This is a genomic window from Micromonospora sp. NPDC050695, from assembly GCF_040654415.1.
GTDB lineage: Bacteria > Actinomycetota > Actinomycetes > Mycobacteriales > Micromonosporaceae > Micromonospora.
The window spans coordinates 114983-168175 of the sequence record NZ_JBFAHZ010000001.1; the positions used below are offsets into that span (position 1 = coordinate 114983).

The following is a 53193-nucleotide window of genomic DNA, read 5'->3' on the forward strand; positions in this document are numbered from 1 at the left end:
CCGACCGGGTGGACAGCCGGCTGCTGCTCGGCGCCTACTACGCGCTGCGCGGGCTGTCGCTGCTGGTGCTGCCGAGCCTGTTCGCGGGCACCGCCAGGCCGAGCATGCTGGTGTTCATCATCTTCTACGGCCTGGACTGGGTGGCCACCGTGCCGCCGACGGTGGCGCTGTGCCGCGAGTACTTCGGCGGCGCGGGAGCGGTGGTGTTCGGCTGGGTGTTCGCCGCGCACCAGCTCGGGGCGGCGGTCGCGGCGACGGGTGCGGGGCTGGTGCGGGACCGGCTCGGCGACTACGCGCTGGCCTGGTACGTGGCCGGCGCCCTGTCGATCGGTGCCGCCGGTCTGTCGTTGCTGCTGCGTCACCGGCCGGGCCGACCGGTGTCGGAGGCCGTCCTGGCCGCCGCGACCGCACCCCGGGCCTGGAGCTACCGGGGCTGAGCGGGCGGTCAGCCCACGATCCACTGTTGGGCTGGCCGTCCGTCACAGGGCCGCTGCCGGACGTCGTCCCCGGCCTCGACCCCGTCGTCGTCGACCTGCCCGCACTTGCCGCTGTGCACCGCCACGAGCAGCACCGGACCGGCGCCGGTGGCGGGCAGCCGCCACTGCTGGTTGGGCTCACCGTGGCAGGGGAACTGCTGCAACCGTGCCCCGTCCTCGCCGCTGCCGCCCTCGACGTCGAGGCACTGCCCGTGGGCGGCGTTGGTCAACGTCACCGTGTCCGGGCCGATCGGGCTGACCACCCACTGCTGCTCCGGGCCACCGGTGCAGACGGCCAACTCGGCCTCGGCCTTCTCACCGTCACCGTTGAGCCCCAGGCAGAGCCCGGAGACCGACCGCAGCACCCGGGGCCCGGTGGCCGGCGCGGCCGGGGTGGTCGCCGAGGGGGTCGGCGACGGCTCGACCGAGGGCGTCGGGCTCGGCTCGGCCGCCGGCGTGGTGGGCTCCGCCGCACTGGACGGCACGCCGACCGTGGACGGCACCACCGGCTCGTCGTCACCGCCGAGCAGCCCGGTGGCGAAGACCACCCCGAGGAGTACGCCCACCAGCCCGACCGCCAGCGCCACCCGCAGCAGCGGATCGGCCAGCGGGCCGGAGCGCGCCGCCCGTCGGCTGCCGCCGTAGACGGTGCCGGCGGGGTCGGGGCGATTCTCGGGCGCGGGCATACGGGACATCCTCACCCACCGCCGCCGGCCACGGCCAGCCCGGGCGGTCAGTCGACGACCCGGACGTCCTTCCAGAACGCCACCCGGTCACGCACCATCTCGGCGTCCGGCTTGGGCTCCGGGTAGTACCAGACCGCGTCCTCGCTGGTGCTGCCCTCGTGCGCGAGGGTGTAGTACGAGGCGGTGCCCTTCCACGGGCAGACGGTGTGCGTCGCGGACTCGCGGATCAGGTCGTCGCGCAGGGCGGAGCGGGGGAAGTAGTGGTTGCCCTCCACCAGCACGGTGTCGTCGCTCTCGGCGATGACCAGGTCGTTCCACACGGCTTTCGGCATGCCCCCAACACTAGGCCGTCGCACCGACGACGACATCTCCCAGCGGGTCGGCTGCACCTCTCAGCGGGTGGGCTGCGGATCGGTGACGTCGGCCACGGTGGCATCGAGGGCGGTGATCGCGGCATCCGCGTCGATCGCGACGGCGAGGCCACGCTCGCCGGCACCCAGGGTGATCTGCCGGCCGCGAATCCGTTCGTCGGCGATCACCGGCCAGGCCGTGCTCGCGCCGAACGGGGTGATGGTGCCGCGCTCGTACCCGGTCGCGGCCAGGGCGCCGGCCGCGTCGGGCATGGAGAGCCGGTGCACCCCGAGCAGGGCGCGCAGCTTCGGCCAGGAGATCACCCGGTCCCCGGGGGTGAGCACGAACAGGTGGTCATCCTCACCCCGACGGACCACGATCGTCTTGACCACGTCGGCGACGGCGACGCCCCGGACGGCGGCGGCCTCGGCCAGACTGCCGACCGCACCGTGGCTGACCAGCCGGTATGGCAGTCCGGCGGAGTCCAGGGCGACGATCGCGGGCGATGGCATGCCCGCCACGGTAACCGCCGCATCCGCTGCCGGACGGGAAACGGCCACCGTCGACATCCCACCGTTTCCGGAGTGCAGGCGTAAGGTGATCACATGCGCGCGGAGCGTGTGGATCACCCCATTGACCATGTTCAAGCGGTGGACACGCTGCGGCGGTCGTACGCCGCGGTGCCCACGGGCGAACCTGTCCGGCTCGCCAAACGCACCTCCAACCTGTTCCGCCCCCGGTCCGCTCTGCGGACCCCGGGCCTCGACGTCAGTGGCCTCAACCGGGTGCTCTCGGTCGATCCGACCGGGCGCACCGCCGATGTGCAGGGCATGTGCACGTACGAGGATCTGGTCGACGCGACGCTGCCGCACGGGCTGATGCCGTTGGTGGTGCCGCAGTTGCGCACCATCACGCTGGGCGGCGCGGTGACCGGCCTCGGGATCGAGTCGACCTCGTTCCGCAACGGCCTGCCGCACGAGTCGGTCCAGGAGATGGACATCCTCACCGGCACCGGCGAGATCATCACGGCCCGCCCGGACGGAGAGCACGCCGACCTGTTCACCGCGTTCCCCAACTCGCTGGGCAGCCTCGGTTACGCCACCCGGCTGCGCATCGAGCTGCAACCGATCGGTCGGTACGTGGCGTTGCGCAACATCCGGTTCACCCAGTTGGAGGCGCTCACCGACGCGATCGCCGAGGTGACCGCCACCCGGGCCTGGGCCGGTGAGCCGGTCGACGCGATGGACGGGGTGATGTTCAGCCCCGGCGATGCGTACCTGGTGCTGGCCACGTTCACCGACGCGGCGGACCCGCCGAGCGACTACACCGGTCAGGCGATCTACTACCGGTCGCTGCGTCAGCGCACCCGCGACGTGCTCACCGCGTACGACTATCTGTGGCGCTGGGACACCGACTGGTTCTGGTGTTCGGCGGCGTTCGGCGCGCAGCACCCGGTGGTGCGCCGGCTGTGGCCGTCGCGGTATCGGCGTAGCGACTTCTACCACCGGCTGGTGCGCCTGGAGCATCGGCACCAGGTGGCGGCACGGATCGACCGGTTGCGCGGCCAGCCCGCCCGGGAACGGGTCGTGCAGGACGTGGAGATCCCGCTGGAACGTACCGCCGACTTCCTGCGCTGGTTCGCGGCCAACGTGGGGATGAACCCGGTGTGGCTGTGTCCGTTGCGACTGCGTGAACCGGCGGGTCCCGGTTCCGCGCGGTCCTGGCCGCTGTATCCGCTCCACGCGGGTCAGGACTACGTCAACATTGGGTTCTGGGGGAGCGTGCCGATCGCGCCGGGCGCCGCCGACGGCGACGTCAACCGCACGATCGAACGCAGGGTGTCGGAGTCGGGCGGCCACAAGTCGCTCTACTCCGACGCGTACTACGACCGGGATGCCTTCGATCGCCTCTACGGCGGCGACACGTGGCGGGCGGTGAAGGACCGCTACGACCCGGACCACCGGCTGACGGGACTGTACGAAAAGGCGGTAGCACGAGCATGAGCCTGACCGACCGAGACCAGGGGGCGGCGAGCGTCCCCGCCACCCCGCCGGCGGGGGGCCGGCACGCGGGTCCGACCGTCGCGGATGTCGTCCGCGCGGTCACCGCCGGGCCGTTGCCGGTGCGGATCACGGGGTACGACGGCAGCGCCGTCGGCCCGTCCGACGCGGGCATCACCCTGGCGATCCGTAGTGAGCGGGGATTGTCCTACCTGCTCACCGCCCCCGGTGATCTGGGCATGGCCCGGGCGTACGTCAGCGGCGACCTGGCGTTGCAGGGGGTGCACCCGGGTGACCCGTACGAGGCGTTGCGGGTGCTCAAGGACGAGCTGCGGTTGCGGCCACCGTCGCTGGCAGACGGGCTGGCGCTGGTCCGCGGGTTGGGGTGGGAGCGGCTGATGCCGCCGCCAGCTCCACCGCAGGAGGCGCTGCCGCGGTGGAAGCGGGTGATGAACGGGCTGCGGCACTCGCGGGTGCGCGACAGCACCGCCATCTCGCACCACTACGACGTGTCGAACGCCTTCTACGAGAAGGTGCTCGGCCCGTCGATGACGTACACCTGCGCGGTGTACCGGTCGCCGGACGACACCCTGGAGCAGGCGCAGGCGGCGAAGTACGACCTGGTCGCCGCCAAGTTGGCGCTCAAGCAGGGGATGCGGCTGCTGGATGTGGGCTGCGGCTGGGGTGGCATGGTGCGGCACGCCGCCCGCGAGTACGGGGTGAAGGCGCTCGGGGTGACCCTGTCGAAGGCGCAGGCGCAGTGGGCGCAGGCGGCGATCGAGCGGGAGGGGCTGACCGGGCTGGCCGAGGTGCGGCACCTGGACTACCGGGACGCGCCGGCGGAGCAGTTCGACGCCATCTCGTCGATCGGGCTGACCGAGCACATCGGGGTGCGCAACTATCCGGCGTACTTCGGGGCTCTGCGGGACCGGCTGCGACCGGGCGGGCGGCTGCTCAACCACTGCATCACCCGGGCGGACAATCGGGCGCCGCACCGCTCCGGGGCGTTCATCGACCGGTACGTCTTCCCGGACGGTGAGCTGGCCGGCCCGGGTCGCCTGATCAGTGAGGTGCACGACGCGGGGCTGGAGGTGCACCACGAGGAGAACCTGCGTCAGCACTACGCGCTGACGTTGGCCGCCTGGTGTCGCAACCTGGTCGAGCACTGGGACTTCTGCGTCTCCGAGGTGGGCGCGGGCACCGCCCGGGTGTGGGGTCTGTACATGGCCGGGTCGCGGATGGCGTTCGAGCGCAACGGCATCCAGCTGCACCAGGTGCTGGCGACCCGTAACGGCCCGGACGGGGTGAACGGCTACCCGCTGCGTCCCGACTGGTTGCCCTGACCATCCGCTGACCGTTGCCTGAAGCCGCGCCGAGAAAGTCGGCGCGGCTTCTCGCGAAGCGATTGACAAACAAGTTTTGTACGTACAAACTTATTTTGCCATGAGAGATGTCCTGTACCTGGAGCAGATCGAGCAGGCCGAAGTCCTGCTCAAGCCGCAGCGCGTCGAGGTGCTGCGGCAACTGGCCGAACCGCGCACCTGCACCGAGGTCGCGGCCCGACTCGACCAGACGCCGCAGCGCGTCTACTACCACGTCAAGCAGCTCGTCGCGGCCGGCCTGGTCGAGCTGGTCAACGAGCGCAAGGTCCGCGGGATCACCGAGGGCATCTACCAGGCGGCCGCCCGGTCGTACTGGCTCTCGCCGCGGCTGGTCGGCCGGATCGGGCTGCGCCGCGCCCGTGACGAGCTGAGCCTGGGCTACCTGCTCGACCTGATGGAGGAGGTCCAGGCCGACATCGCCGCCCTGGACCGGGCGGCGCCCGAGCTGCCCTCGATCGGGGTGGCCGGCGAGATCCGGGTGCCCGCGGAGCAGCGCCAGCAGTTCCTGCACGACCTGCAGACCGCACTACAGGATCTGTTCACCCGCTACGGCGGCAGCGAAGGAGATGCCTTCAAGCTGGCCGTGGCCTGCTATCCGAAAGGGACCGAACATGAGTGAACCGTTGAAGGTGCAGGCCCGCCTCTCCGCGTCGGTGGGACGCGTCCGCGAGGCCCTGACCGACCCCGCCGCGCTGCGACTCTGGCTGGCCGAGCACGCCGAGGTCGAGCTGCCGCAGCGGTACGAGTTCTGGGGCCGCTACACGCCCGAGGGCGACGCCCCGCACCAGCGGCTGCTGCACGCTGACGACGACACGCTGCGCTTCGGCTGGCTGCTCGACGGCGTGGAGACCACCACCGAGTTCCAGCTCACCGCCGACGGCCCGGACGCCACCGTGCTGACGCTGACCCAGAGCCACTTCGACTTCGCCGAGGCGATGAGCGGCTCCAGCATCCGGGGTGTGCTCCAGACGTACTGGGCGCTGTCCATCGCCAACCTGGCCGCCCACCTGGAGGGCCAGCCGCTGCTGCCCCGCACCGACTTCACCTCCGCCGACCTGCGCGGCGAGCTGGTCATCGCCGCCCCCGCCGACAAGGTCTGGGAGTCGCTGACCGACTCCGAGCAGGCCAGCGCCTGGTTCGGCTACCCGATCGGCATCGAGCCGTGGGTCGGCGGCCGGTACGCCATGGGCGGCTTCGAGGCCGGGTACGCGGCCAAGATCGTCGACCTGGAGCCGGGTCGGAAGATGTCCGTCGACTGGGGACCCACCGGCGTCAGCACGTGGGAGCTGGCCGAGTCCGGTGGCAAGACCACGCTGACCTTCGTGCAGAGCGGCTTCGACGAGGCCAACCCGCCGTACGCGGCCTGGAGCGGGTCGGTCGCCGGGCTGTTCGAGCTGCGCCGCTACCACGAGATGGTGGCCTGGCAGCCGATCTGGATCGCTGAGGAGGTGCCGGGCCTGGAGCCGGCCAGCTGACGCGCCGCACCCCTTGATCGTGCGTCGGCGGCGCGACGGGGCTGTGCTGATCCGCCTGCGGAATTCGGTGACTTTTCGCGGTGGAGTGGGTACTGGCGGGCGATGTTCTTCATCCCCCTCATCCCGATCCGCACCCGGTACGCGCAGCAGTGCACGTTCTGCGGGGCGGAGTACGAGATCTCCCGGTCCGACGCCGAGCGCCTCCCGGTCGGCTGATCCGCCGATGGAACGTTTCCTCTGCTGGCTGATCGGCCGGCCACCGCCGTCGGCCGGCCCCGCCGTGCACACCGTGGCGCGCCCGCCCTGCACCCCTGGCCGGCGCGGACGCCGCCGCGCCCGCCGTCCGTCGGCCGGCACCACGCTGCCCCGCTCACCCTGGAACCGCTCCGCCGGCCGCTGACCGACCGGCCGCGACGCGTACCCCGACGGGCCGGTCGGGGGCGCGGTCGGTCGTGGCCGGACCGGCGCGGACGTTCGGCCCTGGCGGCCTAACCGGGCGGTAGCTAGGCTTTCGGGGTTTGCCGTGGAGCGGTCCGCCCGACTGTGCACACACGACGAAGAGCCGGAGCGACCGTGTCGCGACAGGACGTAAAGCAGGCCGCGGGGCAGCTCCATCCCGCCGGCCCGATTCTCGCCGCCACGGTCCTCGTCCTGGAGGCGGGCTGGCTGGTCGCCGCCCTGCCCGGCGCCGCGCTGGTCAGTGACGTCGGCGCGCTGCTGGTGGCCGGCTGGGCGACCGTCGCCTGTGCCGGGGTGGCCCGTCGCCATCCGGCTCCGCTGCGCCGGTTCTGGACGCTGCTCGCCGTCACCATGGCCCTCGCCGCGTGTGGCCGGGCGATCTGGACCGTGCAACGGCTCGTCGGCGGTGACCTGCCGCACACCCCGCTGGTCGGTGTGGTCTTCACCGCCGGCATCCTCACCGGCACGGCCGCGCTGCTCAGCTCACCCTCCGCGCCACGGAGCGGGGTCGGGCGGGCCCGGACGCTGCTGGACGGGGTGATCGTCGCGCTGGCCCTGGTGCCGGTCGGCTGGGTGCTGGTGTTCCAGGGGGTGGCCGCCGCCGAGCTGGCCGATCCGGCGCGCACGTTGGGGTTGCTCTACCCGATGTTCGACCTGATGCAGCTCACCATCCTGGTGGCGGTCTCCGGCCCGGCGCGGCCGATGTGGCGGCCCATGAGCATGCTCGCCGCGAGCCTCACCATCCGGGTGGTCGCCGACGTCGTCTACGTCTCGCTGGTGGCGCGCGGCGACTATGCCGCCGGGCATCCGATCGACCTGTGCTGGCCGTTGAGTTACCTGCTGATCGGGCTGGCCACCCGGTACCCGCCGCCGCCGGACTGCGACGGCACCGACGACACCGTCGAGTCGCCGTTGCCGCCCTGGTGGCGGGTCGCCCTGCCGTACCTGCCGGTGGGTGGGGCGATCATCGCGGTGCTGCTGGCCCGGCGGCCCACCGGGCAGACCCCGCAGCTGGTGTTCGTCACGATGATGGCGTTGCTCGCCACCCTCGCCCTGCGCCAGGGGCTGGCGTCCAACGAGAACCTGCGCCTGGTGGTCCGGCTGCGTCGGCTCGCGTACGGCGATCAGCTCACCGGGCTGCCCAACCGGCTGTTGTTCAACCGGCTGCTGCGGCTGGCCCTGCGCGATGGCCGACCGGTGGCCGTGCTGCTGCTCGACCTGGACGGGTTCAAGCAGGTCAACGACCGGTTCGGGCACGCCACCGGCGACACCCTGTTGACCGGCCTGGCGGCGCGGATGCGGGCCGCCGTGGACGACGACGGCATGATCGCCCGTCTGGGCGGGGACGAGTTCGCGGTGCTGGTCGACGGTGACCGGCCGGTGTCGCCGGAGCGGCTCGCCGAGCGGCTGCTGGACGCCCTGCGCCCCTCCGACGGCGACGACGACGTCGGCGTGCATCCGTCGGCGAGCATCGGCATCGCCGAGTACGGCCCGCAGCACACCTCGCACACCGACCTGCTACGCGACGCCGACATCGCCATGTACGCGGCGAAGGCCGCCGGGAAGTCCGCGTACCGGACGTGCACCCCCGCACTGCGCGAGTCGGCCGTGTCCCGCGCCGAGTTGATCGCCGACCTGCGCCGGGCCGTCGACGAGGAGCAGCTGCACCTGGAGTTCCAACCCATCGTCGACCTGACCACCGGCGTGGTCCGCAGCGCGGAGGCCCTGGTGCGGTGGCGGCATCCTCGGCTCGGCATGCTGCCGCCGGCGAGGTTCCTGCCGCTGGCCGAGGAGACCGGGCTGATCCTGCCGATCGACCGCTGGGTGATCCATGAGGCGTGCCGGGCGGCGGCGACCTGGCGGGTGCGGGCACCGGAGGCGACCGTGGCGGTGAACATCGCGGCCGCGCACCTGCGCCGGCCGGACCTCATCGCCACGGTCACCGAGGCCACCGCCGGCGCCGGGTTGGCACCGCGCGCCCTGACCCTGGAGTTGACCGAGTCGGCGCTGATCGAGGGCACCGACGCGGTGCTGGAGCGGCTGCACCAGCTCCGGGAGCTGGGCATCGCGATCGCCATCGACGACTTCGGCACCGGCTACTCGTCGCTGAGCTACCTGCACCGCATCCCGGCCACCGAGCTGAAGATCGACCGGTCGTTCGTGGCCCGGCTCGGGACCGACGACCGGGCGTACGCCACGGTGGAGATGGTCACCCGGCTGGCCGGGGCGTTCGATCTGGCGGTGGTCGCCGAGGGGGTGGAGACCGAACGCCAGCACGAGGCGGTCACCGCGATCGGCTGCCCCCGAGGTCAGGGCTATCTGTACGGGCGACCGGACGGCGCCGCCACGGTGGGTCAGAATCGGGCTTGACCCTGACGTAGCGGCAGGCGGGAGCGTGGTTCCCGGAAGGGAGGGGAACCATGGCGTACACGGTGGGTCAGGTGGCGCGGGTCGCCGGCGTGACGGTGCGGACGTTGCACCACTACGACGAGATCGGCCTGCTCTCGCCCAGCGGGCGCACCTCGGCCGGTTACCGCCGCTACGACGACGCGGACCTGCAACGGCTGCAACTCGTCCTGTACTACCGGGAGCTGGGTTTCCCGCTTGAGGAGATCGCCGCGATCGTCGCCGACCCGGCGGCCGATCCGGCCGCGCACCTGCGCCGTCAGCACGAGCTGCTGACGGTCCGGATCAAACGGTTGCAGGAGATGGTCACGGCGATCGAGTTCGCGATGGAGGCGAGCAAGTTGAACATCCAACTCACGCCCGAGGAGCGGTTCGAGGTCTTCGGCGACTTCACGCCGGAGGAGCACGAGGCCGAGGCGGAGCAGCGGTGGGGTGATACCGACGCGTACCGGGAGTCGAACCGGCGGGCGTCCCGTTACGGCAAGGAGGACTGGCTGCGGATCAAGGCGGAGACCGAGGACTGGGGTCGGCGGATCGTCGCCGCGCTGGCCTCGGGTGCGCCGGCGGACGGCCCGGAGGCGATGGACCTGGCCGAGGAGCACCGGCAGAGCATCAGCCGCTGGTTCTACGAGTGCTCGTACGAGACGCACACCGGCCTGGCCGACATGTACCTGGCCGATGAGCGGTTCACCGCGTACTACGAGAACCTCGCGCCGGGCCTGGCGGCGTACCTGAACGAGGCGATCCACGCCAACGCGATCAGCCGCGCCTGATCGGCCGGGAGGCCGACCCGGAACAGCAGTGCGGGCGGTCCGGCTAGTCTGGCCGGACCGCACCCGCCCCCGGGGAGATGACCGTGCAGAAGCCGAAGCTGATCGCCGCTGTCGCCGTGCTCGCCGTGGTGGTCGGCGGTGGGGTGTGGGCACTGGTCGCCGCCGGCGACGAGCCGGACGCGGGTCGTCCGGCGGCCGACGCCCCACCGCTGCCCAGCGATCCGGTCGCTGTGCTGAAGGCGGCCGCCGCGAAGGCCGACGAGCAGCCGTACAAGTTGACGGTGGGCACCGGCGGGACGGCCGACGGGGGTGACAGCACGGTGGTGCTCTGGGATCCGAAGGCGAAGCGTGGTCTGGAGACCACGTCGCTGAAGGTGCCCAACGGCGCGGTGAAGATCGAGCGGTTGACCACCGGGCCGGACGTCTACGTGCGGGTCACCGCGCCGGACCGCCGTGTCCCGGTCTGGGACGGCAAGACCTGGTGGCACGTGGGCGCGCCGGGTGCGCCGGCCGCGAAGCAGGGTCTGGACAACACCCGGTTGGCCGGCACGCTGGCCGCGCCCGCGGGGGTCCGGCAGACCGGGGTACGGGAGTACGCCGGCACCCTGGACCTGCGGGGCAGCGGCGAGGTGCTGGGCAGTGGCGTCGGCACCGTGCTGGGTGACCGGGCCGGCGCGGTGCCGTTCACCGCGTCCGTCGACGAGCAGGGGCGGTTGGTCCGCTACCGCATCGAGTTGGCCAGCGAGCAGTCGCAGACGGCCCAGCTCGACCTGACGTACTCGGATTTCGGGCTGTCGGTGACGGCCGACCCGCCGGCCGCGGACCTCATCGGCGAGGACCCGCCGGCGAACATCCCGGGCGCCTGACGCCGGCTCACTCTTCGACCGCGCCGTCGGCGGGGGTGACCAGGAAGTCGTAGACGGTGCGGGCCATCCGGCGGACGGTTTCGTCGCCGGTGGCCATCGGCCCGGCAGTGAGGAACGCGACGGCGGTCTCGGTGCCGGGGATCAGGTAGTAGCCGACGTCGTGGGAGGCGTCGGGCAGGTCGCCGGTCTTGTGCGCGACCGGCACCCCGGGTGGCAGTGCCGCCGGAATTTTGGTGTTCAGGGTCTGCTCGCGCATGAAGCCGATCATCAGGTCGCGGGAGGCGGGAGTGAGGATCTCGCCGTCCCAGACCGCGCCGAGCAGGGACACCACGTCGTCCGGGCTGGTGTAGTTCTCCTCGCCGCGCTGGGCGGCCGCGCTGTCGAGCATCCGCCGGGCCAGGATGGTGGACCGCTGGTTCATCGAGTCGATCAGCGCGTTGACCGGGGCGAATCCGCCCAGGTAGGTGATGAGCACGTTCGCGGCGATGTTGTCGCTGTACTTGATCAGGTATTGCGCGAGCCGGTGCAGGGTCACCACCTGCGGAAACGTCTCGAACTGGAGCTGGCCGGTGCCGCCGACCACGTCGGCCGGTGTGACCAGCACACCCTCGTCGAGCGAGACCTGTCCACAGTCGACACGGCGGAGCAGCTCGACCAGGATCCACAGTTTGATCACGCTGGCGGCCTTGGGGCGCAGTGCGCCGTTGACCGCGATCTGCTGGTCGCCGTACCGGCCGGACAGGTCGCGGACGGTGGCACCGGCCGGGTTGAGGCTGGCGTCGGCGACGACCCGGGCGAGCTGCCCGCTGAGCGGGAACAGCCGGGCTCCGGCGACCGGGTCGGTGGGCGGCTGCGGGCTGGTGACCACCACGCCGGTCAGCTCCACCGGCTGTGCCTGCGGCCCGGACACCACGACCGTGCCCTGCGTACGCCCGACGAGCGGCACCCGGTAACGGAAGCTGCGGCCCTCGACGGTCACCTCGCCGCTGGCCACTCCGGCGGCGACCCGCAGGTCCGGGTCGGCGACCCGGCCGGTGTCCCCGTCGCACGCCCGGTAGCGCACGGTGTGCCCGAGCGGGTCCACGGCGAATGCGCCGCCGGGGAACGACAGCCAGGACACCTCGCTGGTGGGTGCCCGCTCCGGCGTCGGCTCCAGGCCGGGCTCGTGGCTCTGCCCCTCGGCCGCGTACCCCGGTGTGCTCGGGTGGTCCGGCTCCGCGGAGGCCCCCGGGCCGTCCGCGGTGGCCGGCCCGGTCGTCGCGACGACCGCGAGCGCGACCGCCGCCGTCAGCCATTTCAGGGGTACGCGGGGATGTTTGTCGCTTTTACTCACGTTTGCACGATAAGAAGCGCGAGAGGTCGCTGAGGCCGCCGGGAACGCCGTCACCCGTCCGGGCGGCGTTGTCCCCATCGGTGTGATGACTCAGGGGTATAAATATGACTCTGTGGCATCACGCGCATCAGCGTCCCCCGACCCGAGGGGCGCCCGTGTTGATCATTGCTGGGAGTCTGCGCGTCGAGCCGGGCGCGCGCGACGACTACCTGTCCGAGTGCGACGCGGTCATCGCGCAGGCACGGGCGACCGCCGGTTGTCTGGACTTCCTGCTCGCGGCCGACCCGCTCGACCCGGAGCGGATCCACGTCTACGAACGCTGGGAGTCCGCCGAGCAGTTGGCGGCGTTCCGGGGCTCCGGGCCGAGCGATCCGCAGACGGCGGCCATCCTCGACGCCGACGTGCACCGTTACCTGATCTCCGGCGTCGAGGCGGCCTGATCCGGTCCGCTACAGCAGCAGGTCGAGCAGGAGAACGCCCAGGAAGCCGGCCACCGAGATGATCGTCTCCATCACCGACCAGCTCTTGATGGTCTGCCCGACGGTCAGTCCGAAGTACTCCTTGCGGCGATGACGAGTTGGGCGTCGCCGGCGCTGGTCACCGGTTCGGCCGGGGCGGCGAGGATGGTCAACGGTTCGGTGCGGGTGAGAGCGGCGTGTGGCGGCACGGGGATCACGACCTTCGGGACGGGGTCGACCCTTGTCGGGCCGGCCGAAGGGTCACATCGGGGGTCCTGCTGAGGGCTCCGGCTCCGCGGGCAGGCCGGGTGCCATCCGGCGCATCGAGGTGAACGTGGGCACCAGCGCGTCGTACAGCTCGGCGAAGAGCGGCAGCAGCGCCGCGTACGTGGCGGACGCGGCCGGGTCGGGCCGGACCGTCTCCTCGATCCGCACCAGGTCGGCGGCGACGTCGATGCTCGCGATCAGGCCCAGCGCCTGCATGCCGAGCAGCGCCGCGCCGAAGCTCGACCCCTCGTGCGCGGCCGGGAAGCTCACCGGCAGGCCGAGCACGTCGGAGAGCATCTGCCGCCACAGGCCGCTGCGGGCGAAGCCCCCACCGGCGCGGATCTCACGGACCTCGTTGCCGGCCGCGCGTACCGAGCTGAGCACCAGCGCGAGCTGCTGGCAGACCCCCTCCAGCGCGGCCCGCACCAGATGCTCGCGGCGGTGCCCGTGGGTCAACCCGACGTACGCGCCGCGCGGCAGGGCGCTCCAGTGTGGCGCCCGCTCGCTGTGCAGGTACGGCAGCATGATGAGCCCGCCCGAGCCGGCCGGGGCACGGGCGGCGATGGCGACCAACTCCTCCTCGGCGTGCTCGCCCAGGTCCGGGGCGAGCGCCTCGCCGGCCCACTTAAGCACGATGCCGCCGTTGTTGATGGCACCGCCGACCGTCCAGCGGTCCTCGGTCAACGCGTAGCAGAACACCCCGCCCAGCGGGTCCACGCCGGGCTGCTCGACCATCACCCGCATCGCGCCGCTGGTGCCGATCGAGCAGGCCACCATGCCGGGGTGCACCGCGCCGAGGCCCAGGTTCGCCAGTGGCCCGTCGCCGGCGCCGACGACCACCGGGGTGCGCTGCGGCAGGCCGGTCGTGGCTGCGGCCTGCGCGGTGAGCCCGGGCAGGACGGCGGTGGTGGCGACCAGCTGGGGGAGCTGCTCCTCGGTGATGCCGGCGATGCGGAGCGCCTCGCTGTCCCACTCCAGCCGGTGGATGTCCATCAGGCCGGTGGCCGAGGCGATCGAGTGGTCGACGACCAGTGCCTCGCAGAGCCGCAGCAGCACCCAGTCCTTGATGCCGACCCAGTGGGCGACGCTCTCGAAGAGCTTCGGCTCCTGCTCGGCGAACCACAGCAGCTTGGGCAGTGGCGACATCGGGTGGATCGGCGTGCCGGTACGGCGGTGCAGCGCCAGGCCGGACGGCACCGCCCGCAGCCGCTCGGCCTGCCGGGTCGACCGGGAGTCGGCCCAGGTGACCGACGGCGTGAGTGGGTTGCCGTCCGCGTCCAGCCCGATGAGGCTGTGCATGGCGGAGCTGAACGACAGCCCGGCCACCGGATCGACCAGCTCCGCGACGACCATGCTGATCGACTTGAGCACCGCGTCGAGGATGAGCTGCGGGTCCTGCTCGGCGTACCCGGGTTGCGGGTCATTGAGGGGATAGCCGACCGAGTGGCTGGCGAGCTGCCGCCCCTCGGTGTCGTACGCGACGGCCTTGGTGCTGGTGGTGCCGATGTCCACGCCGACGACCACGGCCGGCCGGGTGCCCTGCGACATGACGCTCACCCCCTCCGTACGGCGGTGCGGCGGCATCGCCACCCGGCTGCGGCTGACGTTACCGAGCCGGCGACCGCCGCGCACGACAGAGCAAAATGTGAATCGACGCAGCAGTATCGCCCTATCGTGCGGGTTGCTCCGCCGATCGGGTAATTCGTCCGTACTTGGCGTTTCCGGGCAGCACGCCGCGCCTGTTAACACGGTGACAACCCAGATTGGTGGCCTACGCGGCGAAGGAGTCGGCGTGGCAAAGACTGATTCGACGGGTTCCACATGGCGGTACCGGTGGGCGCACCGGCAGAACGTGCGGCGGGTCAGCACGTACCGCGGCGCCGAGGCGGCCTGGCGGCGACGCGACGACGAGTTACGCCGGTTGCGCGCCCTCGCCGCCGACTTCGCGGGCTCCGCCGCGGCCGGCGAGGGCCTGCCCCTGGAGTTGGGTGCCGACGAGGTGGTGCTCTGGGCGCTGCCCGCCGTGCAACTCGTCGAGGTACGGCACACCACCGTGCTGCCCGCCCCGGACCTCACGGTCGCCCCGCCGTCCGGGCCGCTGCGCCCGCGCCGCCCGGACGGCGTACGCGTCATCGACGCCGGCATGGCGGTCATCACCAGCCGCCGGCTCGTGCTGCTCGGCGGACGCGGCCGGCGCGACTGGGCGTACGGCAGGATGACCGGCCTGGCCCACGACCCGGCGGCCCCGGTCACCCTGATCCAGGTGCTGGACCGGCGGCGTACCTCCGGCCTGCTGCTGCCCACCGACGCGGCACCGGATTTCCGGTTCAAGCTGACGTTGGCGTTCGCCGACGCGATCGAGCAACGCGCCGCGGTGCTCGCGCAGCTCGACGAGCTGATCGCCGAACATGCCCAGCTCAAGCCGTTCCGGCCGGCCGTGGCCACACCGGCGCAGGCCCGGCTCACGGCGTTCGTGCCCGGTGGGCGGCGGACCGTCGCGGTGGCCGCGGCCGTCGCGTTGCTGGTGCCGGCGGCGCTGATCGAGTCGGACCCGTCCGACCCGACCGGAGGCGCCGAGGTCGCCGCCGCCGCCACCCCGGCGCTCACGCCCAGCGTTGCCCCCGCGCTGATCCGCCCGGCGGCTCCCCGGCAGGGCACGACGCCGAAGCCGACGAAGTCACCCCGCCCGTCGCCGAGCACGAGCCGCGACGCGCGCTGCGGCGCCCCGGACAATCCCCTGGGGTACGACTTCTGCGCCGGCACCCGCATCCGTCAGCCCGCTGCCGAGGTCTGCGACTGGTTCGACTGCGTGCCCGGCTTCTGGGCCGGTCGCGGGTACCTCGTGCAGTGCCGGGACGGCTCGGTCAGCCTGACCGGCGGCCGGGCCAACGCCTGCGCCGACCACCGGGGAGTACGTCGTACCATCGCGAAGTGACCGATTTGGGGACGAACGTCCCCTTCGGTCGGCGACAATGATCGAATGGAGATCCGGTCTGACGACGGCGCGCGGGTACGGATCCGCCCGATCGGCTACCAGCCCGGCATCGACCCGCCCGACGACCCCGACGTGGCCGCGCCCGGCTGGCGCGACTGGCTGCTCATCGAGGTCGACGCCCGCACCGCGGACGGTCAGACCTGGTCGCACCACTACCCGAGCCTCCTCGTCGAGGAGGCCCGCGCGCTCGGCGGATGGCTGCACGGGCAGGCATCCGCGGCGCTCGGGTCCGACTCGCCACCCGCGACGGTCCGCTTCACCGAACCCAACCTGGTCCTGCGCACCCGGATGATCCGCCGTCGACGGCTGGAGCTGACCGTCGAGTTCTCCGCCGAGTCGTTGCCGCCGTGGATGCGCCGCCCGGTCACCGCCGTCTACCCGCTGGTCCTCACCGTCTCCGCGGACGCCCTCGCCGTCGCCGCCGAGCAGTGGGCGGCGCACTGCGAGGCGTACCCGCCGCGAACCCGGTCGCGGTTTCCCGCCCGCGACCCGCTACCGCACCGCCGGCGCGCCGGTTGACCGTGTGAGCTGAGGCAGTTCTTCACCTCGCTCCGCGGGTGATGCGCGGCGGCGGAGCCGAGCCCAGCGTGGCCGGCTCCGCCGCTGCCGGTCGTTGCCTGTAATTCTCTCCTTTCGGGACCAAAGGGGAGCATCGATTGCGTCCGCGTTCCCTGTCACGTACGTGAGCGGTTGTACCGCGTGTGACCGTGACCTCACTGGCATCTTCACCGTGGCGGACCGCCTGGGCCGAACGCGAGAACGACCGGCGTCGGCGCGCGTACCGCGACGCCACCGACTCCTGGCGGCGCCGAAACGACCACCTGGTCAGGCTGCGGATCGAAGCCGCCGGCTTCCTCGGGTGTACGCAGCCGCGCACCGGCCTGCCCGTGGATCTCGACGACGACGAACTCGTCTTCCGCGTCGTCCCCGTCGCCGAACTGGTCGAGGCCGAGGCGCGGCATATTCCTGGGCTGCCCACGCCGGGCGGTCACTGTGCCTTCGCCGACGTTGTGCGCGAAGCGCTGCCAACGGGCCTGCGGGTCGTCGACGCGGGCCTGGCCGTCGTGACCAGCCGACGGGTGGCGTTCGCCGGCCGCGAGTGCCGGCGCGAGTGGCGGTACGCGGACCTGGTCGGCGCCGCCCATCACCCCGACGTGCCGGTGACCCTGCTGCACGACCACGGTGGACTCTCCGGGCTGCTCGTCCCGGTCAACGCGGTGGTGAACTTCCGCTTCTACCTCACGCTCGCCGCCACCGGGGACCGCGCCGCCCTCACCGCCCACCTCGACGCGCTGCTGTCGGCCCACCAGGCCGCCCGGCCCACACCGCTGCCGATGGTGGGGCCTGACGAGGCACCGCCGACCGCGGTACGCCCCGATCGACGAATGACCGCCGTCGCCGCCGTCACGGCGGTGGTGATCGCGACGTTGGGGCCGGGTGCCTTCGGGGCGGAACAGCAGGGACGCTCGGCGCAGGCGAGCCCGGTCGCGGACGTGCCGGCAGCCGTTCAGGTCCAGGTGCCGGCCCGTCCCATCGGGCCGGTTCTGCCTGGCGGCCCGGCGTCACCGGTCCGGCCGGCCGCTCCGGGTGGGCCGGCCGCCCCGGTGCCGGTGGTGCCTCCGGCCGGTGTGGTGGGCCGTGCGGCGCCGAGTGCGCCCGCCCGGCCGGTGGTCCAGGCGGCCCGCCCGGTGGCGGTGGCTCCGACTCCGGCGGTCGTACCGTCGCCCCCGCCGGTGCCGACCCCCGGCCCGGCTCCCACGGCCTCGCCCACGCCGGCGCTCCCGATGCCCAGCGCATCGGTCACACCGAGCGCGCCCGCCGCGAGCCCGACGCCGTCCCCGTCGGACTCCACGCTGGTGACGGTCTGCCTGGACCCCCTTCAGCTCCCGCTGCTGTGCCGGTCCGCGGCGCGGTGAGCGTCTTGTTGTCCGGCCTCAGGTGGTGGCGCTGAAGTCGGGCAGGGTCAGGGTGCCGTCCGGGCCGAGCTGGAAGCCGGGGTTCCAGGCGATCTCCCACAGGTGGCCGTCCGGATCGGCGAAGTAGCCGGCGTAGCCGCCGTAGAACGTCTCCCGCGCCGGTTGGGTCACCTCGGCACCCGCCTTGCTCGCGGTGGCGATCACCTCGTCGACCTCCTCCCGCGAACGGACGTTCTGGGCCAGGCTCATCGCGCCCGTACCCGGATTCCGGACGCCGGCGTCGTCGGCCAGTTTGTCCCGGCTCCACAGCACCAAGGCCAGACCGCCGGCCTGGAAGAAGACCGTCTCCTCGACCTCCTGGCCCCGCCAACCGAGCTGCTCGTAGAACGCTTTGGCGCGCGGCACGTCGGTGACTCCGAGGGTGATCAGGCCTATCCGCTGCTCCATCTTCGTAACCTAACGCGCTCCGCTCCGGGATCCGCGGAGGTAGACCAGAACATTCCAAGGAATCTACAATCGTCTCTGTTAACGCTCACACTCGTCCCAGTGCTGAGGCAGTGACGCCATGCCGATTGACGATCGGCGCGCGGCCGGCCCATGCCCTCGGCCAGCTCGACCAACCAAGGGAGAGATCCATGCGAACGAGGGCACGATGGCTCACGACGCTCGCCGCGCTCGGTGTCGTGGTCGCCGGAGTGGTGACACCCGCCGGCCCGGCCAACGCGGAGTCCAACGGCGGGGTACGGGTGATGCCGCTCGGCGACTCCATCACCGAGGGCACCCAGGTGCCGGGCGGGTACCGCATCGGGCTGTGGCAGCGCCTCGCCGCCGGCCGGTACACGGTGGACTTCGTCGGGTCGCAGTTCAACGGGCCGGCCAGCCTGGGCGATCACGACCATCAGGGGCACCCCGGCTGGCGGATCGACCAGATCGACGCCACCATCGTCGGCTGGCTGAACACCCAGCGGCCGCAGACCGTCCTGCTGCACATCGGCACCAACGACATCCTGCAGAACTACAACGTGAGCACCGCGCCGAACCGCCTGTCCACGCTCATCGACAAGATCACCAACACCGCGCCCACCGCCGAGGTGTTCGTGGCGCAGCTCATCCCGCTCTCCAACAGCAACCAGGAGGCGGCCGTCCGCACGTTCAACGCGGCGATACCCGGCATCGTGCAGAGCAAGGTGAACGCCGGCAAGCGGGTGCACCTGGTCGACATGCACAGCGCTCTCACCACCGCCGACCTGATCGACGGCGTCCACCCCACCGCCGGCGGCTACGACAAGATGGCCGCCCGTTGGTACAGCGCGTTGCAGTCGGTGCCCGGAAGCGTCGGCAACCCGGGCAGCGGCGGCGGACAGACCACCGCCATCGTGGGCACGCTGTCCGGCAGGTGCGTCGACGTCCCCGGGTACTCCACCACCAACGGCACCCAGCTGCAGCTGTGGGACTGCCACGGCGGCACGAACCAACAGTGGACCTACACGACCGGCAAGGCGCTGACCGTCTACGGCAACAAGTGTCTCGACGCCGCCGGTTACGGCACCTCCCCGGGCACCCTGGTCACCATCTACGACTGCCACGGCGGGACGAACCAGCAGTGGAACGTCAACGCCAACGGCACGATCACCGGAGTGCAGTCCGGCCTCTGTCTGGACCCCGTCAACCAGGGCACCGGCAACGGCACGAAGCTCGTCCTCTGGACCTGCACCGGTCAGACCAACCAGCAGTGGAGCCGCCGATAGCTCGTCGGACGCCGGCAAGATCGCGCAAGATCCTGGTTGTAGTGGTATCGGCGCGTCGGTGAGGCCACTACATCCTGGTTCGAGCGTGACCTTGACGGCGGTCGGCGTCCCGCCCGGACCGCCGCGTAGCTCTGCCCTGGGTGCGGCGGGCTACGCGGCGATGGTCCCGGCGGTGGCGTACACGTCGGCGGGCAGGGGGTGGTGGAGCTGCCACAGGATGCGCATCGGCCGGTCGCCGGTGTGCGACTCGGTGCTCCGCTGGGGCGGCTGTTCAGCGCGGGTGAAGTGATCGCAGAGCCTCGTTGACCACGTCCCACCGGCGCCGCCCCGGCGCCGGGTTCACTACTTTGCCCTCAGCGACGACAACACCGGCAGCGCGCAGTACCGCCACGTGACCTGCGTACGCCGGATGCGCGGCCAACTCCGCCTTGACATGTGGGAAGGCGACGATCGGTAGGCCCGCGCCCAGCGACTCGTTGAGGACACCGAGCGCCAGGGTGTCGTTGATGCCGAGTGCCCACTTCGTCATCGTGTTGAACGTGACCGGCGCAGCCACCACCACGTCGGCCGGCGGGTGCGGCTCCGGGTCGCCGGGCATCCGCCATTCGACGCGTACGAGATAGCCGGTCTTGTCGTGCAACGCCGCCCGGTCGAGCCACGGCGCGGCGGTGGGGCTGACGATCAGGCACACCCGCCATCCGTCAGCGATCAGGAGGTCGACCAGCTCGTCGATGTGTTCCGCGGGACCAGCAGCGCAGACGACCAGATACAGCACCGGGCGTTCCGTCATGCTGGCAGTTTGCCGGAGTCGGACGACCCACAGGTAGGCGGATACGGAATGCGCGGCAGCGTCGCGCTGGCCACGGCGGCGTTCGCGCTCACCCTGCTCGGGCCGGGTACGTCGAATGTCGGGGCTGTGGCCAGCGGCGAGGTCGGCCCATCGGCCTACCCCTGCAATGTCTGGAACCAGGACTGCTGGCCGATCGAGCTGTGACCGAAGGTCACCCTCGGTTACCGGGTGCCTGAATACCCGATAGCTGGTTCGGAGGATGCCGTTCCCACAGATCACACTGACCGGGGAACGGCATCCTCATCAGTACGGATAGCCGGGGACGTTGAGTCGCACGCTGTACAGGCCGGAGTCGTTCCTCGGGCCTGAGGTGATGTAGAGGGTCTGCCGGTCGGGGCCGCCGAACGCCACGTTTGTCGTACCGGAGGTGCCGGAGCGGATCGTGCCGAGCGGGGTGCCCGTGGGGGAGTAGACGTGGATCAGGGAGTCCGAGCCGGACGCCCAGTACACGTTGCCGGCGCAGTCGATCGTGACGCCGTCCGGCCCGCCGAGGTAGTTCACGAAGACGCTGCGGGCGCCGGTGCTGCCGTCGGGCTGGACGGCGTACCGGTAGATCCTGTTCTCGGAGTAGGCGCCCACGTACAGCGCGGTGCCGTCCGGCGAGAGCGCGATGCCGTTGGGCTGGCGCAACCGGTCGTCGACCAGGGACACCTGACCACCGGAGACGCGGAAGACGCTGGTACGCCCGCTCAATTGGTCCGGGCGGTTGCCGCGCTGGAAGGTGGGGTCGGTGAAGTAGGCGACGCCGTCGGAGCGGACCGCCACATCGTTGGGCGAGTTGAACGCCCGACCCTGGTAATTCGTGGCGACGGTGCTGCGGGCCCGGTCGCTGATCCGGTACGCGGACACGTTGCGCTGGTCGTGGGTGGCCGCGATGATCTGCTGGGCGTCGGTGCTGAGGGCCAGGCCGTTGCTGCCGGCGTTGGCGAGGAACGTGTCGAAGGTCGCCGGCGGGGTGAACCGGCGGATCGTGGACGGCTGGACGTTGTACGGCCCGGTGCCGGCCGCCATGTCGGAGAACAGCAGATAGCCGCCGTCGGCGACCCAGACCGGGCCTTCGAGGAACGAGAAGCCACTCTGGATCTTCGTGGCCGTCACGGAACTGGTCGGCAGCGGCGGACCGTAGCCGGTCCCCGTCGGGCAGACCCCCGGTGGTGTGCCGGGCGGATTGGCGAGGGCCGCGCCGGCGGGCAGTGACGCGGTGCTGAGCGCGACGCACAGGCCGGCCAGCGCGGCAATGGTGGGACGCCAGGTCATCGAAATACTCCAAGGGACGGGTCGGTGCCTCCGCGGGCTGTCTCCGCCCGGCGTGACGAATGGGTACGTCAGGCGTTCGTGTCACCGAACTCGCGTACCCCGTCGACGTCCAGCGTGATCCGCCCGTTCTCGGTCCACTGGCCGGTGGCGGGGAGCCAGCTCGGGTCGTCGCGTTCGTCGATGTCGCTCCAGCTGTGCCGGTGGTGCCGTAGCTGGATCGGCCCGGTCGACGCGCCCGGTGCGAGCGTCCCGCTGGTGAAGGTCAGCTCGACCCAGCCGGGGACGGGCGTGCCCGGCGGCGGGTAGGGCGGCGCTGGCGTCGACATCGTCGACGGCGCGCCCGGTGGGATGAAGAACTGCACGGTCTGCCGGATCCTGTCGCAGCCCAGCGTCGCCCAGTCACAGTTCGGCACCAGCGAGGTGTTGCCGCCCTCGAAGCGCAGGTGGTAGCGCACCCGCACGGTCGTCAGGTCCAGTGGTCCGGTGCCGGTGTTGGTGACCCGCAGGAGGTGCTGGATCTGGTTGTTCGTCGGCGCCCAGTCGAGGTTGAGGTAGTTGACCGTGGCGCGGCCGGAGGCGGTGCGCACGGTGGTGGCGGGCGAGCTGTCGGAGTAGCCGCCGAGTGCGCGGGCGGCAACCGCGATCCGGTACGTCGTGCCGGGCGCCAGGTCGGTCAGCGTGATCGTGGTGTCGGTCGTGGTGCCGAGCCAGCGGTACGTGTTGGGGCCCAGCGGGACCTGCACCTCGTAGTTGATCGGCTGCTCGGCGGCCGGATCGCCGATCCAGGTGGAGGGTGCCCAGCTGAGGGTGAGCTGGTGAGGTTGGTTCACCACCACCGTCGGGCTGCCGGGGGTGCTGATCGCCGGGCCGTCGGCGCGTGCGGCGTTGACGGCGAGCAGGCTCGCCACCGTGGCTACGGCGACGGCGGCGATGACACGGCGAGCGGACATGGTCCGAATGCTAGGGCGATCCGGAGCTAATTCATAGCCACATGTCAATATGTGGACGGGCCTCGTCCGTTACACGACGTAGTCGGCTTGAAGATAATGCCTGGTCAGTCGACTACCTACCGTGAACCCTGTCATCACCAACGGCCTCGGCGTCGGCGACCCAACGGCCGCCGCGGGGCCTCTGACGGGAGAAACACATGCGTGCTCAGAAGCAGACCCGGCGAGCGTCCGTACTCGTGCTCGGTCTCGTCGTGGCCGGGGCGGTGGTCGCCCCGGCGAGCCCGGCGTCCGCCGCGGTCCCCGGTCTGGTGCGGATCGCCGTGACCAGCGTCAACACCTCCGCCGACTTCCACAGCGCCACGGCGACGTGCCCGGCCGGCAAGGTGCTGACCGGCACCGGCTACGAGCTGAACGGCGTCACCGGCGAGGGCGTCGTCGACGACCTGCGCCCCAACGGCGGCCCGGCGACCGCGCCCACGGCCGTCACCGTCGGCGCCTACGAGGCGGAGGCGTTCGCCGGCACCTGGTCGGTGACGGCGTACGCGATCTGCGCGAACCCGCTGCCCGGCCTGGTGCGGGTCTCCACGGCCAGCGTCAGCGACTCGGCCGACTTCCACTCCACCACCGCCGCCTGCCCGGTCGGCAAGGTGCTGACCGGCACGGGTTACGAGCTGAACGGCGTCACCGGTGAGGGCGTGGTCGACGACTTCCGCCCCAACGGCGGCGTGGCCGCGGCGCCGACCTCGGTCAACGTCGGCGCGTACGAGGCCGACGCGACCGCGCTCAACTGGTCGGTGACCGCGTACGCGATCTGCGCGAACCCGCTGCCCGGCCTGGTGCGGGCGTCCACGGTCGGTGCCAGCAACTCCCTCGACTTCCGCAGCGTCGTCGCGGGCTGCCCGGCCGGCAAGGTGATGACGGGAGCCGGCTACGAGCTGAACGGCGTCACCGGCGAGGGCGTGGTCGACGACTTCCGCCCCAACGGCGGCCCCGCGACCGCGCCGACAACCGTCGATTCGGGCGCGTACGAGGAGGATGCGTTCGCCGGCAACTGGTCCGACACGGCGTACGCCATCTGCGCGACGGCGTAGGAAACCGCTCAACCGGTGCGGCCGCCCCGCGAACGCGCGGTGCGGCCGCACCATCGACTGATCGGCTCAGGAGCCGCCCTGGCGCTGAATCCGCCCGTCGCCCGAGACCTTGGCCCGGCCCAGGCCACCCTCGGTGCCGGCCGGGCCGGTCGCGGTACGGCGGTGCCGTTGGTCGGGCGAGTGTTCCATGGTCGAGCCCTGGCGGCCCGGAGCGCCGCTGCCCGAATGCCGCCGGCCTCGCGCCGACTCGCCGCCGCTGTCGTGTTTGTTCTGCTTGTGGCTACCCATGGCTCGCGCGTACCCGGTCACCGGGCGGCTAGTCACCAGCGCCGAACAGCTTGCCCGGCCCCGTACCCGGCGGTGCGTTCGACCCGCCGATCTGACCGTGCTGCGGATCCGGGTCGGGCAGAGCGTGCTCGATACCGCGATATGGCGTCGTCGCCAGCCGCCTCCCCGCCGACGCCGGTGTGGGCCGCCGGAACGGCTGGTCGGCCGAGGAGTGGCTGGCCTATCTGCGCTGGGCGGCCGCTCAGGGCCAGGCCCGGGGCGTGGAAACGGACGCGGTGGAGATGGCGCTACGCCGTGGCGCGGAGACGGGCGTCGAGGGCGTCGAGGTCGGGGACGAACCAGATGTGCTCGGCCTTGTTCGACTCGTGCACCAGGGCGCGGAGCGCCGAGCTGCCCTCCAGCCGCGCCGAGATGTCACCGACGACGGCCAGGCGCAGCCGGTAGTTGACGAACTTCTGCATCACCTCGCCGGCGAAGCGGGTGCCCAGCGAGAAGAAGCGTTCGTCGAAGCGGTCAGCCGGCACGGCAACCACCTGGGCGCCGGCGAAGGCCGCGCCGATCAGGTCCAGCGCGTCCTGCTCGGTGGCGACGGTCGGTCCGGCCGGGTCGCAGACCAGCACCTGCACGCCCGCGCGTTTCTGGATCTCGTCAGGCATCGGGGACCTCCCGGTCGAGTAGGCCGTTGTCGGCGTTGAGGACGGCGTCGAGCAGGTGCAGCAGTTCGGCGGTGGCGGCGGGAGCACCCAAAATGATGATCTTCAAGCGGTGGCGCTCCTCGTCGTGCACCGTCTGCACCCGCAGCGGGTTGGCCTGATCGTGGCCGGTGTTGGCGCTGGCCAACATGAGCGTGCCGAGGCGGTCGGCGGCGGCCCGGTCGACCCCGTCGATCTGCACGATGCTCGACACCTCCGCCGGCCCGACGACGCTGGTCGCCGCCGGGCGCTGCCCGGTGAGCGCGTCGAGATCGGTGGCGGCGATCCGGTACTGCTTGCCGATCCGCACCGCCCGCAGCCGACCCGAGCGGATGTAGCCGCGCACCGTCCGCACGTGTAGGCCGAGCCGGTCGGCGACCTGCTCCACCGAGTACATGTCTTCCGTCATCGTTCCCTACGGTAGCTCGGCTAGGGAACTTTAGGTAATGACGCGGCCTGATTCGTCGACGGCATCAACTCCAAAGGGCCCGCAACAACCCCACCCCGCCCTTGAGACGGCGAGGTCGAGCGCGCCGAGAACGCCGGGTACGCCAAACCAACCGCGCCCGCGCTGTCGGAGCGTTCCAGTACCGTCTGGAAACCATGGACGCGCGGCTCGGCGACGCCATCATCGGGCGGGATCACCCCGCGGGTCTGCTGCGCGCCGAGCTGGACCGGGCCGCCACCAGCCACGGGGGTCTCGTCCTGGTCACCGGGGAGCCCGGCATCGGCAAGACGACCCTCGTCACGTCGGCGGCGCGGCAGGCCCGCCAGCGCGGCGCGCTCGTGCTCGGCGCCGCCTGCTGGGATTCCGACAGCGCTCCCGGCTACTGGCCGTGGGTGCAGGTGCTGCGCGCCCTGCGGCGCTCCGCCGACGACTGGGCGGTCGCACGGCCCGACGCGGAACCAGCCCTCGCGGCCCTGCTCGGCGAGACGGCGAGCACCGACGACCTGCGCAGGCTCGCCGACGGCTGGGCGCCCGAGGACGCCGGCCGGGACGTCGCCGACCAGGAGGCGTTCGCCCTGTACGACGCGGTGACCGCCGCGCTGGTCGCCGTCTCCCAGCGCCGGCCGGTCGTGGTCGTGCTCGACGACCTGCACTGGGCCGACCCGGCCTCGCTGCGGCTGCTCGGGTTCGCCGCCCAGCACACCTGGTTCGAGCGGCTGCTGCTGATCGGCACCTACCGCGACGCCGAGGTCGAGTCAGGCGAACATCCGTTGCGCCCACTGCTCATGCCGCTGGTCGCGAAGTCCACCACGATCACGCTCACCGGCTTGGCCCGTGACGAGGTCGCCGCCCTGATGGCACGGACGGCCGGACGGGAGCCCGACGCCGGCCTGGCCGACGAGGTGCACCGGGCGGTGACCGCCCGGCTGGTGGCCGCCCGAGGTGGCGGCCGGTTCGCCTTCGCTCACGACCTCGTCCGGGAAACCCTCTACGACGGGTTGACCGACGACGACCGGCAGGCCCGGCACGCCGACGTCGTCCGGGCCGTCGACGACCTCCGCGAACTCACCGATCGACTGGTCCCGGCCGACCTCGCCCGCCACGCCTACCTCGCCGGCCCCGCGCTCGACCGCGCCCGGGTGGCCACCCTGCTGGTCGCCGCCGGCCGGGACGCGTTCGCCCGGCTGGCCACCGACGAGGCGGCCGTGCACTTCCGCCGGGCGTTGGAAGTCGTCGAGGACCGGGCGCAACGGGTGCGGATCCTCGTCGAGTTCGGTGAGGCGCAATACCACCACGCCGGCCGGGACGAGGCCGGCCAGCTGCTCACCGAGGCCGCGACGCTGGCCCGCACACTCGACGACCCGGTGCTGCTGGCCCGCGTCGCCCTCATCGTGAACCGCGCCCGCCAGGTCGAGACCGCCGACTCCGTCGAGGCGGCGGAGCTGGTGCGCGAGGCGTACCGGCAACTGATCGGCGAGCCGGACGCCACCGCGTCGGTCGGCACGCTGATCGCCGACCTGATCACCGCCACCGAGACCATCGCCCGGCGAGGGCAGGACGACGAGGCACTCACCTTCAGCCTCTGGGCCCGCCACGACACCACCTGGGGGCTGGGCACCGCGGCGGCCCGTGCCGCGCTGACCACCGAGATCCGGGACGTGGCCCGTCGTACGGGAGACCGGGAAACCGAGCTGTGGGCCACCTCCTTGCGTTGGGTGGCGCTCCTGGAGCTGGGCGACCCCCGATTCGTCGACGAGTTCACCACCTTCGTCACCGCCAACGAGCAGGGCGACCTCGCCCGACACCGGATGGCGGCGGCCGTGGACAGCGGGATCATCGCGGCCTTCCGAGGTGACTTCGCCGAGGCCGACGAGCGGTTCACCGACATCACCGACGTCGCCGACCCGAGCCACGCCGAGTTCGGGTTCATGGGTCATCACCTGCGCTGGTCCCGGCTGGTGCTCCAGGGCCGGTTCGCCGAGGCCGGCACCCTGCTGGACGCGCTGGCCCCCATCGACTACCCCTACCGGGAGCTGCTGCGGGCCATCACCGCCGCCGAAGGCGGCGACGCCGAGACGGCGATCCGGCTGACCGCCGGCATCGAGGCGACCGGCACCCGCTACCCGCGTCCGGTGTCGCCGCTCTGGCTGCGGTTACGCGCGCAGGTCGCCGCCGCGTCCGGTGACCCGCGCCGCTGCGACGACGTGCGGGCCGCGCTCGCCCCGCACCGCGGCCAGTGGGCGGTGGGGCTCTTCGGCTGCGACATCAGCGGTCCCGTCGACCACTGGCTGGCGTTGATCGACGCCGCCCAGGAACGCTGGGACGACGCCATCGCCGGCTTCACGGCCGCCCGTGACTCCGCCGACCGGATGGGCTCCCGGCCCTGGTCGCTCATCGCCCGGGCCGGCCTCGCCAACGCCGTGGCGGGCCGGGGCCACCCGGGCGACGCCGCGACGCTGGCCGAGCTGCGCGCCACCACCGCCCGGGAGGCCACCGCCCTCGGCATGACGCAGGTGCCGCACCGGCTCGCCAACCCGACCCCGGCCGCGGCCCAGGCCAGCCCCGCACGGCAGGCCGTCGCGCCGGCCATCGAGGGGTACGAGTTTCGGCGCGACGGGCCGGTGTGGCAGCTCGCGTACGCCGGTGTCGTGGTGCACCTGCCCGACGCCAAGGGGCTGCACGACCTGCACCTGCTGCTCAGCCGCCCCGGCAGCGACGTGCCGGCGGTCGAGCTGCTCGACCCGGCCGCCGGCCCGGAGCTGGTGGCCGCCCGCCGGATGGGCGGCGACCCGATCCTCGACGACGAGGCGAAGGCCCGCTACCGGCGGCACCTGGCACGCCTCGATGAGGAGATCGACCGGGCCGCCGCACGCGACGACGAGCGGAAGGTGGCCGCACTGGACGCCGAGCGCGGCGCGCTGCTCGACGAGCTGCGCGCCGCGGCGGGGCTGGCCGGCCGGAGCCGCCGGCTGGGCGACGAGGCCGAGCGGGCCCGCAAGACGGTCACCGCGCGGATCAGGGACACGCTGCGCAAGCTCGACGACCGGCACCCGGCCCTCGCAGGCCACCTGCGCGAATCCGTCTCCACCGGCAACACCTGCCGCTACCTGCCCGCCAACCCACCGCACTGGCAGCTCTGAAACCCGCCGACCGGGTCAGCGGCGGTTGTACCGGTACATCGTCAGCGTGCCGAAGACGAGCACGAATCCGGCGCTCCACGCCAGCAGCCACATCATGGCCGACGGGTCCGACGCGCCGTCCATCACCGCACGGACCGCGGCCACCAGCTGGGTGACCGGGTTGACCTTCACGAACGCCTGGAGCCAGCCGGGCATGGTGCTCGGCTCGACGAAGACGTTGCTGAGGAACGTCAACGGGAACAGCACCATCATGCTGACCCCCATCACCGACTTCTCGCTGCGCAGGATCAGCCCGAAGAACGTCCACACCCAGGAGAACGCGAACGAGAAGATCACCAGCAGTCCGATCCCGGCGGCGACTCCGGCGACCCCGCCTCCGGGGCGGAACCCGAGCGCCAGCCCGACGCCCAGGATCACCAGGGCGGCGAGGATGTAGCGCAGCACGTCGCCGAAGATCATGCCGACCAGGGCGGCCGGGCGCCACACGGGCAGCGTGCGGAAGCGGTCGAAGATGCCCTTCTCGATGTCGGTGTTGAGGCCGATACCCGTGTACATGGTGATCATCACGACGCTGGTCACCATGATGCCGGGCAGGAAGAACTGCAGGTAGTCGCGCGGGCTGTCGGCGAGGGCGCCACCGAACAGGTACGTGAACATCAGCACCATGATGATCGGGAACGCGGTCACGTCGAAGAGCTGCTCCGGCACGTGCTTGATCTTCAGCAGGGCCCGCCAGCCGAAGGTCAGCGACGCGCCCAGCGCGCTCGGTCGGGGCGGCCGGGCACCCGGTGCCAGGACGGTCGCCAGCGCCTCGGCGGACGGGACGTAGACCGACGGGGCGCGTTCGGTCGTGGTGGTGGTCGCGTTGCTCATCGGGCTGCCTCCAGCTCGTCGTCGTGCTCGTCGGCCGACACGGCCGGGTGATCGGTCAGGGCCAGGAAGACCTCGTCCAGGCTCGGCTGGCCGAGGGAGAAGTCGTCGACGACGATGCCGGCGCGGGCCAGGTCGCCGAGTGCGCGGGCGGCCTGCGCGCTCGCGTCGAGGTCGCTGCCGGCCTCGCCGACACGCGCGGTCAACGCCACCGGGTCCGCGGGGAGCTGCACCGGCACGTTGAGCGCATCCCGGAGCACCTTCTCCGCCTGGGGCCGCTGACCGGGGTCGCGCAGTCGCAGGTGGACCGTGCCGGAGCCGACCGACGACTTCAACTCGCCCGGGGTGCCCTCCGCGATCACCCGGCCGTGGTCGACGACCGCGATCCGCCCGGCGAGCTGGTCGGCCTCGTCGAGGTACTGGGTGGTCAGCAGCACGGTCGTCCCGTGCGACACCACGGCCCGGACGATCTCCCACACCTGGTTGCGGCTGCGCGGGTCCAGACCGGTCGTCGGCTCGTCGAGGAAGAGCAGGTCGGGCGTGCTGAGGATGCTCGCGGCGATGTCGATGCGCCGCCGCATCCCGCCCGAGTACTTCTTCACCTGCCGGTCGCTCGCCTCGGTCAGACCGAACGCGGCGAGCAGGGCGGCGGCGCGTTCACGGGCGGCCGGCCTGGGCAGGCCGAGGAGGCGGGCGAGGAGCACCAGGTTCTCCGTACCGGTCAGGTCCTCGTCGACCGAGGCGTACTGCCCGGTGAGGCTGACCCGGCTGCGGACCTTGTCGGCCTCGGTGACCACGTCGTGCCCGAAGACCCGGGCGGTGCCGCCGTCGGGGCGCAGCAGCGTCGCGAGCACCCGGACGGCCGTGGTCTTGCCCGCCCCGTTCGGGCCGAGCAGGCCGTAGACGGTGCCGGCGGGGACCTGAAGGTCCATGCCAGCCAACGCCCGGGTCTCCCCGAACGAGCGGGTGAGACCCTCGGCCTCGATGGCCAGGCCGGTGGTGCGTCTATTCATGATCCTTACCTTTCGTCGGGCGTGTTCAGGAGACGTAGGGCCGTGCCGCGCGCCCGTCGCGCAGCGCCAGACCCCACCAGCGCAGCTGGTCGAGCAGGACGCCGGCGTCGTGGCTCAGCTCGTCGGTGCACTGCGGTGTCGGTTCGCCGGCGAGCAGGTCGATACCGACGACGTCGCGCACCGTCATCGCGTGTAACGCGGTGAAGACCGTCCGTAGGTGATCGACCGCGTGCAGGCCGGTGGACCGGCAGCCGTACGACACGAAGCCGACCGGCTTGGCCTGCCACTCGTCGTACGCATAGTCGATCGCCTGTTTCAGGGGTGCCGGGAAGCTGTGGTTGTACTCGGGGGTGACCACGACGAACGCGTCGGCCCGGCCCACCTCGTGCACGAAGGCCTTGATGGACGCGGTCGGCGCGGCCGGGTAGCTGGCCGGGAAGTCGTACTCGCTGAGGTCAACGACCGTCACCGTCAGGTCGTCGTGCCGTTCAGCCTGCTCGACGAACCAGTTGGCGACCCGGTCGCCGGCCCGCCCCTCCCGGGTGCTGCCGACGATCACGGCGATCCGCAACGGTGTCACATCGTCACCTCCTCCCTTCCTGAAGGCGCGAGGTGACGGCCGCCGCCCGCTAGATCGGATCTAGCGGGCGGTGTTTTGGGGCCGCGATGTCGGTGGGATCGGCTTGACTGGGGTCGACGGACGGGGGAATCGGATGGCACAGGCACACATCGAGCCGTGGAGTGAGAGCGATCTCGACCTGCTGCGACAGCTCAACTCACCGGACACCCGCAAGCACACCGGCGGCCCGGAGACCGACGAGCAGGTGCTCGCCCGGCACGACCGGTACGTGCACTTCGCCGACACCGGGCAGGGGTGCATGTTCACCCTGGTGTTGCCGGACGGCGCGCGGGTGGGCAGCGTCGGCTACTGGGCCCGCGAGTGGCGCGACCAGCCGGTGTACGAGCTGGGCTGGGCGGTGCTGCCCGCGTACCGGGGGCAGGGGCTGGCCACCGTCGCGGTGCGCGCGGCGCTCGACGTGGCCCGCGCCCGGCGGGACCGGCGCTACGCGCACGCGTACCCGTCGGTCGACAATTACGCCTCGAACGCGGTCTGCCGCAAGGCCGGGTTCACGCTGCTCGGCGAGACGAGTTTCGAGTACCCGCCGGGGCGGATGATGCGCTCCAACGACTGGCAGCTCGACCTGGCCGCCCCGCCGACCGGGGGCTGAGGTCGGCGGGGCGGTTCACGCCGGTCACCAAGAGCCCGGCCGAGGCTGGGACCGGCGGTACCACCCTGGGTGGTCCTGCCCCGGGCATGCTGGACGCATGACGAGCAGCGGCCTGCGGCGTGACGAGCTGGCGGCGTTCCTGCGTACCCGTCGCGCCCGCCTGCGCCCCGCCGAGGTCGGCCTCCCCGACGGGGTACGTCGGCGCACCCCCGGCCTGCGTCGGCAGGAGGTCGCCCAGCTCGCCGGGATGTCGATCGACTACTACATCCGGCTGGAGCAGGGCCGGGGGCCGCGCCGCGTACCAGGTATTGGCCTGGAACCGTCTGGCCACGTACTTCGTGGGAGATCTCGCGGCCGTGCCGGACGCGGACCGCAACATGATTCGCTGGACGTTCCGCCAGCCGGTGACCGACGCGCACTGGACCGATGCCGACGCACGCCGGTTCGTGCACAGCACGGTGGCGGACCTGCGGGCCGCCTACGGCCGCTACCCGGGCGATCCGGCGATTCGTGAGCTGGTCACCGAGCTGCTGGGCACCTCGCCCCGGTTCGCCCGGCTCTGGGCGGAGCACGACGTCGAGGAACGCCGTCCCATCGTCAACCGGGTGCCGCATCCCGACCTGGGGTCGCTGGAGTTCGAGTGCCGCGTGCTGCTGGTGCCGGAGACCGAGCAGCGGCTGATCGTCTACGTGCCCGCGCCCGACTCGCCGACCCAGGCGGTGTTCCGTCGGCTCGCCGAGCGCGTCGGCACCTGAGCCGTCCGGGGGAGCCGCACCGCAACGAGCGTGATGCCCCACAGTCATCAAGATGACTGTGGGGCATCACGCATTGGAGCGAGCGGTCAGCGGGGGACGTAGGCGAAGGTGTCCGGGTTCGGGCCCTGCCGCCCGGCCTCGCCCTTGTTCAGGTCGGTGATCCGCTCCATCGCCGCGTCGTCCAGCTGGAAGTCGAAGATCCGGGTGTTCTCCTCGATCCGCTTCGGGGTGGTCGACTTCGGGAAGATGATGTCGCCGCGCTGCACGTGCCAGCGCAGCACCACCTGCGCCGGGGTCCGGCCGACCTGCTCGGCGATGTCGACCACCGCCGGGTCGTCCAGCACCTTGCCCTGCGCGATGGGTGACCACGCCTCGGTCAGGATGTTGTGCTCGCGGCCGTACGCGCGAACCTCGTCGTTGGTGAAGTACGGGTGCGCCTCGATCTGGTTGACCGCCGGCACGACGCTCGCCTCGTCGGCGAGCCGCTGCAGGTGCGACACCTGGAAGTTCGACACACCGATCGAGCGGGCGCGGCCGTCGCGCTGGAACTCCTCCAGCACCTTCCACGTCGAGACGTAGTCGCCGTCGTACAGCGTCGGCAGCGGCCAGTGGATCAGGAACAGGTCGATGTAGTCCATCTTGAGCGCCGCGAGCGTCGAGTCGAACGCCTTGCGCGCGTCGTCCGGGCGGTGGAAGCCGTTGTTCAGCTTGCTGGTCACGTACACCGAGGCCCGGTCGAGGCCGGACATGCGCACCGCCTCGCCGACCTCGGCCTCGTTGCCGTACATCTCTGCGGTGTCGATGTGCCGGTAGCCCGTCTCAAGCGCGGTGGTCACCGCCGCGACGGTGTCCTTCGGCTCGATCTGGTACACCCCGAAGCCGAGCTGCGGAATGGTGGTGCCGTCGTTCAGGCTGATGTCGGGAATCGTGTTGGCCACTGCGGCTCCTTCGCTTTTTTCGTTACCTGTTCATCCATACCCGCGCGGGTGGGCGATTCACCGCCCAAATCGTGGTGACGAGCACAACGGCGGTTCGGTTCACCCTGTCGTGTCGAAGAGCACCGGCCACGGCCGCGCCCCCGCCGCGGAGGGCGGCGCGAGCGGGGTGGGCTCGGCGGCGGCCAGCACCTCGGCGGCGAGCTGCCCGACCATCGGCGCGGCCGGATGCGCCGACCGGTGCGGCCAGGCCGCGGACGTCCGCTTGACCACCGGCGTGTCGGCGATCGGTCGCCACGCGATCCGAGGTTCCCGCCGGGCGAACGTCGCCGGCTCCACGGCCGCCGCGCCGCCGGCCAGCACCAACCCGAACAGGAACTCCGGGTTGCGGGCCGGTCGGACCCGGGCCGGTCGCCAGCCCTGCCGGCGGCACACCGCCAGCAGGTGGTCGTGCCAGCCGGGCGCGGTGGCGCGGGGCGCGGCCACCAGGTCCAGGCCGGCCAGCGCGGCGAGCGGCACCTCCCGGCCGCGGGCCAGCGGCGAGGCGCGCGGCAGCAACACCCCCCAGGGGTACGTCGACCGGTGCGCCGAAGCGCAGCCCGTCGGCCGTCACCGGATGGTGCACCAGACCCACGTCCAGGGTTCGCTCGCCGAGCATCCGTACCTGCTCGGCGGTGGTCAGCTCGTGCAGCTCCACGTCCAGGCCGGGTGCTCGGGTGGTGAGTTCGTCCAGCAGCGCCCGCAGCGAGCGCGGTGAAGGGTGGGGAGGTGCTCGACTTCGGCGACCACACCATCGAGGTGGTCGGCTCGCTGCACAGCCGCAACCCGTCGTACTCGGTGGCGTTCCCCGGGGTGCGGGTGAGCCAGCCGGCGCTGCCCGCGACCATCGAGGACCTGCCGGAGGGGGACACGCTGGGCTACCTGCTGCGGGTCGAGCACGGTCCGTCGGTCTACTTCACCGGCGCCAGCGACGTCGCCGAGCGCAACCTCACCGGGCTGGCGCCGGACGTGGCGATGGTGGCCATGCAGAGCGCCACCACCACCGGCGACTACCTGCCCCGGCTGCTGGCCGGCCTGGACTACCCGAAGGTCGTGGTGCCGGTGCACTACGACAACTTCGAGACCCCGCTGCGGAACCCGCCGGTCGTCGCGCCGGCCGACCGCGCCCGCCTGGACGACATGATCGCGGCGGTGCGCCGGATCTCACCGCGGAGTCGGGTGCTGGTGCCCGAGTACGAGACCGCGTACCACTTCTGACCGGTGCCTGCGGACGTGGCCGCTGCCGGCTCAGGCGGCGGCCATGTCGGCCAGGGTGCGCACCGACTTCCCGTTGCGGGTGGTGGCCACGACGGCGAGCTTCTTCTCCAGGTACGCGTTGGTGAACTTCGACCGGCCGTAGCCGCCGTCGGGGAAATGCAGGTAGACCTCCCGGCCGGTCACCGTGAACGCCACGTTCTCGCCCCCGGGCACGGTCAGCGCGTCCACTGTGGCCTTCGCCGGAGCGGTCGCGAGGAAGGCCACCAGCAACCTCGTCGGGTCGGCCTCGACCTCGGCGTACGGGTTGCCGCCGGCCACCGCCGCCAGCTCCCGGGCGCTGCGCACCAGCACCGGCACGGTCAGGCCCAGCTCGTCGGTGAGCGCCCGCTCGATCCCGCCGGCCAGCTTCTCGGCGTCACGCACGGTGCTGCCGAACACCACGTTGCCACTCTGCAGGTACGTCCGGACGTCGTCATGCCCGAGGTCGGTGACGATCCGGCGCAGGTCGGCCATCGCGAGCCGGGTGGTGCCGACGTTGACCCCACGCAGCAGGGCGACGTACCGGGTCATGGGCTCCTCCTCGGTGCGGGCCGACCCGCTCAGCGTAGGGCGACCGGCCCGAGATGTGCGGGCTGCCGGGCCGAGCCTCTGACGGCTACCGTCCAGGAATGCGATCCGCGCGCCCGATCGGGCTGCTTCTCTCCGGTGCCGCCGTGCTGCTCTGGGCGGTCGGGATGACGGTGCTGCAACCGTTGACCGAGCCGATCGGCCCCTGGTCGGAGCGGCTGCCGGGCAACAACGCCTACTGGGCACGGGACCTGCGGTTCGTGGCGATCGTCGCGGTGGTGCTCGGGCTGCTGCTGGCCGGTCGGGGGCAGCTGAGGTGGAGCGGCCCGGCGGTGGTGCTCGGTGGTGTGTGGATCGCGGCCGACGTGGCGATCGACCGGTCCGACCCGGCCGGTACGCCGTCGACGGTGCTGCTCGCCGCGGGCGGCTGCGCGGTGCTCGGTGCGCTGGTGGCGGTCCTGTCGTGGCGGGAGCGCGGCGCGCCGCCCAGCACCGACCGGAGGGCGGTGACCGGCACGGCCTGCGTGGCCGGGGTGCTCGCGGTGGTGGCCGCCGGGATCGAGTCACCGACCGACCGGGAGCCGGAGCTGACCCCGGCGGCCTTCGTGACCGGCGTACTCCTGGTCGCCCTGACCGCCGTCGCCGCCCTGGCGGCGGCCCCGGCCCGCACGCGGAGCCGCGGCCTGCTGGCCGCCGGGCTCGGCGCGGTCGCCGTCGCCGGTGTCGCGCTGATCCGGGCGGTCCCGCCCGGCACGCGAATCCTGCCGATGGTCGCCCTCGGCGCGGTGCTGCTCACCGGTGTCACCCTGCTGGCCTGGGACTGGCCGGGAGGCCGGCCGGTCTGGCGGCATCACACCCTGGCGGGTTTCGCCTCGCTGGTCGGGCCGGTGCCGATGCTGCTGGTCGCGGGTGTCGCCATGATGGGGCTGCTGCCGATCGGCCCGACGTTCACCGCGCTGGCCGGCAACAGCCCGATCAACTCCGCCGATTCCGACGTGCTGCTCTCGCTGGCCGGGCTGCTCGCCGGGCTCGGCATGGCGCTGCTGCTGGCCTGGCCGGCCGCGCTCGGCCACCGGCCCGGCCCGCCGAGGTAGCGCGGCTCACTCCACGACCGGCAGGACGACCTCGTTGCGGCGCAGGAACCACGGTTTCCACGGCGGGTCGTAGCGGGCGTACCGGATGGCACCGGTGGGTTGCAGGCCGGCCGCGGTGACCGACCGGCCGAGCACGGTGGCCCGCTGGCCGAACGCCCGCTCGGTCCACCGGCCGGAGAAGCGCACCGCGGCCGCGAGCTGCGGTGGGATCTCCCGGATCCGGACCCGGGGATCCACCGGCTCGGGCAGGGTGGCGGCGGTGAAGGCGGCTGGCATGACGAACTGGATCAGGTACGCGCCCGGCCGCTCACCCTCCTCCTGGACCACCGGTACGGTCATCGCGATCCTCGTCGTCCCGGGGGCCGCCCGCGTCACCGGGGTGGTCGTCCCGATCGGCTGGCGGACCCGGTTGGCGCCGCCGATGTAGCCGGCCAGGGGTCGCAGCGCCTCGATCGGCGCCCGGATGAACGACGACTGGACCCGTACCTCGGCGACCAGGTGGGCCGGATAACGGCGTAGCTCGAAGCCGGGGTGTCGGGACACCACCCGGTACGGCTGCTGTTCGGTCATCGCGCGCTCCCAGGATCTCTGGGACGAACGCTACCGCCCTCCGGGCTCCCGCTCGGCCGAAGTCGGCCGGCCCGACCTCGGGGTGACGGCCCGCCAGTACTGTCGTTTGCCCTCGTCGCGCAGCACCACCCCGATGCGGCCGAGTTCGCGGCGCAGCTCCCTCGCGTCGTCGCGGCGGTCCCGTCCGAGTGCCCGCTCGCGGGCCCGCAGCAGGGCGTCCGCGCCGGCGGGCAACCCGGGCAGGTCGGGCACCCAGAGTCGGTACGCCGACCGGTGCGGGTCGGCGTCCGCCCAGCCCCAGCCGTGGGTGCGGAACGCCGCCGCGAGCTGGGCGGTCGGCAGGTCCGTCGATTCCCGGGCCAGTTCCGCGTCGTCGGCGTCGAGCAGAACCAGGTGCTTGTCGTCGACGAAGACGACCCGGGTCTCCGCCCGTGCGACGCTCCGGTCGCTGCCGGCGCGGCGCAGCCGGACCTGCGCCGCGTCGACGGTGACGATCAGCCGCTCGGCGGTGCCGATCGCGCCGACGACCAGACCGCCCAGGACGCCCACCGCGGTCGTGCCGATGGTGGCCTGCGGCTCGGGCAGCCGGTCCAGCAGCGTGATGAAATCCTGGAACGGCACCCAGGGCAGGCCGGCGAGCCAGCCCGTCGTGGCCGCGAGGAGCCATCCGGCGCCGGCGCCGAGCAGCGGGAAGCCGCCCCACAGGACCGCCAGTTCCAGCGGCCCGCCGGTGACCACGGTGCGTGGGCCGTAGCCGTCGCCGGCCATGCTCAGGACACCTCGCGACGGAGCGTCCGGACCAGACCAGCGGCCATCGGCAGGACCAGCCAGACCAGCAGCGACACGGCCAGTCGGCCCCACTGCCCGCCGGTGAGGTGGTCGGTGAAGAGCGGTTCCATGGTCCGGCTGGTGTCCAGCCAGCCGGCCGGGCCGCGCAGCGGGCGTACCAGTTCGCTGAGCACCGACCAGAGGGTGGGCAGCAGCAGGTAGCCGACGATGGCCAGCGGCGGGTTCAGCAGGAGCAGGCCGAAGGCGGCGCCCATCAGCACGTTGGCCACCTGGAAGATGACCGCGTTGCCGATCAGGGCGGCCTCGACCCGCCAGGTGCCGGCGCCGCCGGTGGCACCGGCGACCAGCGTCCCGGCGGCGGCGATGGCCAGGCTGGCCAGCACCGAGGCGAGCGCGGTCAGCACCACGGCGATCAGCTTCGCGGCCACGACGCGTTCCCGGCGGGGCACCAGCGCGTACGTGGTGAGGGCGGTGCGTTGCGACCACTCGCTGGTGATCGACAGGATGCCGAGCACCGGCAGCAGCACCCCGACCGGCAGCAGCGAGGGCGTGAAGAAGTTGACGAACGTCTGGTCGGCGTCCTTCGCGTAGATCAACTGAAGGGTGACGATCGCGGCGGCGATCAGGCCGATGGTGATCAGCAGCCAGCGGCCGGCCCGGGTGTCGACGAGCTTGCGCAGCTCCACGACGGTGAGCCGGACCAGCGACGGCCGGTCTGCCGGGGCGTGCTGCCGGGGCGCGACGGCGCCGGCGGCGGGCGCGGTGGTGGTGGTCATCGGACGGCCTCCTTGGTGGATTCGCCGGCGGTCAGGGTGAGGAAGAGCTGTTCGAGGCCACCGCTGCCGGCGGGCCGCAGCTCGGCCAGCGCGACGCCGGCGTCCGCGGCGGCCTGGCCGACCGTCTCGGCGTCGGCCTGCACGAGCAGGCCGTCGGTGCCGTCGGCGGCGCTGAGGTTGGCCGCGTCCAACGCCCGACGCAGCGCCGCGCCGTCGCGCGCCCGCACGAGCGTGCCGCCACCGGCGAGCAGTTCGTTCTTGTCGCCCTGGGCCACGATCCGGCCGCCCCCGATCACCACCAGCCGGTCCGCGACCGCCTCCACCTCGCGTAGCAGGTGGGAGGAGAGCAGCACGGTGCCGCCCCGGTCGGCGAAGTCGCGCAGCAGCCCGCGCATCCAGAAGATGCCCTCCGGGTCCAGGCCGTTGGCCGGCTCGTCGAGGATCAGCACCCGGGGGTCGCCGAGCAGCGCCTGGGCCAGGCCGAGCCGCTGGCGCATGCCCAGTGAGTACGCCCGTACCCGCCGCTTGGCGGCCACCGCGTTCAACCCGACCAGGTCGAGCTTCGCGGCGACCTCGCGCCGGTCCAGACCCATGGTGTACGCGGACAGCGTCAACGCCTCGCGGCCGGTGCGCCCGGCGTGCTGGGCGGAGGCGTCCAGCAGCACCCCGACCTCCCGTCCCGGGTTGGGCAGCTCCCGGTAGGGGCGGCCGGCGACGGTGGCGCGACCGGCGGTCGGCGCGGTGAGCCCGGTGATCATCCGCATGGTGGTGGACTTGCCGGCGCCGTTGGGGCCGAGGAAGCCGGTGACGGTGCCCGGCTCGCAGTGGAAGGACACGTCGTTGACGGCCGGATGTGGCCCGTACCGCTTGGTGAGGTTCTCCACGGTGATCATGCGGTCGAGCGTGCCCGCGCCGCCCGGCCATCCGCAGCGGCCGCCGGTCGGTGCCGCACCGACCTTGGTCGACCGCGGGGTCTCGACTTTGGTAGCTGGTTGTCGGCGCCCGTGCTGCCTAGCATGGGCGCGTGACCAGCGTCGCCGTCCCGGAGCACCCCTGGCTGCTGCCAGGGGAGCTGGCCGTGCCGGTCGACCGTGCGCGTACCCATCCGCGTCGCACCACCCGCGACTGGATCGTGGACGGCCTGGCGTTCCTGCTCGGGCTGCTCTGGGTGCTGTTCGTCACCGTCGACAGCCTGTCGCCGGCTCCCGAGACGGCGATCCCGCTGCCGCACGACTGGATGGTCGGCGCGGACGCGCTGCTCGGGCTGGCCTGCTGCGGGCTGCTCTGGCTGCGCCGACGGTGGCCGCTCGGGCTGGCGGTGGCCACCCTGCCGCTCACCCTCTTCTCGTTGGCCGCCGCCGTCCCGCTGCTGATCATGTACTTCACCGTGGTGGTGCACCGGCGGACCGCCGTCGCGATCGCGATCACCGGTGTCGGCCTCCTCACCAACCTGGTCTTCAGTTGGCTGCGCCCGGACCCGGCATGGCCGTACTGGGCCACCGTGTCGTGGGGTGTGGTGATCACCCTCTCGGTGCTGGCCTGGGGGATGTTCGTCCGGGCCCGCCGGCAGTTGATCGTGTCGCTGCGGGAGCGCGCCGAGCGGGCCGAGGCGGAGCAGCAGCTCCGGGTCGCCCAGGCCCGCCACCTCGAACGCACCCGCATCGCCCGGGAGATGCACGACGTGCTGGCCCACCGGATCTCGCTGCTCAGCCTGCACGCCGGCGCGTTGGAGTTCCGCCCGGACGCTCCGCCGGACGAGGTGGCCCGAGCCGCCGGGGTGATCCGGGGCAGCGCCCACGCCGCTCTGCAGGACCTGCGTGAGGTCATCGGGGTGCTCCGGGCCGAGGGCGGCGGCGACGCCCCGGAACCGCCGCAGCCCACCCTCGCCGACCTGCCGGCCCTGATCGCCGAGTCGCGGGCGGCCGGGGTGCGGGTGAACGTGAACGACGGCGTCGTCGCGCCGCAGGACGTGCCCGCCGCGCTGGGCCGGGCCGCGTACCGGATCGTGCAGGAGGGGTTGACCAACGCCCGCAAGCACGCGGCCGGGGCGGTGGTCACGGTGGACCTGGCCGGTGGGCCGGGCACCGGGCTGACCGTGGCGATCTGCAACCGGTGGCCGGTGGGCGCACCGGCCGGCGACACCCTCCCGGGGGCCGGCACCGGCCTGGTCGGTATCACCGAGCGGGTCACCCTCGCGGGCGGCCGGGTGGCGTACGGCCGCGACGACGCGGGCGACTTCCGGCTGGCCGCGTCGCTGCCGTGGCCGGCGTGACCGGGCCGTCCGGCGGGCCTTCCGGCGTGGCCGGGCCCTCCGGCCCGGCGGGGGAACCGGTCGCGTCGCCGGTGCGGGTGCTGATCGTCGACGACGACGCACTGGTCCGCGCCGGGCTCTCGATGATCCTCGGCGGCCTGCCGGACCTGACCGTGGTGGGCGAGGCGGCCGACGGCGCTGAGGTGCCCACCGCGGTCGACGCGTACGCCCCGGACGTGGTGCTGATGGACATCCGGATGCCACGGGTCGACGGGTTGACCGCCACCGAGGCGCTGCGCGCCCAGCCGCACCCACCGGAGGTGCTGGTGTTGACCACCTTCGACGCCGACGAGCAGGTGTTACGGGCGCTGCGTGCCGGCGCCGCCGGGTTCCTGCTCAAGGACACTCCGCCGGCGGAGATCGTGCACGCGGTACGTCGGGTGGCCGCCGGTGAGGCGACGCTGTCCCCGTCGGTGACCCGGAAGCTGATCGCCCACGTGACCGCCCCCGGCACCCCGGCCGGTCCCGACCCGCGCCGCGAGCGTGCCTCGCGGCTGCTCAGCGGGCTCAGCGAGCGGGAGCGGCAGGTCGCGGTCGCGCTGGGTCGGGGCCGTACCAACGCCGAGATCGCGGGGGAGTTGTTCATGAGCGTGGCGACCGTGAAGGCGTACGTCTCGCGGCTGTTGACCCGCCTCGACCTCAACAACCGGGTCCAGGTGGCCCTGCTCGTCCACGACGCCGGCCTCGTCTGAGCAACCTCATCCGTGTCATTCCGCTGCGGAGGATCTGCTTACCGCGTAGGGGAATTGAACTTTCGTCCGGTGCCGGCCGTACCTATGGCAGAGGATGTCGGTGCGGTGGGTCCGCCGTACCGCTGCCGAACTGCGGGAGGCCTGCCGTGCGAGTTGGTGAGCAGTCGACGGATCCCATCGATCAGGTACTGGGTGAGGTGCCGGTGCCGGCACCGCTGACGCCCGAGGATGTTCGGCTCGCGGTCCGGGCGGTGGTGGTGCACACCGCCGAGGAGTGGCCGACCGGGCCGCTGTGCCGCAACGACGGCGCCTCCTACCCGTGCCGCCTGCACCGCTGGGGGCGGCGGGTGCTGGAGACGCACGGGCTCAACGAGCGGCAGATCGAGGCGTTGATCCGGCACGGCAACCCGTTCGTGCACGTACCCTTCCCGTTCACGGCGACCGGGCCGTCGCGGCAGCAGGCCGCGCGGGTCGTCCCGCCCGGGGTACGACCGACCGCTGCTGGCCGGCCGGTGACTCCCCCCGTCACCGCGCCGCGCTGGCCCCGGGCGAGCTGAGCGCGGCACCCCTCCGCCCGCCCGACCCGGGGCACACGACGTCGGCCCGCCGCGAAGATTCCCCCTCCGCGTCGGGCCGACGTCGCTCCGGCCGATCAGCTCAGTTGCCGACGCCGCAGTCCGGCGCGGACCAACTCGTGGTGTTCGAGCTGCGGTCGCTGTTGTTCTCCCGCCGCGAGTCGACGTGCACGTGATCGTCGTGGTCGGGGTAGCCCGGCCCGTAGATGCCGCTGAAGCCGTTGTTGCGGGCACCGCGGGCGACCTGGCACAGCGACGACGTCCGCGAGGTGACGTCGGCCGCGTTGCCGTAGAGGTGCTGACTGTCCGACACCCCGCCGACCTGGTCGTTGCAGGTGCGGCTACGGAATCCGCTGGACACGTTGAGAGGCTTGTCGCCGAGGCTCTTGCGCAGCGCCTCCAGCTTCCACATGGTGCGCAGCGCGTTCTGCTTGGTCTGGGCCGCCGACAGGGGGCCGCCGCTCCACCCGCTTGCGCCGCACCCGTTGTCCAGCTCGCTGTAGCTGAAGTGGGCGGGCGTGCAGTCGTTGTCCTGTAGCTGGTACAGCTTGGTGAAGGTCTGGGGGCCGGCGATCCCGTCGGCGCGTAGCCCGTACGCCTGCTGGAACCGTTTGACCGCGGCGGCGGTCTTGGGTCCGTAGCGGCCGTCGTTCTCCACGATGTCCCGGTAGCCGGCCCAGCCGGCGACCCGGATCTGCAGCTGGCGGACGTCGTCGCCCGAGCGCCCCTGGGTCAGGGTGCGGTTCCACGTGTAGCAGCCGTCCGCATGCGCCGCCGGCGCGGCGACCACCGCGGCGATCGCTGCCCCGGGCAGCGCCAGGGCGAATGCGACGGCGGCTCGCTTCCAGGTGTTTACGCGCACAGAAGTCCTCCCGATAGGAGAGCGAATGGGGTGGCTTCGGGACATCGACCGAGGCGTCCCGCGATTTCCACCCTCGCACTGATCGCGGCGGTTGGCGGCAATTAACGAGAATTGTCCTCACGAACCGTGATCCCTGGGCCTTGGCTGTGAATTCGGCTGATTTGCGAAACAGCCATTTACTCCCGATCACCCCTGAGTTGACCAAGTGCCACCGAACGTCACAATCGACCCCACCGAGGGTGATGTTCCTCGGCGTCCGGCGCGCGGTACCGTCAGCGCGGGCGGTGGACTGGCGGAGGTGCACGTGGCACGCGGTGGTGTCTTCTGTGTCGAGGGTCAGTGGCACCGCGACCTCAACGAGCGGGGCTCGGTGCTGCCCACCCTCGAGTTGCTGGAGCGGCTCGGCAAGATCCGCTTCATCCACAAGGACGCGGCCACCCGCGACGAGCTGTTCTACTTCCTGGACCGGTGGCTGCTCAAGCAGTACGCGGACCACCGCGTCGGCTTCTTCGCCATGCACGGCGAGCCGAGCCGACTCTGCCTCACCGACTGGCAGTCGGTGGAGTTGAGCGAGGTCGCCGATCTGATGGCCGGCCGGTGCGAGGGACGCCGACTCTATTTCGGCAGCTGTTCCGTGCTGCGCGCCTCGGACGCTGTGCTGCGCGAGTTCCTGGACGTCACCGGAGCCGCTCTGATCTGCGGTTTCACCCGAGAAGTGGACTGGGTCGAATCGGCGGCCTTCGAAACCGTGCTCCTCGACGTGCTGGCCAACGGGCAACGACACAATGCCGCCGAGCTGCGGATGGGCTCGGCCCACTGGGCGCCGCTCGCCTCGTACCTCGGCTTCCGGGTGATCTACGCCAACGGCCGGGCCTGGCGCCCGTCCGGCCGCCCCCGGGTGCCCACCCAGGCCGTGCACCGCACGGCGGCCCCGCCCCGCTGACCCGTCGCCGTCGCCCTGCCGCCACCTCGGCGCCGTCAGCCTGGTAGGAACGAGGAATGGCGCGCAGCATCGCGAAGAACACCCGGGTCGACCGGGACACCCTGCTCGACTTCCTCCGTCCGCGACACCGCGTCGTGCTGATGACCACCCGGGCCGACGGCCGCCCGCAGTCGTCCCCGGTCTCCGCCGGCATCGACGAGCAGGGTCGGCTGGTCGTCTCCACCTACCCCGAGCGGACAAAGGTGACGAACATCCGCCGCGACCCCCGGGTGTCGGCCTGCGTGCTCAGCGACGACTGGAACGGCCCCTGGGTGCAGATCGACGGCACCGCCGAGGTGCTGGACCTGCCCGAGGCGCTGGAGCCCCTCGTCGAGTACTTCCGCAGCATCTCCGGAGAGCACCCGGACTGGGACGACTACCGCGCGGCGATGGTGCGCCAGGGCAAGTCGCTGATCCGGGTCACCATCGACTCGTGGGGCCCGATCGCCACCGGCGGCTTCCCCGCCCGCCTCGCCGACTGACCGCTGCCGGTCAGTCGACCAGGGCGGAGTACACGAGCTGGCGCAGGTGCGAGCGCAGCGGGTACGTGCTCGACGGCATCAGCTGCGTGAACAGCAGCGCGGTGACCTCCTCGGCCGGGTCCACCCAGAACGCGGTGCTGGCCACCCCACCCCAGTAGTACTCGCCGACGCTGCTCGGGACCCGGCTGGGGATCGGGTCGCCGGTGACCGCGAAGCCGAGCCCGAAGCCGATCCCGTCCAGGGTCGTCTCGGCGAAGCCGCCGGTGGACAGGGTGCCCAGGTCCTGTCCGCCGGGCAGGTGGTTGCGGGTCATGAACCGCACCGTGCGTGACCCGAGCAGGCGGACCCCGTCCAGCTCGCCGCCGCGCAGCAGCATAGAGGTGAAGCGGTGGTAGTCGGCGGCGCTGGAGATCAGACCACCGCCGCCGGAGAGCAGGCCGGGCTTGCGGTACGCGAGCGCGCCGAGGCTGTCGTGGCGGACCGCCTGACCGCTGCGGGGGTTCGGTACGTAGAGCGCGGCCAGCCGGTCCGCCTCGTCGCCGTCCACCCACCACCGGGCGTCGGTCATGCCGAGCGGGCCGAAGATCCGGTCGGCGAAGAACGCGTCGAGACTCTGCCCGGAGATCACCTCGACCAGCCGACCGAGCACGTCGGTGGCGACCGAGTAGCCCCAGGCGGTGCCCGGCTGGAACAGCAGCGGCAGCGCACCGAAGGCCGCGCAGGCGCCCGCCAGGTCGACGTCCGCCGGCGGGTACAGGTCGTATCCGGCGGCCCGGTACAGCCCGTCGACCACCGAGGTCTGCATGAAGCCGTACGTCAGGCCGGCGGTGTGGGTGAGCAGGTGCCAGACTCGGATCGGCTCGACCGCCGGCACGGTGTACGGCTTGAGCGTCGAACCCTTGGAATAGACCCGCAGGTCGGCGAACTCCGGCAGCCAGCGGCTGATCTCGTCGGTCAGCTCGAACCGGCCCTCCTCCCACAGCATCATCGCCGCGACCGAGGTGACCGGCTTGGTCATCGAGTAGATCCGCCAGAGCGTGTCGGCCTCGACCGGGGCACCCGACTCCCGGTCCCGCAGCCCGTACGTCGAGGAGTGCGCGACCTCGCCGCGGCGGGTGACCACCACCTGCCAGCCGGCCAGCCGGCCGTCGTCGACGTACCGGCCGAAGTGCTCGTCGATGCGCGCCAACCGCGCCGGGTCGAAACCGAGCTGATCCGGGTCCATGCTCCGAGCGACACTCACGTCGCCGAACCTACTAGCCGGTACGCCCGCACCGGAAGGGGGCAGCCTTCAGCCTGCCCGTCCACGGGCTGTCGGTGGCCGCCACTAGCCTGACCGGATGCCGGAGCTGACCGAGGACGCGACCTTCCGCCACGAGGACTGGTACGCCGAGGAGTTGACCGACCGGCACTTCGTGGGCTGCGAGTTCTTCCAGGTGGATCTGACCGAGGCGGTGAGCCGGGGTGCGGTCTTCACCGGCTGCACGTTCGGCAACGTGCAGTTCAACGCCTCCCGGCACGTCGATTCGGCCTTCACCCGCTGCGTCTTCAAGCGATGCAACTTCTTCGAGGCCGAGTTCACCGGCTGCAAGCTGGTCGGCAGCACCTTCGCGCAGTGCGACCTGCGCCCGTTGCGGGTCGACGGCGGGGACTGGTCCTTCGTCGCGCTGCCCGGCGCGGATCTGCGCGGCGTCCGCTTCACCGACGTCCGGATGCGCGAGGCCGACCTGACCGGGGCCAACCTCACCGGTGCCACGGTGACCGGCGTCGACCTCTCCGGCGCGCAGCTGCACCACAGCCGGCTGGGCGGTGCCGACCTGCGTCGCAGCGACCTGACGGCGCTCGACCCCACGACTGTCGAGCGGGTCGGTGCCATCGTCGACGCCGATCAGGCGGTGCTCATCACGCAGGCGCTCGGCTTCCGGATCGGCTGAGGCGGGGCCGCGCGGGCGGGCCGCCGGGCGCGGCCCGGTTGTCCGATACCGTCCGGTTCCGGACTGGACAGGTCCGCCGGTCCGGATCTAGCGTGTCGTCCACGCCGGTGCAAACGTCAAACGGCCCACAGTGGATGGTGCGATCCGCGACGGTCGATGGTGGCCGGGCGGTGGAGGTGGAGGGTCGGTGGCGGACGAAGACCGCGTGCGGGCGGATTCCCGGGCCGGAGGCGAGCAGTCCGACGTGCCGGCATCGCACCGATGGCGGGCCGTCACCGCCGGGCAGACCCGCAGCACACTGCGCCGAATCGCCCGCGCCCGGCAGCGCCGACGCTGGGCGGTGGAGGGGCTGGCCGTCCTCGCCTGCCTAGCGGCGCTGGGCACGTACCTGGCCACCCGGTCCGGCCCGGAGCCCGGCGACGGCCTGGCGGGTCGCTCGGGCGTGCCCGCCGGGGCCACCCGACCCTCCGGCTTCCCCGCGGCCGAGGGACGCACCGGCGACGTCGGGCCGGCGACGCCCGGCCTGCGCCCCCGCCAGCGTCCACCGTCGCCCGACCCGACGCCGTCGGCCAGCGCGCCCGCGGCCCCGCCACCGTCGACGGCGCCCACCCTGTCGGTGAGCCGGGCCGAGGCTCCCGGCGAGATCGATCTCACCGCCGTGGGCAGCCGGGACTGGATGCACTGGGGGTTGCACGGCGGCACGTCGACGGTCCGCAAACGCGGCGGATCCGGGGAGATCGTCGACGGGGGAGGCAAGGGTGCCAGGGTCGGCTGGGACGGCAACCAGGAACTCGTCAGCTGGCGCGACGGCACGCCCGAGCGGTCGGAGAGCGACAGCTCGAACGGTGTCTACACCTGCGGTGCCGGCAACGGCTTCAGCCTCGCGATCGCCGGCAGCGGTGAACCACGCACCGTCCAGGTCTACGCCGGGACCTGGATGGCACGGGGTCGGCTGGACGCGTGGCTGTCCACCGGTGGGCCGGTGAGCAAGGTGCGGTTGGAGGACCCGTACACCAGCCAGAGCGCCCAGTTCACCATCCGTTTCCAGCTGCCGAAGGGTGCCCGGCTGCTGTTGAGCTGGACGGTGGAGAGGTCCTTCACCCCGCACTGCGGCAACGTTGGCCTCCAGGCCGTGGCGGTGCGCTGACCGACTGCTCCGCGGGACAGTTTGTCCGTCGCGTACCGTCGATGGCGTCGTAACTTTCTGCTGTCCCCGTGCAACCATCCATTGTGGAGGCAGCGCAGATGAGCAGCAGTACCGCGCACCGCGTCCGTCCCGCCGCCCCGTCCGGTGCCGGCGAAGCGTCCGGGGAGGTGCTCCGCGACATCCCCCTGCCGCCGTACGTCACTGTGGAGGACGCCCAGTTCGCGGTACGGGCGGTGGTGGTGCACGCGCCCCGGCGGTGGTCCGGTGGCGTGGTCTGCCGCAACGACGCCAGCCCACACCCGTGCCGGCTGCACCGCTGGGGCACCCGCGTGCTGGCGTTGCGCGGGCTGCGGGCCGCTGAGATCGCCGCGCTCATCGAGCGCGGCGATCCCACGGCTGTCGTCCGTCCACCCGACCGCCCGGCCTGAGCGTCCCGCCGGCCGCGGGGGCGGTCAGCAGGTGATCGGCTTGATCCAGGAGCACTCCACGCCCTCCGGCGTCCGCGGCGTCTCCGGTACCGCCGGGGCTGCCATCCGGGCCGTGGTCGTCGCGCCCTCGCGGTAGCCGGCCAGCGTCACCGCGATCTGGTCCTCCAACGCCTTGACCGACGCGGTCAGGTAGTTGTTGAGCAGGATGGAGAACGCCAGCAGGTGGCCATCGGCGCTGGTGACGTAGCCGGACAGCCCGGACACGCCGGTCAGGCTGCCGGTCTTGGCGTGCACGTTGCCCGCCGCCGGGGTGCCGGCCATCCGGCTGCGCAACGTGCCACCGACGAACCGTTCCGGCTGTCCGGCGATGGGCAGCGCCTCGTACCAGGTGGCGAACCAGGGTTCGGCCCGGACGGCGGCCAGCAGGTCGACGAACTCTGCCGCCGGCACCAGGTTGCGTCGGGACAGGCCGGAGCCGTCGCGTTGGCGCAGCGAGCCGGTGTCCATGCCGGTGTCGGCGACGTACTCGCTGATCGCGGTGATGCCGGCGGACCAGGTGCCCGAGCCGGACAGCACCCGGCCGATCTCCTTGGTCAACACCTCGGCATGCCCGTTGTTGGAGAGCTTGAGGAACGGCGTCATCAACTCGCCCAGGCTCATCGAGTCGTGCCGGGCCACCGGGTGGGCCGCCTCCGGGGTGGGCTGACCGAGCACGGTCCGGCCGAGCACCCTTACGCCGTGTCGTTTCAGGGCCGCGCGGAACACGTCGGCCGCGTAGCCGGTGGGTTCCCAGACCGTCACCCAGTCACTGGCCGGGTCGTCACCGAGCGCGATCTGGCCGGTCACCACGACCGTGTTGCCGCCGTGCTCGCGCTCGATCGAGATCGAGGTCTCGCCCTCGGCGACCGTCTCGGCGCGGTTGTCGATGCGGACGTACCCGGTGGCCGGGGTGGTGCTGACCACCGCCGGGGCGCCGGCCCGGGCGGCCGGCGCGGCGTTCACGATCACGGTGCCCGCGTCGTAGTCGGTGTCCGGCGCGACGCTCAGCGCGGAGACCTGCGCGGCGTAGTAGTAGGGCTCGTCGTCCCAGGTCCAGTCGGGGCCGAGGCGGGTGCGGTCGTAACGGGTGTCATCGGCGATCAGGTTGCCGGTCACGACCCGTACGCCGTCGGCGGCCACCTGCGCGGCGAGCGCGTCGTAGTCGGCCGCGAGCATGGTCGGGTCGCCGCCGCCGCGCAGGTAGAGGTTGCCGGAGAGCAGGCCGGCGCGACGCGTGCCGGTGGTCCGTACGTCGGTGGTGAAGTGGTGCCCGGGGCTGAGCAGCGCGAGCGCCGCGGTCGAGGTCAGCAGCTTGGTGTTGGAGGCCGGGATCAGCCGCCGCTCCCCGTTGCGGTCGTAGAGGGTCTGGCCCGTGCTGGTGTCGACCACGACCACGGACGCCTGCGCGCCACCCAGTCGGGTGTCGGCGAGGATCGTGTCGATGGTGGCGCGAAGTTGGGTCGTCGCGGGGGTCGGCGACTCGGCGGTGGCGCCGGGCGCGCCGGCGGTGGCCGCGGTGGCGACCAGCGCGAGCAGCGCGAGCGCCCGAGGAAAGAGACGGCGATGCATGGGCTGATGCTGCCACGAAGGTATTCGCCGGAAAAGGGCCTCTGGCGAAGGTTATTGCCGACCGTGTCTACGTCGGCCGTCCGACGGACCGGTCGTGCCCGCCCCAGTAGTGCCGCTGCGCACCCATGATCAACGGTGCCACCAGTGCGGCGATCGCCCCGCCGAGCAGGGGAAAGACGATGAACAGCCAGAGTTGGCGCAGGGCGACGCCGCCCTCGAAGACGGCCGGGCCGAAGGCGCGGGCGGGGTTGACCGCCGCGCCGGTGAGCGTCACGCCGACCAGCTGGGTGGCGGCCAGGGCCAGACCGATGGCCACGCCGGCGACGCCCGGATCTTCGCTGCGGCTGGTCACCACCAGGACGACCAGGACGAAGAGGAACGTCAGGATGAGTTCCAGTACGGCCGCTCCGCCCCGGTTGATGTGCGCGCCGTACCCGTTCGCGCCGAGCGCGCCGGTCTGGTCCGCCACCTCGCCCCAGCGGGTCAGTGCCCAGAGCGCGAAGCCGGCCACCGTCGCGCCGGCGAACTGGGCGATCCAGTACGCCACCGCGCCGATCACCGTGATCTTGCCGGAGAGCAGGACGCCGAGCGTGACGGCCGGATTGACGTGGCTGCCGGACAACGGGCCGATCGTGTACACCAGGGCCAGCATGACGAAGCCGAAGGCCAGCGCGACCACCACCACGCCGCCCTGCACGCGTGCCGCGACGGCGGAACCGACGCCGAAGAACACCAGCAGCAGAGTGCCGAGGAACTCGGCAGCTGCGCGACGGGAATCTTCCATTTCCCCAGCGTAAGGACAATCTGGGCAGGCTGGGCGGGATTGCTGGTCTGTGATCGACGCGACGACCGATGCCGGGCAGAGCGGGCCGCCGCCCGGCGTTGCACCCGGCGTGGACACCCACTGCGCCGACGTCGTGGTGATCGGTGCCGGCCAGGCCGGCCTGAGCGCCGCGTACCACCTGCGCCGCACCGGCTTCGCCCCGGGCAGCGGCTACGTCATCCTCGACGGTGACGACGGCCCGGGTGGGGCCTGGCAGCACCGCTGGCCGACGCTCGTCTTCGACCGGGTGCACGGCTTCCACGACCTGCCCGGAATGCCGTTCCCCACCGTCGACCCGCGGCGTCCGGCGGCCGAGCAGGTCAGCGCCTACTTCGCCGCGTACGAGAGGGCATTCGACCTGCCGGTACGCCGGCCCGTGCGGGTCCGCGCGGTGCACTCCCGTCCGGACGGCTGGCTGGACGTCGACACCGACCGCGACCGGTGGACGACGCGCGCACTCATCAATGCCACCGGCACCTGGACCAGGCCGTTCTGGCCGCACTACCCCGGCCGGTCGTCGTTTCGCGGGCGACAGCTGCACACCGCCGACTACCGGGGGCCGGGCGAGTTCGCCGGCCTGCGGGTGGTGGTGGTCGGCGGCGGCACGTCGGCCGTGCAGTTGCTCGGCGAGGTCTCCACCGTCGCGGCGGCCACCACCTGGGTGACCCGTCGACCGCCGGTGTTCCGCGATGAGGAGTTCGGCCCGGAGCTGGGCCGGGCCGCCGTGGCCCGGGTGGACGAGGCGGTACGGGCCGGGCGCCCACCGGGCAGCGTGGTGGGGGTGACCGGGCTGCCGGTCACTCCCGAGGTGCGTCGGCTCCGCGAGCGTGGCGTACTCGACCGACTACCCATGTTCGACCGGATCACGCCCGACGGGATCGCCTGGTCCGACGGCCGGTCCGTGCCGGCGGACGTGATCCTCTGGTGCACCGGCTTCCGCGCGGCCCTCGACCATCTCGCACCCCTGGGGCTGCGCGCACCGGGCGGCGGAATCAGGATGGACGGCACCCGGGTGGTCGCCGACCCGCGGCTCCACCTCGTCGGGTACGGCCCCTCGGCGAGCACCATCGGCGCCAACCGGGCCGGCCGCGCGGCGGTCAACGAGATCCGCGCGTTGCTCGCCCCCGCCGCCGCACTCGACTGATCCCGCTCTATTTGACGGATGGCCTGGTAGCGGGCACCGTTGGCCAGGACGGGGCCTGTCAGCTGCCCCGATGCCGCGATGCGACGGCGACGATTGTCGTCGTGCAGGTCGCCTCCCACGTGTGCTCGTACGCGGACCGACTGTCCGGTCTGCGCGGTGACCGACCGCGAGCCGAGATTCCACGAGGAGTTCCGCCAATGCTCACCATGACCGACAACGCCGTGCTCGTCATCCGTGACCTCGCCAACCAACAGGACGTCGCCGAGGACGGCGGGGTGCGGATCGCCGCCGACGCCGAGGCCGGGTCGCTCACCGTGGAACTGGTGCCCGAGCCGGAGCAGGGCGACCGGGTGGTCGACAACCAGGGTGCCCGGATCTTCCTCGACGCGGATGCCGCCGAGTTGCTCGGCGACGCCTCCGTGGATGCCACCGTCGACGACGAGGGCATCATCCAGTTCGGCTTCACCGAGCGGCAGTAGGGCGGGCTCAGCCAGTCCGGCGGGTCGCTCCGCCGTGCGGCCGACCTCGCTGCGGCGAATCCGGTCGGTGCCGGAACCCGGTGTCACCGACCGGGCGCAGCAGGGCGGTCAGCACGTGCGCCAGATGATGCGACGTGCTCCACGCCGCCCAGTTGGCGGCCGATCCGGCGCCGGCTCCGCGCCGGGCCCGACGCAGCAACTCGTGGTCGCCCCAGGAGAAGGCCGCGCCGGCGCTCGGCCAGTGCGGCGCCGACACCAGGGTGCGGCACAGGTCGGCGAACCGCCCGTCACCCCGCCCGCCCCGGCGTGACCAGCGGTAGACCCACCAGTCGCCGTCGGCCGTGTACCGAACGGTGGGCAGCCGGTCGCCGGCCTCGCCGGTGCCCGGCACGGCCGGCCCGACGCCGTAGTCGCCGTAGCCAACCCCGGTGTCGGTCAGCCGCTGCCAGAGCTGCCAGTCCCAGCGGTCCAGCCGGACCGGCTCGTCGGTGGGCAGGCGGGACAGCGTCGGCGGCATCCCGCCCGCAGCCACCGTCACCGATCGCCAGGCGTGCCGGCGTGCCCACTCCAACAGCCGGCGTACCCGGGCCTCGGCGAGGCGTACGTCCGCCCGGCAGCACACGTCTCCCGCGTCCACCAGCAGGTCGCACTCGTCCGGCGCCAACCCGGTGAGCCGCCAGATCCGCTCCACGGAGGCGGTGCTCGCGTCCGGCCCGGCCCGGTCCTGGCCGGTTCGCAGCCGGATCAGCGCACGCCGGCCGTACGCCCGCGCCGCCGCGCCGTGCGCGACCAGCCGGCGGTCGCTCTCCGCGAGCCCCAGCACCGGCACCAGCGGTACGCCCCAGCGCACCAACTCCGTGTCCGGGCCGTCGGCCAGGGCGGTGACGTCGACGGCCGGCAACAGCCCGACAGGCAGCCGGCGCAGGGTGTCGATTGTGGATCGGACCGCCGCACCGACCTCCAGGATCGGGGCGAGCAGCGGGACTGCGGCCGGGTCGAGGTGGTTCAGTGCCTCCAGCTCCCCGCGCCGGCCGGCGAGGATGGGACGGTAGACCGGTTCCGCCGCGCGGCTTTCGTGGGCGGGCACCATACTTCAATCTAGCCAGGTAAATGCATGTCTCCCAGGTCGTCGAGGTGGAATCCGGGTGCCCGGCTGTCGGGTCGGCGACTACGCTCGCCCGATGCGCACGCCACCCCGCCGCTACCGATCCGAGGACGAGGACAGCGGCCGGTGGATCGGCTTCCCGTTCCGGGCCGGCGACATCGTGATCAGCACCCGGTCCAAGAGCGGCACCACCTGGATGCAGATGATCTGCGCGCTGCTGGTGCGGGGCACCACGGAGTTGCCGGCGCCGCTGACCGAACTGTCACCCTGGCTGGACTGGCTGGTCGAGCCACGGGACGTGGTGTACCGCCGGCTGGCCGCGCAGCCGCACCGGCGGTTCATCAAGACGCACACCCCGCTGGACGGCGTACCCCTCGACCCCCGGGTGCACTACGTGGTGGTGGCCCGGCACCCGCTGGACATGGCGGTCTCCCTCTACCACCAGGCCGGCAACCTGGA

General features: G+C 72.4%; 60 protein-coding genes and 3 pseudogenes (2 of these 63 only partly in view). 33 read left to right on the forward strand and 30 right to left on the reverse strand.

Translation table 11 applies throughout. The features are described 5' to 3' along the window. A protein-coding gene (locus AB0H52_RS00540) for an MFS transporter (protein WP_151487607.1) crosses the window boundary here: on the forward strand, positions 1–437 show its end. 868 nt of this gene lie to the left of the window's left edge; 437 of the gene's 1305 nt are visible here — the last part of the coding sequence; its start codon lies off the left edge, out of view; the stop codon is at positions 435–437. Positions 438–445: 8 nt separating this feature from the next. On the opposite strand, the gene AB0H52_RS00545 is transcribed toward AB0H52_RS00540, so the two are convergent. Genes AB0H52_RS00545 through AB0H52_RS00555 form a run of 3 tightly spaced genes read right to left on the reverse strand, consistent with a single transcriptional unit; the run spans position 446 to position 2025 of the window. Next, a complete protein-coding gene (locus AB0H52_RS00545) occupies positions 446–1162 on the reverse strand; it encodes an RICIN domain-containing protein (protein WP_151487606.1) in 717 nt (238 codons plus the stop codon). A 47-nt stretch (positions 1163–1209) separates the two neighbouring features. Then, positions 1210–1494 carry a DUF427 domain-containing protein gene (locus AB0H52_RS00550; protein WP_151487605.1) on the reverse strand — a complete coding sequence of 95 codons (285 nt, stop codon included), beginning with the start codon at positions 1492–1494 and terminating at the stop codon, positions 1210–1212. Between the two features lie 60 nt (positions 1495–1554). After that, positions 1555–2025 (reverse strand): YbaK/EbsC family protein, encoded by a 471-nt coding sequence (locus AB0H52_RS00555; protein ID WP_192580077.1) that lies wholly within the window; start codon positions 2023–2025, stop codon positions 1555–1557. A 93-nt stretch (positions 2026–2118) separates the two neighbouring features. Here AB0H52_RS00555 and AB0H52_RS00560 point away from each other — a divergent pair, with 93 nt between their 5' ends. The 8 genes from AB0H52_RS00560 (at position 2119) to AB0H52_RS00595 (ending at position 10874) form a co-directional block, all read left to right on the forward strand. After that, positions 2119–3516 carry an FAD-binding oxidoreductase gene (locus AB0H52_RS00560; protein ID WP_151487603.1) on the forward strand — a complete coding sequence of 466 codons (1398 nt, stop codon included), beginning with the start codon at positions 2119–2121 and terminating at the stop codon, positions 3514–3516. Then, a complete protein-coding gene (locus tag AB0H52_RS00565) occupies positions 3513–4856 on the forward strand; it encodes a class I SAM-dependent methyltransferase (RefSeq protein WP_151487602.1) in 1344 nt (447 codons plus the stop codon). Before AB0H52_RS00560 ends, AB0H52_RS00565 begins: the two co-directional genes overlap by 4 nt. Before the next feature lie 100 nt (positions 4857–4956). Next, complete coding sequence (locus AB0H52_RS00570) at positions 4957–5514, forward strand: helix-turn-helix domain-containing protein (protein ID WP_151487601.1); 558 nt, start codon at positions 4957–4959, stop codon at positions 5512–5514. Next, positions 5507–6370 (forward strand): SRPBCC family protein, encoded by an 864-nt coding sequence (locus AB0H52_RS00575; protein WP_151487600.1) that lies wholly within the window; start codon positions 5507–5509, stop codon positions 6368–6370. The genes AB0H52_RS00570 and AB0H52_RS00575 overlap by 8 nt, the downstream gene beginning before the upstream one ends. 223 nt (positions 6371–6593) lie before the next feature. Next, complete coding sequence (locus tag AB0H52_RS00580) at positions 6594–6770, forward strand: hypothetical protein (protein WP_192580076.1); 177 nt, start codon at positions 6594–6596, stop codon at positions 6768–6770. 173 nt (positions 6771–6943) lie between these two features. Continuing rightward, positions 6944–9199 (forward strand): EAL domain-containing protein, encoded by a 2256-nt coding sequence (locus AB0H52_RS00585; RefSeq protein ID WP_225854076.1) that lies wholly within the window; start codon positions 6944–6946, stop codon positions 9197–9199. A 50-nt stretch (positions 9200–9249) separates the two neighbouring features. After that, positions 9250–10008 (forward strand): MerR family transcriptional regulator, encoded by a 759-nt coding sequence (locus tag AB0H52_RS00590; RefSeq protein WP_151487599.1) that lies wholly within the window; start codon positions 9250–9252, stop codon positions 10006–10008. A gap of 83 nt (positions 10009–10091) precedes the next feature. Then, on the forward strand, positions 10092–10874 hold the full coding sequence (locus AB0H52_RS00595; RefSeq protein WP_357944276.1) for a hypothetical protein: 783 nt from the start codon (positions 10092–10094) through the stop codon (positions 10872–10874). 7 nt (positions 10875–10881) lie between these two features. Here AB0H52_RS00595 and AB0H52_RS00600 read toward each other — a convergent pair whose 3' ends face one another. Further along, positions 10882–12207 carry a serine hydrolase gene (locus AB0H52_RS00600; protein ID WP_192580074.1) on the reverse strand — a complete coding sequence of 442 codons (1326 nt, stop codon included), beginning with the start codon at positions 12205–12207 and terminating at the stop codon, positions 10882–10884. A gap of 104 nt (positions 12208–12311) precedes the next feature. On the opposite strand from AB0H52_RS00600, the gene AB0H52_RS00605 reads away from it, so the two are divergent. Further along, positions 12312–12647, forward strand: coding sequence for an antibiotic biosynthesis monooxygenase family protein (locus AB0H52_RS00605; protein WP_225854075.1), 336 nt, complete (start codon positions 12312–12314; stop codon positions 12645–12647). Positions 12648–12656: 9 nt separating this feature from the next. On the opposite strand, the pseudogene AB0H52_RS00610 reads toward AB0H52_RS00605, so the two are convergent. The 3 genes and pseudogenes from AB0H52_RS00610 to AB0H52_RS00620 all read right to left on the reverse strand — a co-directional run. After that, a pseudogene (locus AB0H52_RS00610) lies at positions 12657–12770 on the reverse strand (hypothetical protein); the annotation flags it as partial. Further along, positions 12752–12874, reverse strand: coding sequence for a hypothetical protein (locus AB0H52_RS00615; protein WP_255473618.1), 123 nt, complete (start codon positions 12872–12874; stop codon positions 12752–12754). The pseudogene AB0H52_RS00610 and the gene AB0H52_RS00615, both read right to left, overlap by 19 nt. A 52-nt stretch (positions 12875–12926) precedes the next feature. After that, positions 12927–14480, reverse strand: coding sequence for a gluconokinase (locus tag AB0H52_RS00620; protein WP_151487595.1), 1554 nt, complete (start codon positions 14478–14480; stop codon positions 12927–12929). Positions 14481–14724: 244 nt separating this feature from the next. On the opposite strand from AB0H52_RS00620, the gene AB0H52_RS00625 reads away from it, so the two are divergent. From AB0H52_RS00625 to AB0H52_RS00635, 3 genes are all read left to right on the forward strand, one after another. Further along, positions 14725–15867, forward strand: a complete 1143-nt coding sequence (locus AB0H52_RS00625) for a hypothetical protein (RefSeq protein WP_151487594.1) — start codon at positions 14725–14727, stop codon at positions 15865–15867. Positions 15868–15912: 45 nt separating this feature from the next. Next, a complete protein-coding gene (locus tag AB0H52_RS00630) occupies positions 15913–16446 on the forward strand; it encodes a hypothetical protein (protein ID WP_151487593.1) in 534 nt (177 codons plus the stop codon). A gap of 188 nt (positions 16447–16634) precedes the next feature. After that, on the forward strand, positions 16635–17843 hold the full coding sequence (locus AB0H52_RS00635) for a hypothetical protein (RefSeq protein ID WP_151487592.1): 1209 nt from the start codon (positions 16635–16637) through the stop codon (positions 17841–17843). 18 nt (positions 17844–17861) lie between these two features. Here AB0H52_RS00635 and AB0H52_RS00640 read toward each other — a convergent pair whose 3' ends face one another. Beyond that, the gene (locus AB0H52_RS00640) at positions 17862–18290 is read right to left on the reverse strand and encodes a VOC family protein (protein WP_357944283.1); all 429 of its coding nucleotides are present in this window, start codon (positions 18288–18290) and stop codon (positions 17862–17864) included. Positions 18291–18478: 188 nt separating this feature from the next. Here AB0H52_RS00640 and AB0H52_RS00645 point away from each other — a divergent pair, with 188 nt between their 5' ends. Further along, positions 18479–19591, forward strand: coding sequence for a ricin-type beta-trefoil lectin domain protein (locus AB0H52_RS00645; protein ID WP_151487590.1), 1113 nt, complete (start codon positions 18479–18481; stop codon positions 19589–19591). A gap of 271 nt (positions 19592–19862) precedes the next feature. Here AB0H52_RS00645 and AB0H52_RS00650 read toward each other — a convergent pair whose 3' ends face one another. After that, the gene (locus AB0H52_RS00650) at positions 19863–20381 is read right to left on the reverse strand and encodes a flavoprotein (RefSeq protein WP_151487589.1); all 519 of its coding nucleotides are present in this window, start codon (positions 20379–20381) and stop codon (positions 19863–19865) included. 48 nt (positions 20382–20429) lie between these two features. Here AB0H52_RS00650 and AB0H52_RS00655 point away from each other — a divergent pair, with 48 nt between their 5' ends. Continuing rightward, positions 20430–20585, forward strand: coding sequence for a hypothetical protein (locus AB0H52_RS00655; RefSeq protein ID WP_192580073.1), 156 nt, complete (start codon positions 20430–20432; stop codon positions 20583–20585). A gap of 99 nt (positions 20586–20684) precedes the next feature. On the opposite strand, the gene AB0H52_RS00660 is transcribed toward AB0H52_RS00655, so the two are convergent. Both AB0H52_RS00660 and AB0H52_RS00665 read right to left on the reverse strand, forming a co-directional pair. Continuing rightward, positions 20685–21698, reverse strand: coding sequence for an SMP-30/gluconolactonase/LRE family protein (locus AB0H52_RS00660; protein ID WP_357944286.1), 1014 nt, complete (start codon positions 21696–21698; stop codon positions 20685–20687). Between the two features lie 68 nt (positions 21699–21766). Next, positions 21767–22648 (reverse strand): cellulose binding domain-containing protein, encoded by an 882-nt coding sequence (locus tag AB0H52_RS00665; RefSeq protein ID WP_151487587.1) that lies wholly within the window; start codon positions 22646–22648, stop codon positions 21767–21769. Between the two features lie 197 nt (positions 22649–22845). Here AB0H52_RS00665 and AB0H52_RS00670 point away from each other — a divergent pair, with 197 nt between their 5' ends. Further along, positions 22846–23739, forward strand: coding sequence for a hypothetical protein (locus AB0H52_RS00670; protein WP_357944290.1), 894 nt, complete (start codon positions 22846–22848; stop codon positions 23737–23739). A gap of 66 nt (positions 23740–23805) precedes the next feature. Here AB0H52_RS00670 and AB0H52_RS00675 read toward each other — a convergent pair whose 3' ends face one another. From AB0H52_RS00675 to AB0H52_RS00685, 3 genes are all read right to left on the reverse strand, one after another. Further along, positions 23806–24027: a hypothetical protein gene (locus AB0H52_RS00675; RefSeq protein ID WP_151487585.1), complete on the reverse strand. Its 222-nt coding sequence runs from the start codon at positions 24025–24027 to the stop codon at positions 23806–23808. A gap of 287 nt (positions 24028–24314) precedes the next feature. Continuing rightward, a complete protein-coding gene (locus AB0H52_RS00680; protein WP_151487584.1) occupies positions 24315–24683 on the reverse strand; it encodes a DUF4180 domain-containing protein in 369 nt (122 codons plus the stop codon). Beyond that, positions 24676–25128 (reverse strand): helix-turn-helix domain-containing protein, encoded by a 453-nt coding sequence (locus tag AB0H52_RS00685; RefSeq protein WP_151487583.1) that lies wholly within the window; start codon positions 25126–25128, stop codon positions 24676–24678. Before AB0H52_RS00685 ends, AB0H52_RS00680 begins: the two co-directional genes overlap by 8 nt. Positions 25129–25322: 194 nt before the next feature. Between AB0H52_RS00685 and AB0H52_RS00690 the strand changes: the two genes are divergently transcribed. Then, on the forward strand, positions 25323–28307 hold the full coding sequence (locus tag AB0H52_RS00690) for an AAA family ATPase (RefSeq protein WP_151487582.1): 2985 nt from the start codon (positions 25323–25325) through the stop codon (positions 28305–28307). 15 nt (positions 28308–28322) lie between these two features. Here the strand turns inward: AB0H52_RS00690 and AB0H52_RS00695 are convergent, their stop codons facing one another. Genes AB0H52_RS00695 through AB0H52_RS00705 form a run of 3 tightly spaced genes read right to left on the reverse strand, consistent with a single transcriptional unit; the run spans position 28323 to position 30770 of the window. Continuing rightward, positions 28323–29180: an ABC transporter permease gene (locus AB0H52_RS00695; RefSeq protein WP_151487581.1), complete on the reverse strand. Its 858-nt coding sequence runs from the start codon at positions 29178–29180 to the stop codon at positions 28323–28325. Then, the gene (locus AB0H52_RS00700) at positions 29177–30190 is read right to left on the reverse strand and encodes an ATP-binding cassette domain-containing protein (RefSeq protein WP_151487580.1); all 1014 of its coding nucleotides are present in this window, start codon (positions 30188–30190) and stop codon (positions 29177–29179) included. Before AB0H52_RS00700 ends, AB0H52_RS00695 begins: the two co-directional genes overlap by 4 nt. A gap of 25 nt (positions 30191–30215) precedes the next feature. After that, a complete protein-coding gene (locus AB0H52_RS00705) occupies positions 30216–30770 on the reverse strand; it encodes an NAD(P)H-dependent oxidoreductase (protein WP_151487579.1) in 555 nt (184 codons plus the stop codon). 133 nt (positions 30771–30903) lie between these two features. On the opposite strand from AB0H52_RS00705, the gene AB0H52_RS00710 reads away from it, so the two are divergent. The 3 genes and pseudogenes from AB0H52_RS00710 to AB0H52_RS00720 all read left to right on the forward strand — a co-directional run bounded on the left by AB0H52_RS00710 (position 30904) and on the right by AB0H52_RS00720 (position 32174). Continuing rightward, positions 30904–31419: a GNAT family N-acetyltransferase gene (locus tag AB0H52_RS00710; RefSeq protein ID WP_151487578.1), complete on the forward strand. Its 516-nt coding sequence runs from the start codon at positions 30904–30906 to the stop codon at positions 31417–31419. A 97-nt stretch (positions 31420–31516) separates the two neighbouring features. Beyond that, positions 31517–31654, forward strand: a pseudogene (locus AB0H52_RS00715) (transcriptional regulator); the annotation flags it as partial. A gap of 73 nt (positions 31655–31727) precedes the next feature. Beyond that, a complete protein-coding gene (locus AB0H52_RS00720; protein WP_225854074.1) occupies positions 31728–32174 on the forward strand; it encodes a hypothetical protein in 447 nt (148 codons plus the stop codon). A gap of 86 nt (positions 32175–32260) precedes the next feature. On the opposite strand, the gene AB0H52_RS00725 is transcribed toward AB0H52_RS00720, so the two are convergent. The 3 genes and pseudogenes from AB0H52_RS00725 to AB0H52_RS00735 all read right to left on the reverse strand — a co-directional run. Continuing rightward, a complete protein-coding gene (locus tag AB0H52_RS00725; RefSeq protein ID WP_151487577.1) occupies positions 32261–33112 on the reverse strand; it encodes an aldo/keto reductase in 852 nt (283 codons plus the stop codon). 99 nt (positions 33113–33211) lie between these two features. Continuing rightward, a complete protein-coding gene (locus tag AB0H52_RS00730; protein WP_357944298.1) occupies positions 33212–33670 on the reverse strand; it encodes a LysR substrate-binding domain-containing protein in 459 nt (152 codons plus the stop codon). A gap of 31 nt (positions 33671–33701) precedes the next feature. Continuing rightward, positions 33702–33854, reverse strand: a pseudogene (locus AB0H52_RS00735) (LysR substrate-binding domain-containing protein); the annotation flags it as partial. An 8-nt stretch (positions 33855–33862) separates the two neighbouring features. Here AB0H52_RS00735 and AB0H52_RS00740 point away from each other — a divergent pair. Further along, positions 33863–34366, forward strand: a complete 504-nt coding sequence (locus AB0H52_RS00740) for a hypothetical protein (RefSeq protein WP_357944301.1) — start codon at positions 33863–33865, stop codon at positions 34364–34366. Positions 34367–34396: 30 nt separating this feature from the next. Here the strand turns inward: AB0H52_RS00740 and AB0H52_RS00745 are convergent, their stop codons facing one another. Further along, positions 34397–34936, reverse strand: coding sequence for a DUF1697 domain-containing protein (locus AB0H52_RS00745; protein ID WP_151487576.1), 540 nt, complete (start codon positions 34934–34936; stop codon positions 34397–34399). A 98-nt stretch (positions 34937–35034) separates the two neighbouring features. Here AB0H52_RS00745 and AB0H52_RS00750 point away from each other — a divergent pair, with 98 nt between their 5' ends. Then, positions 35035–36027 carry a hypothetical protein gene (locus AB0H52_RS00750; protein WP_151487575.1) on the forward strand — a complete coding sequence of 331 codons (993 nt, stop codon included), beginning with the start codon at positions 35035–35037 and terminating at the stop codon, positions 36025–36027. 6 nt (positions 36028–36033) lie between these two features. On the opposite strand, the gene AB0H52_RS00755 is transcribed toward AB0H52_RS00750, so the two are convergent. Genes AB0H52_RS00755 through AB0H52_RS00770 form a run of 4 tightly spaced genes read right to left on the reverse strand, consistent with a single transcriptional unit; the run spans position 36034 to position 39055 of the window. Further along, positions 36034–36597: a heme-binding protein gene (locus AB0H52_RS00755; RefSeq protein ID WP_151487574.1), complete on the reverse strand. Its 564-nt coding sequence runs from the start codon at positions 36595–36597 to the stop codon at positions 36034–36036. 30 nt (positions 36598–36627) lie between these two features. Beyond that, entirely contained in the window at positions 36628–37365 is a 738-nt protein-coding gene (locus AB0H52_RS00760) for a hypothetical protein (protein ID WP_151487573.1), read from the reverse strand. A 2-nt stretch (positions 37366–37367) separates the two neighbouring features. Further along, positions 37368–38162, reverse strand: coding sequence for an ABC transporter permease (locus tag AB0H52_RS00765; protein WP_151487572.1), 795 nt, complete (start codon positions 38160–38162; stop codon positions 37368–37370). Next, complete coding sequence (locus tag AB0H52_RS00770; protein ID WP_151487571.1) at positions 38159–39055, reverse strand: ATP-binding cassette domain-containing protein; 897 nt, start codon at positions 39053–39055, stop codon at positions 38159–38161. Before AB0H52_RS00770 ends, AB0H52_RS00765 begins: the two co-directional genes overlap by 4 nt. A gap of 131 nt (positions 39056–39186) precedes the next feature. Between AB0H52_RS00770 and AB0H52_RS00775 the strand changes: the two genes are divergently transcribed. From AB0H52_RS00775 to AB0H52_RS00785, 3 genes are all read left to right on the forward strand, one after another. Further along, the gene (locus AB0H52_RS00775) at positions 39187–40434 is read left to right on the forward strand and encodes a histidine kinase (protein WP_151487570.1); all 1248 of its coding nucleotides are present in this window, start codon (positions 39187–39189) and stop codon (positions 40432–40434) included. A gap of 26 nt (positions 40435–40460) precedes the next feature. Continuing rightward, positions 40461–41165, forward strand: a complete 705-nt coding sequence (locus tag AB0H52_RS00780; RefSeq protein ID WP_151487646.1) for a response regulator transcription factor — start codon at positions 40461–40463, stop codon at positions 41163–41165. A 146-nt stretch (positions 41166–41311) separates the two neighbouring features. After that, on the forward strand, positions 41312–41722 hold the full coding sequence (locus AB0H52_RS00785) for a hypothetical protein (protein ID WP_151487569.1): 411 nt from the start codon (positions 41312–41314) through the stop codon (positions 41720–41722). Between the two features lie 100 nt (positions 41723–41822). Here the strand turns inward: AB0H52_RS00785 and AB0H52_RS00790 are convergent, their stop codons facing one another. After that, entirely contained in the window at positions 41823–42602 is a 780-nt protein-coding gene (locus tag AB0H52_RS00790) for a D-Ala-D-Ala carboxypeptidase family metallohydrolase (protein WP_151487568.1), read from the reverse strand. Positions 42603–42906: 304 nt separating this feature from the next. Between AB0H52_RS00790 and AB0H52_RS00795 the strand changes: the two genes are divergently transcribed. Continuing rightward, on the forward strand, positions 42907–43545 hold the full coding sequence (locus AB0H52_RS00795) for a DUF6642 family protein (RefSeq protein ID WP_151487567.1): 639 nt from the start codon (positions 42907–42909) through the stop codon (positions 43543–43545). Between the two features lie 56 nt (positions 43546–43601). Next, positions 43602–44066, forward strand: a complete 465-nt coding sequence (locus tag AB0H52_RS00800) for a PPOX class F420-dependent oxidoreductase (RefSeq protein WP_357944310.1) — start codon at positions 43602–43604, stop codon at positions 44064–44066. Positions 44067–44076: 10 nt separating this feature from the next. Here the strand turns inward: AB0H52_RS00800 and AB0H52_RS00805 are convergent, their stop codons facing one another. Further along, entirely contained in the window at positions 44077–45309 is a 1233-nt protein-coding gene (locus AB0H52_RS00805; RefSeq protein ID WP_151487565.1) for a serine hydrolase domain-containing protein, read from the reverse strand. 97 nt (positions 45310–45406) lie between these two features. Between AB0H52_RS00805 and AB0H52_RS00810 the strand changes: the two genes are divergently transcribed. From AB0H52_RS00810 to AB0H52_RS00820, 3 genes are all read left to right on the forward strand, one after another. Beyond that, a complete protein-coding gene (locus AB0H52_RS00810) occupies positions 45407–46000 on the forward strand; it encodes a pentapeptide repeat-containing protein (protein WP_357944313.1) in 594 nt (197 codons plus the stop codon). A gap of 187 nt (positions 46001–46187) precedes the next feature. Then, a complete protein-coding gene (locus AB0H52_RS00815) occupies positions 46188–47147 on the forward strand; it encodes a hypothetical protein (protein ID WP_192580072.1) in 960 nt (319 codons plus the stop codon). 98 nt (positions 47148–47245) lie between these two features. Further along, a complete protein-coding gene (locus tag AB0H52_RS00820) occupies positions 47246–47575 on the forward strand; it encodes a hypothetical protein (protein ID WP_192580071.1) in 330 nt (109 codons plus the stop codon). 24 nt (positions 47576–47599) lie between these two features. Here AB0H52_RS00820 and dacB read toward each other — a convergent pair whose 3' ends face one another. Together dacB and AB0H52_RS00830 are read right to left on the reverse strand one after the other, a co-directional pair. Next, positions 47600–49183, reverse strand: coding sequence for a D-alanyl-D-alanine carboxypeptidase/D-alanyl-D-alanine-endopeptidase (gene dacB / locus AB0H52_RS00825; RefSeq protein ID WP_151487564.1), 1584 nt, complete (start codon positions 49181–49183; stop codon positions 47600–47602). A 67-nt stretch (positions 49184–49250) separates the two neighbouring features. After that, on the reverse strand, positions 49251–49967 hold the full coding sequence (locus AB0H52_RS00830; RefSeq protein ID WP_151487563.1) for an aquaporin: 717 nt from the start codon (positions 49965–49967) through the stop codon (positions 49251–49253). Positions 49968–50016: 49 nt separating this feature from the next. Here AB0H52_RS00830 and AB0H52_RS00835 point away from each other — a divergent pair, with 49 nt between their 5' ends. Both AB0H52_RS00835 and AB0H52_RS00840 read left to right on the forward strand, forming a co-directional pair. Continuing rightward, positions 50017–51150, forward strand: a complete 1134-nt coding sequence (locus AB0H52_RS00835; RefSeq protein WP_357944318.1) for an NAD(P)-binding domain-containing protein — start codon at positions 50017–50019, stop codon at positions 51148–51150. A 197-nt stretch (positions 51151–51347) separates the two neighbouring features. Further along, a complete protein-coding gene (locus AB0H52_RS00840; protein ID WP_139583212.1) occupies positions 51348–51629 on the forward strand; it encodes an adhesin in 282 nt (93 codons plus the stop codon). 7 nt (positions 51630–51636) lie between these two features. Here AB0H52_RS00840 and AB0H52_RS00845 read toward each other — a convergent pair whose 3' ends face one another. Then, on the reverse strand, positions 51637–52719 hold the full coding sequence (locus AB0H52_RS00845) for a hypothetical protein (protein ID WP_357944321.1): 1083 nt from the start codon (positions 52717–52719) through the stop codon (positions 51637–51639). A gap of 91 nt (positions 52720–52810) precedes the next feature. On the opposite strand from AB0H52_RS00845, the gene AB0H52_RS00850 reads away from it, so the two are divergent. Beyond that, positions 52811–53193: the beginning of a sulfotransferase domain-containing protein gene (locus AB0H52_RS00850; RefSeq protein WP_151487561.1), read on the forward strand. Its footprint extends 505 nt past the window's final position; 383 of the gene's 888 nt are visible here — the first part of the coding sequence; the start codon lies at positions 52811–52813; its stop codon lies beyond the right edge, outside the window.

What these genes read in the sequence shown, in the direction of transcription:
- AB0H52_RS00545 (WP_151487606.1), bottom strand. Translation starts at nt 1,162, where the DNA reads ATGCCCGCGCCCGAGAATCGCCCCGACCCCGCCGGCACCGTCTACGGC.
- AB0H52_RS00550 (WP_151487605.1), bottom strand. Translation starts at nt 1,494, where the DNA reads ATGCCGAAAGCCGTGTGGAACGACCTGGTCATCGCCGAGAGCGACGAC.
- AB0H52_RS00555 (WP_192580077.1), bottom strand. Translation starts at nt 2,025, where the DNA reads ATGCCATCGCCCGCGATCGTCGCCCTGGACTCCGCCGGACTGCCATAC.
- AB0H52_RS00560 (WP_151487603.1), top strand. Translation starts at nt 2,119, where the DNA reads ATGCGCGCGGAGCGTGTGGATCACCCCATTGACCATGTTCAAGCGGTG.
- AB0H52_RS00565 (WP_151487602.1), top strand. Translation starts at nt 3,513, where the DNA reads ATGAGCCTGACCGACCGAGACCAGGGGGCGGCGAGCGTCCCCGCCACC.
- AB0H52_RS00570 (WP_151487601.1), top strand. Translation starts at nt 4,957, where the DNA reads ATGAGAGATGTCCTGTACCTGGAGCAGATCGAGCAGGCCGAAGTCCTG.
- AB0H52_RS00575 (WP_151487600.1), top strand. Translation starts at nt 5,507, where the DNA reads ATGAGTGAACCGTTGAAGGTGCAGGCCCGCCTCTCCGCGTCGGTGGGA.
- AB0H52_RS00580 (WP_192580076.1), top strand. Translation starts at nt 6,594, where the DNA reads ATGGAACGTTTCCTCTGCTGGCTGATCGGCCGGCCACCGCCGTCGGCC.
- AB0H52_RS00590 (WP_151487599.1), top strand. Translation starts at nt 9,250, where the DNA reads ATGGCGTACACGGTGGGTCAGGTGGCGCGGGTCGCCGGCGTGACGGTG.
- AB0H52_RS00605 (WP_225854075.1), top strand. Translation starts at nt 12,312, where the DNA reads ATGACTCTGTGGCATCACGCGCATCAGCGTCCCCCGACCCGAGGGGCG.
- AB0H52_RS00620 (WP_151487595.1), bottom strand. Translation starts at nt 14,480, where the DNA reads ATGTCGCAGGGCACCCGGCCGGCCGTGGTCGTCGGCGTGGACATCGGC.
- AB0H52_RS00630 (WP_151487593.1), top strand. Translation starts at nt 15,913, where the DNA reads ATGGAGATCCGGTCTGACGACGGCGCGCGGGTACGGATCCGCCCGATC.
- AB0H52_RS00640 (WP_357944283.1), bottom strand. Translation starts at nt 18,290, where the DNA reads ATGGAGCAGCGGATAGGCCTGATCACCCTCGGAGTCACCGACGTGCCG.
- AB0H52_RS00645 (WP_151487590.1), top strand. Translation starts at nt 18,479, where the DNA reads ATGCGAACGAGGGCACGATGGCTCACGACGCTCGCCGCGCTCGGTGTC.
- AB0H52_RS00650 (WP_151487589.1), bottom strand. Translation starts at nt 20,381, where the DNA reads ATGACGGAACGCCCGGTGCTGTATCTGGTCGTCTGCGCTGCTGGTCCC.
- AB0H52_RS00655 (WP_192580073.1), top strand. Translation starts at nt 20,430, where the DNA reads ATGCGCGGCAGCGTCGCGCTGGCCACGGCGGCGTTCGCGCTCACCCTG.
- AB0H52_RS00660 (WP_357944286.1), bottom strand. Translation starts at nt 21,698, where the DNA reads ATGACCTGGCGTCCCACCATTGCCGCGCTGGCCGGCCTGTGCGTCGCG.
- AB0H52_RS00665 (WP_151487587.1), bottom strand. Translation starts at nt 22,648, where the DNA reads ATGTCCGCTCGCCGTGTCATCGCCGCCGTCGCCGTAGCCACGGTGGCG.
- AB0H52_RS00670 (WP_357944290.1), top strand. Translation starts at nt 22,846, where the DNA reads ATGCGTGCTCAGAAGCAGACCCGGCGAGCGTCCGTACTCGTGCTCGGT.
- AB0H52_RS00675 (WP_151487585.1), bottom strand. Translation starts at nt 24,027, where the DNA reads ATGGGTAGCCACAAGCAGAACAAACACGACAGCGGCGGCGAGTCGGCG.
- AB0H52_RS00680 (WP_151487584.1), bottom strand. Translation starts at nt 24,683, where the DNA reads ATGCCTGACGAGATCCAGAAACGCGCGGGCGTGCAGGTGCTGGTCTGC.
- AB0H52_RS00685 (WP_151487583.1), bottom strand. Translation starts at nt 25,128, where the DNA reads ATGACGGAAGACATGTACTCGGTGGAGCAGGTCGCCGACCGGCTCGGC.
- AB0H52_RS00690 (WP_151487582.1), top strand. Translation starts at nt 25,323, where the DNA reads ATGGACGCGCGGCTCGGCGACGCCATCATCGGGCGGGATCACCCCGCG.
- AB0H52_RS00695 (WP_151487581.1), bottom strand. Translation starts at nt 29,180, where the DNA reads ATGAGCAACGCGACCACCACCACGACCGAACGCGCCCCGTCGGTCTAC.
- AB0H52_RS00700 (WP_151487580.1), bottom strand. Translation starts at nt 30,190, where the DNA reads ATGAATAGACGCACCACCGGCCTGGCCATCGAGGCCGAGGGTCTCACC.
- AB0H52_RS00710 (WP_151487578.1), top strand. Translation starts at nt 30,904, where the DNA reads ATGGCACAGGCACACATCGAGCCGTGGAGTGAGAGCGATCTCGACCTG.
- AB0H52_RS00745 (WP_151487576.1), bottom strand. Translation starts at nt 34,936, where the DNA reads ATGACCCGGTACGTCGCCCTGCTGCGTGGGGTCAACGTCGGCACCACC.
- AB0H52_RS00750 (WP_151487575.1), top strand. Translation starts at nt 35,035, where the DNA reads ATGCGATCCGCGCGCCCGATCGGGCTGCTTCTCTCCGGTGCCGCCGTG.
- AB0H52_RS00755 (WP_151487574.1), bottom strand. Translation starts at nt 36,597, where the DNA reads ATGACCGAACAGCAGCCGTACCGGGTGGTGTCCCGACACCCCGGCTTC.
- AB0H52_RS00760 (WP_151487573.1), bottom strand. Translation starts at nt 37,365, where the DNA reads ATGGCCGGCGACGGCTACGGCCCACGCACCGTGGTCACCGGCGGGCCG.
- AB0H52_RS00765 (WP_151487572.1), bottom strand. Translation starts at nt 38,162, where the DNA reads ATGACCACCACCACCGCGCCCGCCGCCGGCGCCGTCGCGCCCCGGCAG.
- AB0H52_RS00770 (WP_151487571.1), bottom strand. Translation starts at nt 39,055, where the DNA reads ATGATCACCGTGGAGAACCTCACCAAGCGGTACGGGCCACATCCGGCC.
- AB0H52_RS00800 (WP_357944310.1), top strand. Translation starts at nt 43,602, where the DNA reads ATGGCGCGCAGCATCGCGAAGAACACCCGGGTCGACCGGGACACCCTG.
- AB0H52_RS00810 (WP_357944313.1), top strand. Translation starts at nt 45,407, where the DNA reads ATGCCGGAGCTGACCGAGGACGCGACCTTCCGCCACGAGGACTGGTAC.
- AB0H52_RS00820 (WP_192580071.1), top strand. Translation starts at nt 47,246, where the DNA reads ATGAGCAGCAGTACCGCGCACCGCGTCCGTCCCGCCGCCCCGTCCGGT.
- dacB (WP_151487564.1), bottom strand. Translation starts at nt 49,183, where the DNA reads ATGCATCGCCGTCTCTTTCCTCGGGCGCTCGCGCTGCTCGCGCTGGTC.
- AB0H52_RS00830 (WP_151487563.1), bottom strand. Translation starts at nt 49,967, where the DNA reads ATGGAAGATTCCCGTCGCGCAGCTGCCGAGTTCCTCGGCACTCTGCTG.
- AB0H52_RS00840 (WP_139583212.1), top strand. Translation starts at nt 51,348, where the DNA reads ATGCTCACCATGACCGACAACGCCGTGCTCGTCATCCGTGACCTCGCC.
- AB0H52_RS00845 (WP_357944321.1), bottom strand. Translation starts at nt 52,719, where the DNA reads ATGGTGCCCGCCCACGAAAGCCGCGCGGCGGAACCGGTCTACCGTCCC.